We start from the raw sequence: 54,663 nt of genomic DNA on the forward strand, positions 1-54,663 counted from the left end.
GGCGTATTCGGCGGGTGCCACCGCTGTCATCCTCGGACTGCTGGGCTGGGTGGCCAACAGCCGATTCGACCAGTTGGTGACATTGATCAGCAACTGACCGAATCATTCGTTGCACGCGCCGTGCGTATCAGCCGACGCGTGCATGGGCGAGATGCTCTACCCCAGAAGGTCACTGAGGGGAATGAAGCTCACTGCATCACCCTCGCTCAGCGTGCGGCCTTCTCGGACTTCCACCAATCCGTCGGCCCACGCCGCGCTACGCAGCACACCCGAACTCTGGTTGCGGTAAATGATCGCCCGCCCCTGCTCCAAGCGCCCGCGCAGATATTCACGACGGTTGCCGGCCACCGGCCAGACAAAGCCTGCTGGCACTGCAAACTTGAGCGGCTCGACATCTTGCACACCCAGGCGTCGCAACAGATAAGGCCGCGTCAGCAAGGCGAACGTCACCAGCGTAGAGGCGGGATTGCCGGGCAGGCCAATCACCGGCACGTTGCGGAAATGGCCGAACGTCAACGGTTTTCCAGGCTTGATGGCCAGCTTCCACAAGGCCAGTTCGCCTTCCTCTCGCAAGGCAATGCCGAGAAAATCCGCTTCACCGACCGAGACACCGCCAGTAGACAGAATCAGATCGACATTTTGCAGTTCGCCCAGCCGCGCCCGCGTCGCGGGTAGATCGTCCGGAAGAATTCCGCCATCGATCACTTCGCAGCCCAGACGCTGCAACCAGCTGCACAGAAGTACGCGATTGCTGTTGTAGATCTGGCCCGGACCCAATGCCTGACCGGGTTCAACCAGCTCGTCCCCAGTGGACAGAACCGCCACCCGCGGCTTGCGCACGACGTTAACCCCGGCACAGCCAAGCGAAGCAGCCAGGCCCTGCTCAATCGGTCCGAGCCGGGTGCCAGCTTGCAGCACCAATTCACCGACCGTGGTTTCCTGGCCCTGCGGACGAATGTTCTGCCCGGCCTTCAAAGGCTCAAGAAAGCGCACTCGGCCGTCGGCCTGAACTTCGGCGTTTTCCTGCATCTCGACACAGTCAGCGCCCGCCGGTAACGGCGCCCCGGTAAAGATGCGTGCGCAGGTACCTGGTTCCAACGACTGCGGAGATTGCCCGGCAAACACCTTTTGACTGACCGGCAGCGGCTCGCCCTGCCAATCAGCCAGGTTCAAGGCGTAGCCGTCCATGGCGCTGTTCGGCCACGGCGGCAGATCCAGCGTCGAGATCAGATCTTCAGCCAGCACCCGCCCTTCGACTTGAGACAGCGGCAAGTATTCGCGCTCGACAATGCGCGACGCATCGGCCATGGCCAGCAAACGCTCGAGCGCCGTTTCGACAGGCAGCAGACTGCCGGTCTTGCCCGGCTTACCCACGGGATTCACACGGCGCCGCCTGCTTCAGGTGGGTGACAAAGTTGCACGGACGATGACGGGCGTCCAGTTGCTCAGCGAGAATGCCGTCCCAGCCGGTGCGCACTGCATTGGTCGAACCCGGCAGGCAGCACACCAGCGTGCCGTTGGCCAGACCAGCCAAGGCCCGGGACTGCACGGTCGAAGTGCCGATATCGGCCACGGAGATCTGGCGGAACAGTTCGCCGAATCCGTCGACCTGTTTGTCGAGCAGGCATGCCACCGCTTCCGGTGTGCTGTCACGCCCGGTAAAGCCAGTGCCGCCGGTGATCAGCACAACCTGGACCACATCGTCGGCAATCCAATTGGCGACTTGCGCGCGAATTTTGTAGAGATCATCTTTAAGCAAAACACGCTCGGCCAGCGCGTGACCGGCCGCGATCAAGCGATCGACGAAGACCTGGCCGGAGGTATCGGTTTCCAGGGTTCGGGTGTCGCTGACAGTCAGCACCGCAATATTGAGCGGCACGAAAGGTACATCAGCCTTGGCTTTCATAGGCTCTTCCAGTTGTAGGGGAAACAGCCCGGTGTTATATCACAGCGGCTCATTTTTCCGCCGCCCCTCTGGAGAGTCGTCATGCCCTCGAACAAGCCGTTGCCACCCTGCTCCGTCCTGCTTCTGGCCGGTGGACGCGGTCAACGCATGGGCGGTCAGGACAAGGGCCTCATCGAGTGGCTGGGCGAGCCGTTGATCGCGCATCTCCAGCGCAAGGTACGGCCGCTGACCGACGATCTGATCATCTCGTGCAACCGCAATCGCGAGCGTTATGCCGGGTTTGCCGATCAGTTGGTAATGGATGATGAAGGCGATTTCCCCGGGCCGCTGGCCGGTATTCGTGCTGGACTGAAAGCGGCGCGCCATGCGCATTTGCTGGTGTTGCCATGCGATGTGCCGCGAATCGACACGGCGTTGCTGGAAGCCATGCTGACCACTGCCGATCTGCAACGTGAAAAACCTTTAATGCTGCGCCACGGCGAGCACTGGGAACCGCTGTTGTGCGTGATTCCGGTGGCGCTGTTGCCAGCGTTCGAAGCAGCCTGGAATGCAGGCGAGCGCAGCCCGGGCAGGGTGATGCGCAGTCTCGGCGCCGTCGCATTGCAATGCCCTGACAACGACCCGCGACTGGCCAACCTCAACACCCCCGAATTGTTACATCTGCACAACACTGTGTCAGACTGACACTATCCAAGGAACTCTCACGCCTTGTTTACGTCTCAAGCTCAGTAACCAGAAGATTTCCCATTCGGAGACACACTCATGACTCAACGGACCCTCGCCACTTTCATGCTCGCACTGGGCCTGGCAACCCTCGCCGGTTGCTCCTCGCCGACAGTGATCACCTTGAATGACGGTCGCGAAATCCAGGCCGTCGACACCCCGAAATACGATGATGATTCGGGCTTCTACGAGTTCCAGCAGCTGGACGGCAAAGAGACCCGCATCAACAAGGATCAGGTTCGTACCGTTAAAGAGCTGTAAGGCTCCGCGTCGTTACCGGATACAGAAAAGCCCGCATTGTCATGCGGGCTTTTTCATGGGCGCTCGGAAAGCAGTTTCAGCATTACCACTGCAAGGTGATTCGACTCTCGAACTCCCGCAATTCCCCGGTCACCGGGTCAATGAAGCGCAGGCCCTGCGCAAGCAGCTTCAACGGGTTGGCGTAGTCGTCCTCGACATCTTTCAACACCGTCGGATAAAACGGGTCGTTGCAAATACTCGCTCCCAGCGCCGTCATGTGCACCCGCAACTGATGCTTCTTGCCCGTCACGGGATACAGGCCATAGCGCCACAGATCACCATTTTTCTCACGCACCTCCACCGCCGTTTCGGTGTTGCTGGCGCCAGGCCCTTCTTGCATGCGGAAGAACGGCTCGCCATCGACCAGGCGGCTCTTGTGCACCAAGGGGAAATTCAACTCGGGCAGCGCCGGGGCGATCGCTTCATAGCGCTTGTCGATCTGCCGCGTCGGGAACAACGACTGATAGGCCGAGCGGGTTTGCGGGTTGGCCGAGAAGATCACCAGACCTGCCGTGTGCCGGTCGATGCGGTGCAGCGGCACCAGATGCGGATTGTCCAGCCGACGGATCAGCCGGCGCAGCAGGGTTTGTTCGACATATTCTCCGGCCGGGGTGACTGGCAGAAAGTGAGGTTTGTCGGCCACCACCAAGTGTTCATCGGCGTACAGAATAGACTCGAGCACCGGTATCGGCTTCTCGTCCGGCACTTCGCGAAAGTAGTGAATGCGCAAACCTTCCTTGTACGGCAAGTCCAGCGCAATCGGCTGGCCCTGCGCATCCAGCACCCGCCCGCGAGCAATCCGGTCGAGCCATTGTTCGCGGCCGATGGCGCTGAAGTGCTCGCACAGGCAATCGACTACCGTCAGCCAGGAACCGGGCGGCAAATACAAGGTGCTGGCCTGATTGTGCGCAGCGGAAAATACGGGGCTGGTCATACGAAACAGAAATCCTCAATGCAGGCCGGCATTATCCAACAGTGAGGCAAAGCCACCTAGCGCAGTTTCATCAGGCCGGAATCGACTTGAGTGCCGCCGCTTCGGTGAACTCCTTCAGCCAGCGCAAGACATCGACCGCCTCCCAGCGACCCGGATCGTACAAGGCATACAGCAGGCCCTGATAACCGACCACATCCAGCTGCTTGTGATAACCGGCGCGCTGAAACAGGGCTTCGATCTCGGCAAAGCAGGTGTTGAAATGCAGCTTGTTGAACGGCGTCTTGCCTTCCGTGACCAGCCCGTCCAGGCGCAATTCGAGGACGGCCTCGCGCACCACGTCGACCGACATCCGGTTAACGCTGCTCTTCAACTGTTCGACATTGACCACGATTCATCCCTCTGACTCGATTGCTGTATGGACATACAGTAACCGAAGAAGTCAGCGAGCGCCAACGCAAGGATGTATCGCTGCGACCAGCGGAAGAACGGTAGTAAACCCCATCATCGTAAAAACGCCGCGATTTCATCGCCACTGAACGGCCAATCCAGCTCCGCGCCAGTGTCAACGCGCCGCAGTACCGGGATGCGCAAGCTGTATTTTTCGAACCACGATTCGTCTTCGGCAATGTCCACCAGTTCAACCAGCAGACCATGCTCGACGAAGGGCATCAGCTCGGCTTCGGCGACTTCACACAGATGACACCCGAGGGTGCCGAACAGCTGACATTCAGGAGGCATGACGGCATTACCGGAAAACAAGTGAGCCCATTCTAGGACGCCACTAAACCGTCGTCGACCCGGCGCCGCCCAAAGGACCCAACGCTCCCGGCGCAAAATCCTGACGCAAATCATTCAGCGCAAATTGCAAATGCGTCATCCTCGCGGACTTTTTGCCTCTACGCTTCAGAGGCCAACGCCCTGACAGCGGAGTGTCCCGTGTTTGCAAATCTGTTGATCATCCTCGCCTCATCCCTGGTGGTGATTGCCCTGTTCCGACGCCTGCGACTGCCGCCGGTACTGGGTTACCTGTGCGTGGGATTACTGGTCGGGCCGAACGCATTCGACTGGGTCAACGAGAGCGAACATCTGCCGGATGTCGCCGAGCTGGGCGTGGTGTTTCTGCTGTTCTCCCTGGGCCTGGAGTTCTCCCTGTCGAAGATGATTGCGCTGCGTCAGGTGGTGTTTCGCCTCGGCAGTCAGCAAGTGCTGATCAGCGCAGCGCTGCTCGGCACCCTGTTGATGGGCCTGGGCATGCCGCTGATGCCGGCGCTGTTGCTCGGTGCCGGTTTATCGCTGTCATCCACGGCGATCGTGACCAAGGAGCTGGGCAGCCTTGGTGAAGTGTTCAGCAGTCACGGCCAGAACGCGGTCGGCGTGCTGCTGTTTCAGGACGTTGTCGCGGTATTGCTGCTGACACTGGTTCCGGTGTTCGCTGGCACCAGCGAGCAGGCCTGGTATTGGGCCCTGCCGCTGACCCTGGGCAAAACCGTAGTGCTGTTCTTCGGCCTGCTGCTCGCCAGTCGCTGGTTATTGCCACGGCTGTTTCATGAGGTGGCGGCCTCGCGTTCGGCGGAGCTGTTCGTTCTTCTGGCGCTGGTGATCGTGCTGCTGACCGCCTGGCTCACGCACTTGCTGGGGCTGTCGCCTGCACTCGGCGCTTTCCTTGCCGGCATGTTGCTAGGGGAAAGCCATTACCGGCACCAGATCGAAGCTGACATCCGGCCCTTTCGCGACATCCTGCTCGGCGTGTTCTTCGTCAGCATCGGCATGCTGATCGACCTGCAATTGTTCGTCAGTCACAGCCTGTTGATCATCGGCCTGACGCTCGGCCTGATGCTGATCAAGGGCATCGTGGTCGCGCTGCTGGTGAAGTGGCGCGGCAGCGACAGCGAAACCGCATGGCGCAGCGGCCTGGCCCTGGCCCAGGGTGGCGAATTCTGTTTTGCCTTGATGGCGCAGATGCAGCAGAACAGCCTGTTGCCGGCCGAGCCGGGTGCACTGCTGCTCGCGGCGACGTTCTGTTCGATGCTGCTCACGCCACTGCTGTTGCGTGCGGCGCCGCGCATTGCGGCCGTGCTGCACCGCAAGCCCAATCAGGAAGCGCAGATCGAACAGATCAGCGCGCTCAACGCCGACCTCGACCAGCACGTGGTGATCTGCGGCTACGGTCGCGTCGGCCAGTCCATCGGCCGCTTCATGGGCAATGCGGGGCAAGCCTATGTTGCGCTGGACAACGATCCGGTGCGGGTGCAGGAAGCCGCATCCGCGGAAAGCGACGTGCATTACGGCGACTCGTCGCGTGGCGATCTGCTTACTGCGGTTGGCCTGTTGCGCGCCAGGCTGCTGGTGATTGCCGTGGATCAAAGTGACGTGGCGTTGCGCATTCTGCGCGAAGCCCGGCGACTCAACCGACAGGTGCCGATTCTGGTACGCACCCGTGACGACAGCCAATCGGCGGAGCTCAGAGCCGCCGGCGCCACCGAGGTGGTGCCGGAGCTTCTGGAGTCGAGCCTGATGCTCGCTTCACACGCGCTGATCATGCTTGGCCTGCCCGCGCACAAAGTGCAGGAGAAGGTCGATCAAGTGCGTATCGATCGCTATCGCCTGCTCCACGGTTTCTATCCCGGAGCCAATGATGAGGAAATCTAGTCCTGACTCACCGCGCCGATCTTGTGCAGCGACAGGTCGGCGCCGTAATACTCTTGTTCCTGACTCAGGCGCAGCCCATGCAATGCCTTGATCGCGCCGTAGACGACGAAGCCGCCGACCAGCGCCACCGCGACGCCAAGCGCAGTGCCGATCAACTGGCTGATCAGGCTGACGCCGCCCAGGCCACCCAGCGCAGACTGACCGAAGATGCCGCAGGCAATCCCGCCCCACACGCCACACAAACCATGCAACGGCCAGACACCCAAGACATCATCGATGCGCCATTTGACTTGCGCAGCGGTAAAGCACCAGACAAACAAGGCTCCGGCGATCGCGCCGGTCACCAGCGCTCCGACCGGATGCATCAGGTCGGAGCCGGCGCAAATCGCCACCAGCCCGGCCAGCGGGCCGTTGTGCAGAAAGCCCGGGTCATTGCGCCCAACGATCAACGCCGCGACGGTACCGCCGACCATGGCCATCAGCGAGTTGACCGCGACCAGGCCACTGACGCCTTGCAGCGTCTGCGCGCTCATCACGTTGAAGCCGAACCAGCCGACAATCAGGATCCACGAGCCCAGTGCGAGAAACGGAATGCTCGACGGCGCGAACGCGACCAGGCGTCCATCGCGATAGCGACCATTGCGCGGGCCGAGCAGCAGAACAGCGGCCAACGCCAGCCAACCGCCCACGGCATGCACCACCACCGAGCCGGCGAAATCATGGAATGCCGCGCCAAACTGCGCCGCCAGCCAGCCTTGCAAACCGAAGTTACCGTTCCAGATCAGCCCTTCGAAGAACGGATAGATAAACGCCACGATCAGCGCCGTCGCGCACAACTGCGGGACAAACCGCGCGCGTTCGGCAATGCCGCCGGAAATGATCGCCGGGATCGCGGCAGCGAAGGTCAGCAGAAAGAAAAACTTCACCAGTCCATAGCCATGGTCAGCCGTGAGCACCGCCGCCGGTTGCATGAAGGTGACGCCATAGGAGATCCAATAGCCTATAAAGAAATAGGCCAGGGTCGAGACGGCGAAATCGCTGAGGATTTTCGCCAGCGCGTTGACCTGGTTCTTCTGCCGGACCGTGCCGACCTCCAGAAAGGCGAAACCGGCGTGCATCGCCAGTACCATCACCGCACCGATCAGAATGAACAACGTGTTGGAGCTGTGAACCAGCGTGTCCACAGCGCTTTGCAGATTTTCCATGAGGAGGCAGACCCAAGGCTAAAAGGCACCAAAGCGGTTCATGTGTGCATTTCATGCACCAAATTACGACTCATCAAATATCCAACGGCAGGGTTGATGAACTGATTTGGCGCATATATCGATGTCTGATCACGAACCGCGAGCAAATGAATTAGAGTTTTCTGCTCGGACGCCCGGCAACAGCGCACATACGCCGAGCGACGCACCACGACACAGCAAAAGTTGTACCAGGCATTTGCACTGAACCTTCGCGCAAGGCTCATACTCGAACGCTTCAAAGCCACCTACGGAGATCCACCCATGGCCAGCATCAAGGCAAAGACTGCTCAAGAAATCCTGATGAACGACTTCCAGACTCTGGTCGCCGACACCGAACGCTTGCTCGAACACACCAAGACCCTCGCTGGTGATCAGGCCGATGAGCTGCGTGCCCAGATTCATGACAGCCTGCTGCGTGCCCGGGAAACCCTGAAGGTGACCGAAGACACGCTGCGTGAGCGCGGTCAGGCGGCCGTAACCGCTACTGAAGACTATGTGTCGGCCAACCCATGGCAGTCGGTGGGCATCGCTGCCGGCGTCGGCTTTCTGATCGGCCTGCTGGCAACTCGGCGCTGATCATGTCGATCGGTGAATCCGGCCCGACTGCGGGCACCGCCTCCTCCACGCGTCGCCTCGGCGCTGCCGTTCTGGGCCTGCTGCACAGTCATGTCGAACTGTTCGGCATCGAACTGCAGGAGCAGAAATCACGCACTGTCAGCCTGCTGCTGTTCGCCGGCCTGGCGCTGGTTTTTGCCCTGCTGTTGCTGGTAGGTCTGTCGACGCTGGTGATGATCATCTTCTGGGACACCTACCGCCTGGCGGCGATCATCGGCCTGTGCGTGTTTTACACGCTGGCGTCGATCTTCTGCGGTCTGCGCCTCAAAGCGGCGATTTTCGATGAGTCCTCGCCTTTCCACGGCACGCTCGAAGAGCTGGCCAACGACCGGGAGCGCCTGCTGCCATGAGCCTGCCTGAACTTCCGCACAACAGCTCGCGCCGGGAAATGCGCAAGGCGCTGATCCGCCTGCGCATGGAAATGCACCGTCAGGAAATCCGCCACGAAACCGCGCAAGTGCTGCAACCGTTGCAGCGCATGCGTGGCATGAAGCAGAACGTGCAGGATGGTTTCGGCATCAAGCATGCGCCGTTGTGGGGCGTGGCGGCGGTGACGCTGCTGGGTTTCCTCACCGGCAAAGGCTCGAAACGCAGCAGTGGTGGCGGCTTGACGCGACTGCTGCGTCTGGGCACGACGCTTGGGCCGCTGATCAGACTGGTCATGCACAGCTCAGGCAAACGCTGAATCGCCCTTTTGGCTACATTCTTGCAGTAGCGCCGGGATGAATCTCCTTATCGGGAGATTCCATCCCGCGTGCCTATCCGGCAAGCGCGGCCAAACCAAAAACAAGATTAAGGACTTGCCGTGATCGACGGGCAACCGCTCGCCTGTTTTCAGCCTTTCATCGATACCGCCACCGGCCGCATTGCAGGCGTCGAAGCATTGGGTCGCCTGCGTCAGAGCGATGGTCAACTGACCTCGGTAGGACCGTTGTTCGCCGATCCGCGCACGCCGGCCACTGCCTTGCGCCGTCTCGACCGGCAAATCCGTGATCACGCCCTCAGCCGCCTGCATGAAGCGCCGGCCGAGTGGTTTCTCAGTCTGAACATGTCGCCACGCTGGATCAGCCGCCTGCGCGCCGATCAAGCGCTGCCAAGTCTCAAACAACTGGCGCGACACGAGGTTGATCCGCAGCGCATCGTTTTCGAGATCACCGAACTGGGTGGTAACAGCGAACGCCTGGCCCACGTGGTCGGGCGCTACCGTGACGCAGGGGCGAGAATCGCCATTGATGATTTCGGCGCAGGCTATTCGCAGCTGGATCGGGTGCTGGCCCTGCAACCGGACATTCTCAAGCTCGATATGCGCCTGTTTCAGGCTGCAGCCCTCGGCGGACCGAGCAGCGATGTGGTAAAGGCTCTCGCCCAGATGGCCGAGAAAACCGGCTGCTGGATCATCGCCGAAGGCGTCGAAACCGAAGCGCAGCTGAATTTCGCGCTGGAGTGCGGCTCGCGCTATGTGCAGGGATTTCTCTTCGCCCGGGCACAAGAAGAATTCTTCGCTACCGATGCCTTCGTCGCGCATTTCGCGCAATTGCGGCAACGCTACGTGAAGCAGAAACTCAGCGAGCGCGGGCGGCTGATGCAAATGCGTCAGCAGCTCAGCGAACTGATGGCGATTCTGCAGCAATGGGCGCAGGCCCGCGCCCCGCTCAGTGCGTTGCCGCAATTGCAGGCGTTTCCCTGGCTGCTGCGCTTTTATCAGTGCGACCGCCACGGCACGCAGCTGACCCCCAACCTGGAATGGCGCCATAACGGCTGGTTCGCCGATGATCGCTATCTGGGGCACAACTGGTCGTGGCGACCGTACTTCTATCATCTGCTGGCCGAAGGCTGGGAAGAACGCCGCCTGACCCTGTCCAACACCTATCGCGACGCCACCAGCAACCAGTATTGCCTGACTGCCGGACAGTTTTTCGATAACGGTGAACGCTTGCTGTTGATCGATATCGACGCAGCAGGCCTGTAGTTCCGCTTGCAGGCGCGCAGCCGAACCGGGAAGCTAGGGCGATCAGTCACCAGACGGAGAGATTCAGCCTTGGATTGGCCAACCCTGCTCAACCGCGAACGCCTCGGCAAGCCGCTGCACAGCCCCCAAGAACTCGGCCGCAGCCCTTTTCACAAAGACCATGACCGCATCATTTTCTCCGGGGCCTTCCGCCGCCTCGGGCGCAAGACCCAAGTGCATCCGGTCACCAGCAACGATCACATTCACACGCGCCTGACCCATTCGCTGGAAGTCAGTTGTGTCGGCCGTTCGCTGGGCATGCGTGTCGGTGAAACCTTGCGCAGCGCGCTGCCAGACTGGTGCGACCCGGCCGACCTCGGCATGGTCGTGCAGTCGGCCTGCCTGGCCCATGACATCGGCAATCCGCCATTCGGCCATTCCGGCGAAGACGCGATTCGCCACTGGTTTCAACAAGCCGCCGGACGTGGCTGGCTGGACGGCATGAGCGAGGCCGAGCGTGGTGATTTCCTCAATTTCGAAGGCAATGCTCAAGGCTTTCGCGTGCTGACGCAGCTGGAATATCACCAGTTCGATGGCGGCACGCGCCTGACTTACGCGACGCTGGGCACCTATCTGAAGTACCCGTGGACCGCGCGCCACGCCGACTCCCTCGGCTACAAGAAACACAAATTCGGCTGCTACCAAAGCGAACTGCCGCTGCTCGAACAGATCGCGCACAAACTCGGTCTCCCGCAAATCGAAGACCAGCGCTGGGCACGCCATCCATTGGTGTACTTGATGGAGGCTGCCGATGACATCTGCTATGCGCTGATCGATCTCGAAGACGGTCTGGAAATGGAGCTGCTCGAATACGCCGAAGTCGAGTCACTGCTGCTCGGTCTGGTCGGCGACGATTTGCCGGAAACCTATCGCCAGCTCGGCCCGCAGGATTCCCGGCGGCGCAAACTGGCGATCCTGCGCGGCAAGGCCATCGAGCACCTGACCAACGCGGCAGCGCGGGCATTTGTCGAACAGCAGGATGCTCTGCTCGCCGGCACACTGCACGGCGATCTGGTCGAACACATGCACGGGCCGGCAAAGCGCTGCGTGTTGAACGCCAAGGACATCGCGCGCAAGAAGATCTTCCAGGACAAGCGCAAGACGCTGCATGAGATCGGCGCGTATACCACGCTGGAGATTCTGCTCAATTCGTTCTGCGGTGCCGCGCTGGAGCAGCACAACGGCCGCACGCCGTCGTTCAAGAGCCGGCGTATTCTCGATTTGCTCGGCAACAATGCGCCGGACCCTCAAGGTTCGCTGCACAGTTCGTTTCTGCGCATGATCGATTTCATCGCCGGCATGACCGACAGTTACGCCAGTGACATGGCACTGGAAATGACCGGCCGCTCAAGTCATTGATCGTCCCCCATCAGCCGGCCATTGGTCTGGCCGGCTGATGCCCGGTGAGTTATCGCCACGAACGTTATACGCGTTCTTTAAACTGGTAAGACTGGATCGCGCTGACCCAGGCAACCAAACAAAACGAACCGCACTTGTTAAACACAACTTTAAACACCAGTAAATAATTGGAGATCAATATTGGCTCTCGGATAATTTCCATCTTCGGCGAATTGAACGCTCGTGCTTCCTTACGCCAATCCTAATTTCAACGTAGTCCATTTCTTCATTACGCGTAGGATTAATCCGATAACGTAGTCGCGACACTACCAGTCCATGCGAGTGCTCATGCATCTGAGCTAAGGTGCGCGCTTTATTCATGCTTGCATGGGACTCTATTTATGAACTCCGTTTTTATTGTGGACGATCATCCGGTCATCCGCCTCGCCGTGCGAATGCTCCTGGAACATGAAGGCTACAAGGTCGTCGGTGAGACCGATAACGGTGTCGATGCCATGCAGATGGTCCGTGAATGCATGCCCGACCTGGTCATTCTCGATATCAGCATTCCCAAGCTGGACGGCCTCGAAGTACTGGCCCGCTTCAACACCATGGGTTCCAATTTCAAGATTCTGATTCTGACGGCGCAGTGTCCTACGCTGTTCGGTATCCGCTGCATGCAATCCGGTGCATCGGGATATGTCTGCAAGCAGGAAGACTTGAGCGAATTGGTCAGCGCAATCAAAGCGGTACTTTCCGGTTACAACTACTTCCCCAGTCAGGCACTTAATCCGGTGCGCAGCGATGACACTCGATATGCAGAACTTGAACTATTCAAATCCGTTAATGATCGCGAGCTGATGGTATTGCAGTTATTTGCACAAGGACGCACCAACAAGGAAATTGCCAAGGGCATGTTTCTGAGCAACAAGACCGTCAGCACTTATAAAAAGCGTCTGATGCAAAAACTCAAAGCCAGATCCCTTGTAGAACTTATCGAGATGGCCAAACGCAACGCACTCGTGTGAGACCCCACATGCCCAGCCGTCTGAAGGACTACCTGATCACCTTGAGCGCCGTTCTGTATCTGAGCGCCAATGCCTTCGCCTCGCCAAGCCCCTCACCCGACTATGCGTTGCTCAGCCGCTCGGCAACCGAGGCTGTCGGGATTGTCCTGCAATCGTCACAACGGCAATGGCTACAGACTCGCAGCGAACTGAAACTGGGTACCTCCGCACCTGATTACCCGCCATTCGACATGACCGTCAGTGGCCAGGACTACGAGGGACTGACCGCCGATTACGCAGGGATTCTCGGTCAAGCCACCGGTTTGCCGATTCGCGTGCAACGCTTTCCCTCGCGCGAGGCTGCCATTCGCGCCTTGATCGATGGCCAGATCGACCTGCTTGGCACAGCCAACGGCTACGAAGCAGGCAATGCCAACCTCGCGTTCTCCACACCTTACGCGGTCGATCAGCCGGTACTGGTGACCCGCGAAGATGAAACCCGCTCGCTAACCGAAGGCCTCGCCGGCCTGCGCCTGAGCATGGTGTATCACTATTTGCCGCTGCCGGAGATCAAGGCGCTGTATCCCAAAGCGCTGATCACCTGCTATCCGTCCTATCAGAACGCAATCAACGCGGTGGCCTTCGACCAGGCCGATGTGTTTCTCGGCGACACCCTCTCCACCCATTACATGATCAACAAGGGCTATCTCAATAACGTCCGCATGGCCAACTTCGGCAAGCAGGAAGCCCATGGCTTCAGCTTCGCCGTGCGGCGCAGCAATCCGCAGTTGCTGGGCATCATCGACACCGTGCTAGCAGCGATCCCGCGCAGCCAGCGCGATGACATCGCCAAACGCTGGAGCGCCGGCAGCGACCTGCTGCTCACCGACAGTAAACTCCAGCTGACGGATCGTGAGGAGAACTGGCTCAAGCAGCATCCCGTCGTCAGCGTAGTGGTCAATGAGGCGTACGCACCGTTGACCTTCTTCGACAGCGCCGGCAATTTCCGCGGCATCAGTGCCGACCTGCTCGAGCTGATCCGCTTGCGTACCGGCCTGCGTTTCGAAATCCAGCGCAGCCGTAACGATGCGGAAATGATCAGGCAGATCGACAATCACAAAGCCGATCTGATTGCCGCCCTGCTGCCCAGCGCCGAACGTGAAAAAAACCTGAGTTTCAGTCGTCCCTATCTGGAAAATTCCTACGTGCTGCTGACCCGCAAAAGCGCCGACAGCCCGACCAACCTGGCCCAACTCAAAGGCAAGCGTCTGGCGATCGCCCAAGGCAATCCGCTGGTCGCCTACTTGCATGAGAATTTTCCGGGCATCGAACTGATCGAAACCCCCGACACCTTCAGCGCCGTGTCGATGCTGGCCGACAATCACGTCGACGGCGCGGTGAACTCGCTGGTAATCGCCAACTATTTCATCTCATCGCGCATATTCGATCGGCCATTGCAAATCACCACCACGATCGGCACCAGTCAGGCAGCCTTCTCGTTGGCGACCGCCCGTGACAACACCGAACTGGCCTCGATCATCAACAAGGCGCTGCTGAGCATCGCTCCCGAGGAGCTCGGCGTGATCAACGGCCGCTGGCGCGGTTACTCCACGGCATCACAGAACATCTGGCAAAACTACCAGCGCCTGTTCTACCAAGTAGTCGCAGCCGCCGGCCTGATCCTGCTGCTGTTGTTGACCTGGAACGCCTACATGCGCCACCAGATCAAGCAACGTCAGGCCGCCGAACGCGCGCTGAACGATCAACTGGAGTTCATGCGCTCGCTGGTCAACGGCACGCCGCACCCGATCTACGTGCGAGATCGCCAGGGTCTGCTGCAAAGTTGCAACGACAGTTATCTCGAAGCGTTCAACGCCAGACGCGAGGACATCATCGGCAAAGGCGTCGTGCAAGGCACCCTGAGCAACGCATGCGAGGCCGAGGCGTTCCAGGCCGATTACCAGAGAGTCATTGCCGAAGGCATTCCCTTGATACTCGACCGGCCTCTGCACATCGGCAGCCGCCGCCTGACGATTTACCACTGGATACTTCCCTACCGCGACTCCAGCGGTGCCGTCCAGGGCATCATTGGCGGCTGGATCGATATCAGTGAACGCCGCCAATTGTTTGAAAAACTGCGTGCGGCCAAAGAACAGGCAGACGAGGCGAACCGGGCCAAAAGTACCTTCCTGGCAACCATGAGCCACGAGATCCGTACACCGATGAACGCCGTGATCGGCATGCTCGAACTGACCCTGCGACGCATCGATCCGCAGCACCCCGATCGCGCTTCGATCGACACGGCCTACCATTCGGCCAAGGATCTGCTCGGGCTGATCGGCGATATCCTCGACATCGCCCGCATTGAGTCCGGCCGTCTGAGCCTGTCTCCGGAGTGGATCAATCTGGTCGACACGGTGACCTCCGTTGCGCGCATCTTCGACGGCCTAGCGCGGCAGAAAAACCTTGCCTTGCAAGTCGTCTTCAACCCGCCGAACCCGGCTGTGGATGTGCACCTGGATCCGCTGCGCTTCAAGCAAGTGCTGTCCAACCTGGTCAGCAATGCCATCAAGTTCACCGAAAGCGGCCACGTGCGGATCACCCTCGACCTGATCCCGGCAGACGCTGCTGGGCGAACATTGATGCAGCTGACCGTGCAGGACAGCGGCTCAGGCATCAGCGCCGAAGATCAACAGCGCTTGTTCGAACCTTTCTCGCAGGCGGATAACGGCAGTAGGCAGGCAAAAAACGGCGCCGGACTCGGGCTGGTCATCAGTCGCAACCTGTGCGAAATGATGGGCGGACAACTGCAGTTGAGCAGCCAGCCCGGCATCGGCACTCAGGTTTGCATATCGCTGCCGCTGGACAGCCTGCCGGCAAAGGCGAATCCGCCGAAAAGCGAACCGTTGATCAAGCCTGCGACAACGCCGTTACATGTCCTGGTTGTCGACGACCATCCGGCCAACCGTTTGCTCATGTGTCAGCAACTGGAGTTTCTCGGTCATCGCTTCAGCATTGCCGAAGATGGCTGCAGCGGCCTCGAGCGGTGGAAGGCCGATCATTTCGATCTGGTGATCGTCGACTGCAACATGCCCTTGATGAACGGCTATGACATGACCCGTGGGATTCGCCAGCTTGAACTGCAAAACCACCGCCCGCCTTGCACCGTGCTGGGTTTCACCGCCAATGCCCAGCCCGAAGAAGTCCAGCGCTGCAAGCTCGCCGGCATGGACGACTGCCTGTTCAAACCGTTGAGTCTGACCTTGCTCGGACAATGGATCGACGGCATCACGCCGGCATCACCGGCCTCGGTCTTCGACCTGCAAAGTCTGAGCCTGCTGACCGGCAACAACCCCGGGCAAACCCGGCGCATGCTGGTGGAACTGCTCAAGAGCAGCCGTCTCGACCGCGAAGAACTGCTGAGGCTGTCGCCCGAGGATGATCGCGAAGCGCTGGCAGTGGTTGCGCACAAGATCAAGGGCGCAGCACGCATCGCGCAGGCCTCGCGGTTGATCGAATGTTGCGATGAGCTCGAGGACGCCTGCCAGCAAGCGCTCGCGTCACAGGAGATTGCCCGTCGCTGGGCGGCAACCAGCCAAGCGATGCTCGAACTGGCGCAGGCCCTGCAACAGCAATTGACCCTGGCCGATCAAGGCACAGTGAGCGAGTCTTAACTATGCTTGGACGCTGAGCAGTGAGTTAAACATTCATGGAGAGCCTGCAATGCACAGCCCACTGCGCCCCGAGCAACGCCGGTTGCCGCTGCACGTGCACATCAGCGTCATGTTCACCTTTCTTTTATTGCTCACCGGCGTGGTGCTGGGCCTGTTCAATTACCACCAGACCACGCAGATCATCCTGTCGAGCAGCGAAAAGCTGTTTGACCGCATCGAGCAGGATGTACGCCTCGATCTGCAGGCAACCTATCAGCCGATCCGCAACCTGTTGAGCCTGCTGGCGGATACCCCGGCAGCCCAGGCTAGTGATCTGGAACAACGCCTGCCCTTGCTCAAACCCTTCAGCCAGTCGCTCACCGACAACCCGGCGCTGGCGTCGCTGTATCTGGGTTACGCCAATGGCGATTTCTTCATGGTGCGCGCGCTGCGTACTCCGGCTCTGAAGGCGCAGCTTCAGGCGCCGGAAGCGGCGGCCTATCAAGTCTGGAGCATCGAGCATGCTCCACAAGGCGCCGTACGCTCGCAATCATTGTTCTTTGATCAGGCCCTGACACCGATCAACCGCCGCGAGCATCCCCAAGAGCCGTACGATCCGCGCAGCCGGACCTGGTTCAGCGACGCCCTGCAACAGGCCGGGCAAATCACCACCGAGCCCTATGTATTTTTCTCGACCCACAATGTCGGCACCACGCTGGCCCGGCGCAGCGGCGAGAACGCGGTGATCGGCGCCGACCTGACCCTCGCTTCGCTGTCGACCGCCCTGGGCAAGCACCGGGTCACGCCCTCGACAGAGATCGCGCTGTACGACACCGACGGCAACGCCGTGGCTTACCCCGACAGCCATCGCCTGATCGTCGATGACCGCACTGCGCGTCTGGCCAGAGCGGCCGATCTCAGCCCTGAGCTGAACGCGCTGCTCAGCTCCGACACTATCGGCAAGCGTCTGCAAGTAAACGACCGGCAATGGATCGTCGCACGCACCGGCATCGAGGAAGGCGGGCCGAAAGGCCTGCAACTGGCGCTGCTGGTGCCGGAAGACGAATTACTGGTGGATGCGTTCCGCATGCGCTGGCAAGGCGCGCTGATCACCCTGGCCATCCTGTTGCTGTGCCTGCCATTGGGCTGGGTGATTTCGCGGATTCTGGTCAAGCCGCTGCATGCCCTGGTCAAGGAAGCCGACGCGATCCGCAGCTTCGACTTCAGCTCTCCGCTGGCGCGCCGCTCGCCCGTACTGGAAGTCGATCAATTAAGCCTGTCGATGGCGCGGATGAAAGAAACCCTGGGCAGTTTCTTCCGCATCACCGACAGCCTGTGCGCCGAAACCCGGTTTGCCCCGCTGCTCGAACGCGTGCTGTTCGAAACCGTGCAGATCGCTCAGGCACAGGCCGGTCTGATCTACCTGCGCGAAGCTGACGGCGCGCGCATGGAGCCTTATGGATTGGTCATCGATGGCGTGCCGCAGAAGCTGGAGGCGTTCGACATTCAAGGACGTGAGTTGCATAAAAACACCGGCCCGGCGTGGTTCGAGCAACTGGCCAGCGCCAACAATACCGTCAGCCATCTGGGCTTCGATCAGGCCGGCGACTTGCAGAAAATCCTCCTGGCCATGGAATCACCGCGCATTCACCTGATCGGCATCCGCTTGCACAACCAGCACGATGAAACCATCGGCCTGCTGATTCTGCTGGTCAATGACAGTGGTGAGCCGAGTGATCTGGAAAAGCTGCGGCCTGACCGAATTGCCTTCTTGCAGGCGGTGTCCGGCGCGGCGGCGGTGAGCATCGAAAGTCAGCGTCTGCAAGCGCGGCAGAAACAACTGCTCGACGCCTTCATCCAACTGCTGGCCAGCGCGATCGACGCCAAGAGCCCCTACACCGGCGGCCATTGCCAGCGGGTGCCGGAACTGACGTTGATGCTCGCCCAGGCTGCTGCGGCAAGCCAGGACCCGGCGTTCAGCGCTTACCAACCGAGCGAGGATGAATGGGAGGCGTTGCACATCGCAGCGTGGTTGCACGATTGCGGCAAGGTCACGACGCCGGAATACGTGGTCGACAAAGCCACCAAGCTCGAGACCATCAACGACCGCATCCACGAAATCCGCACCCGCTTCGAGGTGCTCAAGCGTGACGTGTGGATCAACTACTGGCAGACGCTGGCGAACGGTGCAGACGAAGCGGCGCTGGCCCGCGCCCGTGATAGTGAGTTGCTGACGCTCGATGACGACTTCGCCTTTGTCGCCCGCTGCAATCTCGGTGGCGAGGCCATGGCCGAGGCCGACCTGCAACGCCTCGAGCGAGTGGCGCAACGCAGATGGCTGCGCACCCTCGATGATCGCCTCGGTGTGTCATGGGAAGAAAACCGCCGCCAGGCGAAAACCCCTGCGCAGCTGCTGCCCGTCAGTGAAAGTCTGCTGGCCGACAAACCCGAGCACCTGATCGAACGTGACAAGAACGAGCTGATCCCCGAGGACAACCCCTGGGGCTTCAAACTCGATGTGCCCGCGTACAAGTACAACCGCGGCGAGTTGTACAACCTGAAGATCGCCCGCGGCACGCTGACCCGCGAAGAGCGCTACATCATCAACCATCACATGGTGCAGACGATCATGATGCTCAGCCACCTGCCCTTCCCCGGTCACCTGGACAGCATTGCCGAGATCGCCGGCGGCCATCATGAAAAAATGGACGGCACCGGGTATCCGAAACGGCTGAAGCGCGAGGAAATGAGCCTGCCGGCGAGGATGATGGCGATTGCCGATATTTTCGAAGCGCTGACCGCCGCCGATCGCCCTTACAAGAAAGCCAAGTCGCTGAGCGAAGCGCTGGGGATCATGGCGACCATGTGCCGTGAAGCGCACATCGATGCGCCGCTGTTCGGCCTGTTCATCAACGAAGGGGTGTACATGCAGTACGCAACGCGGTTTCTCGATCCCGCGCAAATCGACAGCGTGGATACGGCCAGCCTGTTGCACAAGGCTGGCCTCGGCGGTTGATCAGCAGTCGGTCAGGCGCAGGAAAATCGCCGCCAGTTGCTCGATGCCGGCCTGATCTTCGGCGCCGAAACGCGCCAGCTTCGGGCTGTCGAGGTCGAGCACGCCGATCAGGCGTCCGTCCTTGACCAACGGCACAACCAGTTCGCTGTTGGACGCGCTGTCGCAGGCGATGTGACCGGGGAAAGCATGCACATCCTCGACGCGCTGGGTTTGCAGGCTGGCAGCCGCCGCGCCGCAAACACCGCGCCCGAACGGGATGCGCACGCAAGCGATCTGGCCCTGAAACGGCCCGAGCACCAGCTCTTCGTTACGATTGAGGTAGAAACCGGCCCAGTTCAGATCATCGAGCTGGTTGAACAGGAATGCAGAAAACTGCGCGGCATTGGCGATGAAATCGCGCTCGTCCGCCAGTAGCGATTCCAGTTGCGCGGCCAACATACCGTAGCCTTCGAGGCCCTGGCCGCTTTGTTGCAAATCAATCATGCCTTGTGCTCCAGCAATTTCAGTCCCACCCAGTAACGGGCGAATTGATACGCGCAACGTCCGTTGCGATTACCGCGGCCGGTGGCCCAGCGCACGGCGAGGATGTCGAGTGCTTCGTCGCGCTGCCAGCTCAGGCCGGCCTTGGCGGCCAACTGGCCGATCCAGTGCTCGACGACGTCGAGAAAATGTTCCTGGGTAAACGGGTAGAACGACAGCCACAGACCGAAACGGTCGGACAGGGCGATCTTGTCTTCCACCGCTTCGCTCGGGTGCAGTTCGCCGTCGACGCGCTTCCAGTTTTCGTTGTCGCTTTCCTTTTCCGGCACCAGGTGGCGGCGGTTGGAAGTGGCGTACAACAAGACATTGTCGGGGGCCTGCTCGAGCGAACCGTCGAGCACGCTTTTCAGCACGCGGTAGTCGCCTTCGCCGGATTCGAACGACAGGTCATCGCAGAACAGCACGAATCGTTGCGGCAATTTGGCGACTTGCTCGACCACGCGTGGCAGGTCAGCCAAGTGATCGCGTTCGATCTCGATCAGACGCAGGCCGGCACCGGCGTGCTCGGCCAGCAACGCACGCACCAGCGAAGACTTGCCGGTACCGCGTGAACCCCAGAGCAAGGCGTGGTTGGCCGGCATGCCATCAAGAAATTGTTGTGTGTTGCGCCCCAACTGCTCCAACTGCCGGTCGACGCCGATCAGGTCGGACAGACGCATGTCGAGGCTGACTTCCAGCGGCAACAGGTAGCCGCTGCGACCGTCACGCTGCCAGCGCGCTGCCAGGCATGTGTTCCAGTCAATGACGGGGCGCGGTGCCGGCAACAGTGGTTCGATTCGCGCCAGAACCGACTCGGCGCGTTCAAGAAAAGCATTCAATCGGGAATCCACGTCTTCTCCTCGGGCACTTTCACAGTGATGATGACGATCCAGCGACGACACACAGATAAAATCGCCTCAGCAAGCCTTGTTACAAGGCGATTCGGGAACCTCGGTATCCCTGCATGATCGACTATGCTTGAGCAGCGAAGGGAAACGGAAGTGGTTCAACAACCCATGGATATCAAATTCACCCGCCGGCTGTCTTACAAGCAAGCCAGGCTTACCGTGCTGGTCGGGTTCATTCTGGGCACCCTGCTCAGTCTGCTGCAGATCGGCATCGATTATGCCAGCGAAGACGCTTCCATCAACCGTGAAATCCTCGCGCTGCTGGAAATCAGCCACAATCCGGCCTCGCGCATCGCCTATAACATCGACGCCGAGCTCGCGCAGGAGCTCACCCTCGGCCTGCTGCGCTCGCCGGCGATCATCGCCGCGCAACTGATCGACAACAACGAGACCGTGCTGGCCAGCGTCAAACGCCCGGAACTGCAGAGCAGCTATCGGCTGATCAGCGACTTCCTGTTCGGCGCCAAGCGTCATTTCGAAGATCGTCTGTACCTCGACCACTTGCCCAACGAATCCCTCGGCGTCCTCAAGCTTGAAGTCGACACTTATGCCTTCGGCAGCCGCTTCCTGCGCCGCGCGGAAGTCACCCTGCTCAACGGTTTTGCCCGCAGCCTGCTGCTGACCGGGATCCTCCTGGCGCTGTTCTACGTGATGCTGACCAAGCCGTTGGTGCGGGTCATCCGTGAGCTCAGCGGTCGCGACCCGCGCAGCGCCGAGCCGACCACGCTCGAGTGCCCGGCCGGCCACGGCAACGATGAAATCGGCGTGCTGGTCAAGGTCGCCAATCAGCAGTTCGAGAACATCGCCACCGAAATCCAGCAACGGCGCACCGCGGAAAACCGCCTGACCGAATACCTCGCGCAACTGGAAGACATCGTCTCTGCGCGCACCGCCGAACTCAAGGCAATCAACGCCCGCCTCAGTCAATCCAACGAAGAGCTGGAAGTGGCCCGCCGCACTGCGCTGGACATGGCCGAAGCGCGTTCGGCGTTTCTGGCCAATATGAGCCATGAGATCCGCACGCCACTCAACGGTTTGCTGGGGATGATCGCGCTGTCGCTGGATGGCCCGCTCAACGCCGAGCAGCAGCAACAACTGTCAATCGCCCACGACTCGGGCAAGGTGCTGGTGGAACTGCTCAACGATATTCTCGACCTGTCGAAATTCGACGCCGGGCAACTGGAGCTGGAAAACATCCCCTTCGACCTCGGTTCGCTGATCGAAGACACCGCCAACCTGCTCTCGCAGAACGCCGCGCCAAGCGTCGAGCTGACCTGTCTGATCGAGCCGCACTTCCCGGCGCTGGTGCTGGGCGACCCGACCCGGGTGCGGCAGATCGTCAGCAACCTGCTGTCCAACGCGCTGAAATTCACCCGCTTCGGTCGGGTCGATGTGCGTCTGTCGGCGTACAAGGGTGGCGTGCGCATCGAAGTCTGCGACACCGGCATAGGCATCGCCCAGGAAGCGCAGGTGAAAATCTTCCAGCCGTTCACCCAGGCCGGCGCCGGTATCACCCGTCAGTACGGCGGCACCGGGCTGGGGCTCGCGCTGACGTACAACCTGTGCGAGGCGATGCAGGGTCGGCTGACCATCAGCTCCGAAAGCGGCTTCGGCAGCCAGTTCTGCGCCGAACTGCCACTGCCCTCTCACACCCGCGCGCTGCCGCCGATACCGTTACGCGGCAAGGTTCTCGCCATCACCGCTGCCAGCAGTGGCCTGGCGGAATTGCTGAAAAGCCTGTTGCCGGTGTGGGGCCTGGAATACACGCAGCGCACTATTGATGATTCGCTGCTGGGCCTGAGTCCGGATGTGCTGATCACCGATTGCCCGGAATGCCTGTTCGGTCTGCGCCCTAGCATCACCGCGCCGATCCTGCTGGTGACTGCTTACGGCAGTTTTCTGCCCAGCGAAGAAGCCGCCGCCCTCGCCCCCTTGCAGCAGCAAGCCCGGCCGCTGGCGCGCAACGCGCTGTACCAGCATCTGCGACGGATTCTGCAACCGGACGCCGCCACCCTCAGCGAAGCACAAGCGGATGCCTTGCCGTCCGCGCGCCGGGGCAAGGTGCTGCTGGTCGAGGACAACCCGGTCAATCAACTGGTCGCCAAAGGCATGCTCGGCAAGCTTGGCTGCGATGTAGTGGTGGCGGGGCATGGTGCCGAGGCGCTTGATCAACTGGAGTTTGCCGATTTCGATCTGGTGCTGATGGACTGCAACATGCCGGTGATGGATGGCTATGAAGCCAGTCGGCAGATTCGCCAGAGCGGGCGCTGGCCGAGTCTGCCGATTGTCGCGCTGACCGCCAATGCCATGTCCGAGGAACGCGAACGCTGCCGCGCGGCGGGCATGAGCGACTATCTGGCCAAACCGTTTCGCCGCGAAGAACTCGCCGCGTTGCTTGATCAGTGGATGCCGACTACTAAAGCCCTTTGATCTGCCCGAGCAAATGATCGAGGCCGGCGCGCAAATCATTGAGCCGGTCGAGATCTACGCCACTGTCGCAGAGCAGGCGCGCCTTGAGTGGCCCGACCTGCTCGCGCAGTGCTGTTCCGGCAGGCGTCAGGCTCAGGTGCATCTCGCGTTCATCCCGCGCCGAGCGCCGACGCTGGACCAGATCGCTCTGCTCCAGACGCTTGAGCAGAGGAGTCAACGTCCCCGAGTCCAGCGCCAGACGTTCGCCCAAGGCCTTGACCGTCGGTTGCTCCGGCGCAGCATCCTGCCATTCCCACAGCACCAGCATCGCCAGGTACTGCGGGTAGGTCAGGCCCAACTGATCGAGCATCGGCTTGTAGGCGCGAATCACCGCCCGCGAGGCCGCGTACAGCTTGAAGCACAACTGGCTGTCGAGCTTCAGCGAATCAACCGCCAGGCTCATTTCAGTAGAGCTTCGATCTCGCCGCTCAGGTCCTGCGGCTTGGTCGTCGGGGCGAAACGCTTGACCAACTGGCCATCCTTGCCGATCAGGAACTTGGTGAAATTCCACTTGATGCCCTGCGAGCCGAGCAGGCCCGGGGCGCGCTTCTTCAACTGCACGAACAGCGGATGAGCATCGGCGCCGTTGACGTCGATCTTCTTGAACAGCGGGAAGCTGACGCCGAAATTCAGTTCGCAGAACTCGCTGATGGCGCCCTCATTGCCCGGCTCCTGTTTGCCGAACTGGTTGCACGGGAAACCCAGTACCACCAGCCCTTGATCCTTGTAGGTTTGCCAGAGTTCTTCGAGGCCCTTGTATTGCGGAGTGAAGCCACACTTGCTCGCGGTATTGACCACCAGCACGGCTTTGCCGGCGAAATCGGCCAAGGTCTTTTGCTCACCCTTGATGGTGGTGCACGGGATATTCAGCAGGTTGTCGCTCATGGGTCGGCTCCGCAATGGTCAGGAAGGCGCAAACATAACGAGCAATTGAATTGTGTGCAATCTAATTGACCGATAAAAAGGCGACGCGATGTCGCCTGTTTCGGTTATTCCCGGGGCTCGAGATTCAGGCACACCGAGTTGATGCAATAACGCAGGCCGGTCGGTGGTGGGCCATCCGGGAACACGTGGCCCAAGTGCGCATCACAGCGCGCGCATTTCACTTCGGTGCGGATCATGCCGTGGCTGGTGTCGCGGATCTCAGTCATCGCGCTATCGCCGATCGGCGCGTAAAAGCTCGGCCAGCCGCAGCCGGAGTCGAATTTGGTCTTGGAGTCGAACAGCGGCTCGTTGCAGCAGACACAGTGGTAGACACCGTCGGTTTTGGTGTTGTTGTATTTGCCCGAGAACGGGCGCTCGGTGGCACTCATACGGCAGACGTTGTACTGCTCGGGGTCGAGCATGGCACGCCATTCTTCCAGGGTTTTCTGCAACTTTTCCATCATCACACCTCAGCGGCTGAAAAAGCCCGATCTGTACCTTTTCCACGGATCGGGCGGCACGTATGATTGCGCCTCGTCACGCGCCAGTCTGGCAGCCAGACCGGGCGCATTCAAACGGATTCTGAGCGCTAAAGCGCCAGACCTCCGCCTGTGCGAAGACGCAGCAATCCCAGTACGGTTGTCCATTTGCCGCCTGGATCGTTCATTTTCGGGATCACATCGCCATGCAGTTCAGCAAATCGAACAAGCTCGCCAACGTCTGCTACGACATTCGCGGCCCGGTGCTCAAGCACGCCAAACGACTGGAAGAGGAAGGCCAGCGCATCCTCAAGCTGAACATCGGCAACCCGGCGCCGTTTGGTTTCGAAGCGCCGGACGAAATCCTCCAGGACGTGATCCGCAACCTGCCGACCGCGCAAGGTTACAGCGACTCCAAAGGCCTGTTCAGCGCGCGCAAGGCGGTGATGCAGTACTACCAGCAGAAGCAGGTTGAAGGTGTCGGCATCGAAGACATCTACTTGGGCAACGGCGTTTCCGAGCTGATCGTGATGTCGCTGCAGGCGCTGCTCAATAATGGCGACGAAGTGCTGGTGCCAGCCCCGGACTATCCGCTGTGGACCGCTGCCGTCAGCCTCGCTGGCGGTAACGCCGTGCATTATCTGTGCGACGAAGGCGCCGACTGGTTTCCGGATCTGGCCGACATCAAGGCCAAGATCACCCCGAACACCAAGGCCATGGTGATCATCAACCCGAACAACCCGACCGGTGCGGTGTATTCGAAGGAAGTGTTGCTGGGCATGCTGGAAATCGCCCGCGCGCACAACCTGGTGGTGTTCTCGGACGAGATCTACGACAAGATTCTTTATGACGACGCCGTGCACATCTGCACCGCTTCGCTGGCGCCGGATCTGCTCTGCCTGACGTTCAACGGCCTGTCGAAATCCTACCGCGTGGCCGGTTTCCGCTCCGGCTGGATCGCCATCTCCGGGCCGAAACACAACGCGCAGAGCTACATCGAAGGCATCGACATGCTGGCCAACATGCGCCTGTGCGCCAACGTGCCGAGCCAGCACGCAATCCAGACCGCGCTGGGCGGCTACCAGAGCATCAACGATCTGGTGCTGCCGCAGGGTCGCCTGCTGGAGCAGCGCAATCGCACTTGGGAGTTGCTCAACGATATTCCCGGCGTCAGCTGCGTGAAGCCGATGGGCGCGTTGTACGCGTTCCCGAAAATCGACCCGAAGGTCTGCCCGATCCACAACGACGAGAAGTTCGTGCTTGATCTGCTGCTTTCCGAGAAGCTGCTGGTGGTGCAGGGCACGGCATTCAACTGGCCGTGGCCAGATCACTTCCGCGTGGTCACCCTGCCCCGCGTCGATGATCTGGAAATGGCCATCGGCCGCATCGGCAACTTCCTCAAGTCCTACCGCCAGTAATGGCCAGCAGTGCGCAACGGATTGACTGTTGCGCACTGTCTGATTCAGCAACACATCTTTGTTCCGCGCCTTTGCAGCCCTTCTACACTTGCGATGCGAGCCGTACAGACGTGTCTGACCTAATGGCGGCGGGGCGAAAGGCTGTGTCATCCGTGTCGGAATCGAGGGTGGGAATTTTCTTTTTCCTCAAGAAACCGCTGTAGGACACAGTTTGAAATAGTCACTCGGTTGAATAGCCCGGTGCCGCACCTTATATACCCCGCAGTACGCTACATCTTTAGCTTGAGGAGAGTTCTACAACCATGATGCGCATCCTGCTGTTTTTGGCCACTAACCTGGCGGTCGTGCTGATAGCCAGCATCACCCTGAGCCTGTTCGGCTTCAACGGGTTCATGGCGGCCAACGGGGTCGACCTCGACCTCAGTCAGCTGCTGGTCTTCTGTGCGGTCTTTGGTTTCGCCGGCTCGCTGTTCTCGCTGTTCATCTCCAAGTGGATGGCGAAGATGAGCACCGGTACGCAAATCATCAGCCAGCCACGCACTCGTCATGAGCAATGGCTGCTGCAAACGGTCGAGCAATTGTCCCGCGAAGCCGGGATCAAGATGCCTGAAGTCGGGATTTTCCCGGCCTACGAAGCGAATGCTTTCGCTACCGGCTGGAACAAGAACGACGCGCTGGTCGCGGTCAGCCAGGGCCTGCTCGAGCGATTCTCGCCCGATGAAGTGAAAGCCGTACTGGCCCACGAAATCGGTCACGTCGCCAACGGCGACATGGTCACGCTGGCTCTGATCCAGGGCGTGGTGAACACCTTCGTGATGTTCTTCGCGCGGATCATCGGCAACTTCGTCGACAAGGTCATCTTCAAGAACGAAGAAGGCCAGGGCATCGCCTATTACGTGGCGACCATCTTCGCCGAACTGGTGCTGGGCATCCTCGCCAGCGCAATCGTCATGTGGTTCTCGCGCAAGCGCGAATTCCGTGCCGACGAAGCCGGCGCCCGCCTGGCCGGTACCAGCGCGATGATTGGTGCTCTGCAACGTCTGCGCGCCGAACAGGGCCTGCCGGTGCATATGCCCGACACCCTGAACGCCTTCGGCATCAACGGTGGCATCAAACAGGGCTTCGCCCGCATGTTCATGAGCCACCCGCCGCTGGAAGAGCGTATTGACGCACTGCGTCGTCGCGGTTGATTTGATCGCAATAAAAAAGAAGGCCCGCAGTGATGCGGGCCTTTTTTTGTATCTTCAGATCATGCGTTGTCAGCAAAGTCCCATTCGCGAGCAGGCTCGCTCCCACCTTTGAAACGCATTCCCCTGTGGGAGCGAGCCTGCTCGCGAAGACGCCGGAGCTGCTAATAAAAAACTATCTGGAAGAAACCCGATAAACCCGCTCCACCAACCACTCAACCCCGCCCTGTAGAAACTTGGGGCTCTCAGCCAGAATATCTCGCTCTTCCAGTTTCTCCAGCTGCCAACCCTGGCCCAGCAGCCGCTGCGCCTCATCATCATTCACCGCAAACGGCGGTCCCGGGATCTGCGTCTGATCGTAATCCAGGGTAATCACCAGCCCTTTCATCTCCGGCGCCAGCAAGTGCTGCAAATGCGCCGCGTAGCGCTGGCGCATTGCGTCCGGCAAGGCAATCAGCGCGGCGCGGTCATATAGCGCAGTACAATCTGCGACGTCCTCGGCCGTCAGCGCAAAAAAATCACCGCACCACAATTCGAACGCAACACTGCGATAAACCTTGAATGCGCCCTTCTCGCTGATCTGCGGCTGCAACTGATGTTCGCTGAAAAACTCCTCGACAGCCTTTTCCGCTAGCTCAACCCCAATCACCTGGTGTCCCTGCCCGGCAAGCCAGAGCAGGTCCAGACTCTTGCCGCACAGCGGCACCAGCACGCGTGCCGACGGTGCAATCGCCAGCTCCGGCCAATAGCGCTGCAAATACGGGTTGGCCTCGGCCTGATGAAAGCCGATCTGGTTCGAATCCCATTTCTTGTACCAAAACTCAGGCTGCATGGATCACTCCCGAAAAACCGATGAAAAACCGCAGAAACTTATATTGGATTCAGATCGATGATCTGACTGAAGATGGTTCATCTTAGCGCTCAGGAGCCCGTCTATGTTGCCCAGCCTGTTTATCTCCCACGGTTCACCGATGCTGGCGCTGGAGCCCGGTGCCAGCGGCCCGGCACTGGCGCGACTGGCCGCTGAACTGCCGCGCCCCAACGCCATTGTCATCGTCTCGGCGCACTGGGAAAGCCAGGAACTGCTGGTCAGCAGCCACTCGCACCCGGAAACCTGGCACGACTTCGGCGGTTTCCCCCGTGCGCTGTTTGAAGTGCAGTACCCGGCACCGGGCAATCCGCAGCTGGCCGCCGAGGTGGCTCAACTGCTGAACGCCAATGACCTGCCGGCGCGGCTCGATCCGCAACGACCGTTCGATCATGGTGTTTGGGTGCCACTGTCTTTGATGTATCCGCAGGCCGATATTCCGGTGGTGCAAGTCTCGTTGCCGAGTCGCGGCGGACCGGCATTGCAGACGCGAGTTGGCCGTGCACTGGCGAGCCTGCGCGAACACGGCATTCTGTTGATCGGCTCCGGCAGCATCACCCACAACCTCCGGGAGCTGGATTGGCATGCCGGCCCGGAAAGCGTTGAACCGTGGGCGCGGGATTTCCGTGACTGGATGATCGACAAGCTGGCGGCCGACGATGAAACGGCGCTGCATGATTATCGCCAGCAGGCGCCGAATGCCGTGCGCAGTCACCCGAGTGATGAGCATTTGTTGCCGCTGTACTTTGCTCGCGGTGCGGGCGGGATTTTCAGCGTGGCGCATCAGGGTTTCACGATGGGGGCGCTGGGTATGGATATTTATCGCTTCGGCTGACGTCATCGCTGGCAAGCCAGCTCCCACAAGGTGTTGTGTCGCCCGATGAGCAGGCAAAAAAAATCCCCGAACCAGTCGGGGATTTTTTATGTGCGATCAATCAGCCCGAGGGCGGATCAATCTTCGCGGTAGCGACGCAGCTTGAGCTGCTTACCGGCCACCCGAGTGTCCTTCAGTTTGGTCAGGAGTTTTTCCAGACCTTCTTCCGGCAGCTCGACGAGGCTGAAGCTGTCACGCACCTGGATGCGACCGATCGCTTCACGGGCCAGACCGCCTTCGTTGAGGATGGCGCCCAGCAGGTTTTTCGCAGCGATACCGTCACGCGCACCCAGCGCGGTACGGCAACGAGCACGGCCTTCGCCCAAAGGCATTGGCGCGCGACGCTCGCGGTCACCACGATCAGGACGATCACCGGAACGCTCAGGACGGTCGCCACGCGGTGCGTTGTTCGGCACCAGTGGACGTTCCTTCTCGATTGCGGCCAGGTTCAGCGCTTGACCATTGGTGGCTTTGCGCAGCAGCGCAGCAGCCAGAGCACGCGGGGTGCAACCGATGTCGGCGGTCAGGCGGTCGAGCAGCTCACCGTGAGTCGATTCGGCATCAGCGACCAGCGGCGACAGGCTGTTGGTCAGTTTCTTGATGCGTGCATCTAGAACGGCTTGGGCGTCTGGCAGGCGTACTTCGGCAACTTTCTGACCGGTTACGCGCTCGATCACTTGCAGCATGCGGCGCTCACGTGGAGTCACCAGCAGCAGGGCGCGACCTTCGCGACCGGCACGGCCGGTACGGCCGATACGGTGCACGTAGGATTCCGGGTCGTACGGCATGTCGACGTTGAACACGTGAGTAATGCGCGGAACGTCCAGACCACGGGCAGCAACGTCGGTGGCGACAACGATGTCCAGACGGCCATCTTTCAGCGAGTCGATGACGCGCTCACGCTGGTTCTGGGCGATGTCACCGTTCAACGCGGCGGCTTTGTAGCCTTTGGCGTCGAGGGCGCTGGCCAGGTCCAGAGTGGCTTGCTTGGTGCGCACGAACATGATCAGGGCGTCGAAGTCTTCGACTTCCAGCAGGCTGAGCACGGCCGAGGTTTTCTGGTCAGCGTGAACCAACAGGTGAGCCTGTTCGATCGCGGTAACGGTCTGGGTCTTGGTCTGGATCTTGACGTGTTGCGGATCGCGCAGGTGGCGTTCAGCAATGGCGCGGATCGACTGCGGCAGGGTCGCCGAGAACAGCACGGTCTGGCGGGTCGATGGCAGAGCCTTGAAGATGACTTCCAGGTCATCCATGAAGCCCAGCTTCAACATTTCGTCAGCTTCGTCGAGAACCAGATGGTTCACAGTCGACAGGACTTTTTCGTCGCGACGCAAGTGATCGCACAGACGACCCGGAGTAGCGACAACAATCTGTGCGCCATTACGGATTGCCTTGAGTTGCGGGCCCATCGGCGCGCCGCCGTAGACAGCCACGACGGTGACGCCTGGCATTTGCTTGGCGTAGGTTTCAAAAGCGGTTGCTACTTGCAGCGCCAACTCTCGGGTTGGCGCCAGGATCAGGGCTTGCGGTTCGCGCTTGGCAGGATCGATGCGGTGCAGAATAGGCAGTGCGAACGCGGCGGTTTTACCGGTACCGGTTTGCGCCTGGCCAATCATGTCCTGGCCGGCCATGATGATCGGGATCGATTGCTGCTGAATCGCCGAAGGCTCTTCGTAGCCAGTCGCTGCGACGGCTGCAAGAATATTCGGGTTGAGATTAAAAGCGGCGAATCCGCCGGTTTCCTGGGTCATGGGTCTGCCTCTAAGTGCATCCGCAAAGACCCATGCTCCAAAGCTGCGCATGCCGTGTTGAGACTCAAGAGTCGCCCTGGCAGCTTTGTCGGCGGGGATTTGCGAAAACGAATGAATGAAGATGAATCGTCAAGGAAGAGCCCGCAATGCGGACGTGCAGCCGAAGCTGACTTCGGGAAATGCGCTACCTAAACGCGGCCCGGTTAAAGGCCGGCGCGCACTATACCGGATTTCGCCCGAAAAGGGAGCTTTTTTTGTGGCCCCTATCCGTGTGTCACCGCCGTGTAACGGGGTTTTGCGGATAATCGCGCAACGGTCTATTTTGCAAAGGCCCGGCCCTGCGGGCGATGACGCTTAAACGGTTCACCGACCTGCGGCAAAGCGCCGCGCATCCGCCCTTCCCGCTTGAGGATTTAGCCATGAATCAGCCCTGCGCCGGCCGCGTCAGCCGAGAACGTCGTGGTCATGTGCACTTGATCGGCCTCGATCGGGCGGCCAAGCGCAACGCTTTCGATATCGACCTGCTCAACGACCTGAGCCTGGCCTACGGCGAGTTCGAAGCCGACCGCGAAGCGCGGGTCGCCGTGGTGTTCGGCCACGGCGAGCACTTCACCGCCGGGCTTGATCTGGTCAATGCCAGCGCGGCTCTGGCCGAAGGCTGGCAGGTTCCGACAGGCGGGTGCGATCCCTGGGGCGTTTTCGTCGGGCCACGGGTGAGCAAGCCGGTAATCGTCGCCGCGCAGGGTTACTGCCTGACTATCGGCATCGAGCTGATGCTGGCGGCGGACATCAATCTGTGCGCGAGCAATACCCGCTTCGCGCAGATGGAAGTGCAACGTGGGATTTTTCCGTTTGGCGGGGCGACTTTGCGTTTCCAGCAGATCGCCGGCTGGGGCAATGCGATGCGCTGGTTGCTCACCGGCGACGAGTTTGATGCACACGATGCGTTGCATCTGGGCTTGGTCCAGGAAGTGATGGCCAGTGAAGACTTGCTGCCCCGCGCGATCGAGCTGGCCGAACGGATTGCCCGGCAAGCACCGCTGGGCGTGCAGGCGACCTTGATGTCAGCGCGGCAGGCGCGCTATGAGGGTGAGACAGCGGCGGCGCAAGCGTTACCGGCGCTGGTGAAGAAGTTGCTCGCCACTGAAGATGCCCGGGAGGGGGTGAGATCGCTGGTGGAGCGGCGGCCAGGGATTTTCAAAGGGGTGTGAAGAATCTGCTGCCTGTCAGGGCCTTTTCGCGAGCAGGCTCGCTCCCACAGGTCGAACGCATTTCAAATGTGGGAGCGAGCCTGCTCGCGAAGGGGGCGGTACTGCCGGCTCAGGTCGCCGGGCGAATCGCGTTGATCAACGACTGCAACGAGTACCCCAACTGCGGCGCCAGCGCTTCGGCCCGCTGGGTCAGCGCCTGCATGTCCAGCGCCTGATCGAGATCCGCCGGAACGATCAGAATCACGTTGCCCTCCTTCACCGGCAACTCCCAGTAATGCCGGTGATAGAGGCCGCGCAACAATGCCGCGCCCAGTGGTTTGCCATCGTCGGTGGCCCACTGGTTGATCACCAGCCAGCCGCCCGGATTCAGGCGCTTCTGACAATCGCCGAGAAAACTCCAGGCCAGATGCCCGACACCGGGACCGACATCGGTATAGAGGTCGACGAAAATCAGATCCGCCGGCTCGGCAGTCGGCAGCAATTCCAGCGCATCGCCGACGCGGATGTACAAACGCGGATCATCATCCAGGCCAAGATATTCGATGGCCAGGCGCGGCACGTCCGGGCGCAGTTCGATGGCCTCGACGTCTTCGAGCGGCAGAAACTTCAGGCAAGCCTGGGTCAGTGTGCCCGCACCCAAACCGAGAAACAGCGCGCTCTCCGGCTGCTCGTGGCACAGCGCACCGATCAGCATCGCGCGGGTGTAGTCGTACTCCAGCCAGCTCGGGTCGGCAGTGAACACGCAGCTCTGCTCGATCGCATCGCCAAACTCGAGAAAGCGGTAATCGGCCACTTCCAGCACGCGAATCACGCCGAACTCATCCTGTACTTCGGCGAGCAGATGCTCGACGCGCTCCTCAGTCATTTCGTCTCCTGATGGTCACCGGGCGCGGTGACGCGATGGCACCGCTGTGGCGCCGTGGCAAAGCGGCGATTGTCGGCGATGGGGCGGGAGCAGGTCACGCACTAATTGCTGCTAACATGGCGCTTCCCTGCGTACGAACTTCGAGACCGTGATGAGCCAACCGTGGAGCCCTGACAGCTGGCGCGCCCTGCCGATCCAGCAACAACCGCAATACCCCGACGCCGCGCACCTGCGCCAGGTCGAGCAAACCCTGGCCAGCTATCCGCCGCTGGTGTTCGCCGGCGAAGCGCGCGAGCTGCGCCGCCAGTTCGCCGAAGTCACTCAGGGCCGCGCGTTCCTGTTGCAGGGCGGCGATTGCGCGGAAAGCTTCGCCGAATTCTCCGCCGCGAAGATTCGCGACACCTTCAAAGTGTTGCTGCAAATGGCAATCGTCATGACCTTCGCCGCTGGCTGCCCGGTGGTCAAGGTCGGGCGCATGGCCGGTCAGTTCGCCAAGCCGCGTTCAGCCAACGACGAAACCATCGGCGGCGTGACCCTGCCGGCCTATCGTGGCGACATCGTCAACGGCATCGGCTTCGACGAAAAGAGCCGCGTGCCGGATCCAGAGCGTTTGCTGCAGTCCTATCATCAGTCCACAGCGACCCTGAACCTGTTGCGCGCTTTCGCCCAGGGCGGTTTCGCCGACCTGCACCAAGTGCACAAGTGGAACCTGGATTTCATCGCCAACTCGGCGCTGGCCGAGAAGTACAGCCACCTCGCCGACCGCATCGATGAAACCCTCGCGTTCATGCGCGCTTGCGGCATGGACAGCTCGCCGCAACTGCGCGAAACCAGTTTCTTCACTGCCCACGAAGCGTTGCTGCTGAACTACGAAGAGGCCTTCGTGCGCCGCGACAGCCTGACCAACGATTACTACGATTGCTCGGCGCACATGCTGTGGATCGGCGACCGCACCCGCCAGCTCGACGGCGCGCACGTTGAATTCCTGCGCGGGGTGAACAACCCGATCGGCGTCAAGGTCGGCCCGAGCATGAACCCCGACGACCTGATCCGCCTGATCGACGTGCTCAACCCGGACAACGATCCGGGCCGTTTGAACCTGATCGCGCGGATGGGTGCGAACAAGGTCGGCGATCATCTGCCGGCACTGATCCGCGCGGTCCAGCGCGAAGGCAAGCAAGTGCTGTGGAGCTCCGACCCGATGCACGGCAACACCATCAAGGCCAGCAGCGGCTACAAGACCCGTGACTTCGCGCAGATCCTGGGCGAAGTGAAGCAGTTCTTCCAGGTGCACGAAGCGGAAGGCAGCTATGCCGGCGGCATTCATATCGAGATGACCGGACAGAACGTCACCGAGTGCATCGGCGGCGCGCGGCCGATTACCGAGGATGGCTTGTCCGACCGTTATCACACCCACTGCGATCCACGGATGAATGCTGACCAGTCGCTGGAATTGGCGTTTTTGATTGCCGAGACCCTGAAGCAAGTCCGCCGCTAGACCGAGTAGCCCCAATTCGCGAGCAGGCTCGCTCCCACATTTGCAATGCGTTTCCCTGTGGGAGCGAGCCTGCTCGCGAAAGGGCCGGCTCAGGCAACCTCAATCCGCGCCAATGCCACCCGCAACCGCCCCGCACTTTCGCGCTGACAATTCAACTGCACCCGCTCAAGCCCCAACCAACCCGCCATCCGCCGCAAATTCAGCGCCAGCGCCAGCATCCCCTCCTCGTCCAGTCCCGATTCTTCCTCATGCACCGCATGCACCGCCAACTGCCCCGCTGCCCGTTCGGCACGCAGATCAACCCGCGCGGCGATCCGCTCGTTGTGCAAAAACGGCAGCACGTAATAGCCGTAAACCCGCTTGGGCTGCGGTGTGTAAATCTCCAGGCGATAGCGAAAATCGAACAAACGCTCGGTGCGGCTGCGCTCCCAGATCAGCGAGTCGAACGGCGACAGCAGCGCACTGGCGATAACCTTGCGCGGCACTTTGGGCTCCGGCAGGCAATAGGCAATCTGCCGCCAATCGGCGACTTCGCACATCTGCAATTGCCCCGCCTCAACCAGTTCAGCCAGACGCGGCCGCGCATCCGCAGGGCTCAGGCGAAAGTAATCACGCAGGTCTTTTTCCGTACCAACGCCCAACGCTTGCGCCGCATGCAACAGCAAACCGCGTTGCGCCTCGGCCTCATCCGGCGTGGGCTGCTGCAGGATCGCAGCAGGAATCACCCGCTCGGGCAAATCGTACAAGCGCTCGAAACCGCGTCGCCCCGCCACTGTGACTTCACCGGCGGCGAATAACCATTCCAGCGCATGTTTCTCGGCACTCCAGTCCCACCATGGCCCGGCCTTGTCTTCGCGGGTCGACAGACTGCCGGCGCCAAGCGCGCCCCGCTCCTCAACCGCAGTCAGCACGCGGCGGATGGTTTCCTGTTGTTCGCGACCAAACCTCGCCAATTGCTGATAGATGTCTTCGCCACGCTTGGCCCGCTGCATGCGCCAGCGCAGCAACGGAAACATCGACAGCGGCAGCAACGACGCTTCATGGCCCCAGTATTCGAACAGCGTGCGCCGACGGCCCGAACTCCAGGCAGCCTGGTCGAGCAAGTCAGATGGATAGCAACCGAGACGGGAAAACAGCGGCAGGTAGTGCGAGCGCACCACGGCATTGACGGAATCGATTTGCAGCAGGCCCAGCCGTTCGATCAGCCGGTTCAGATGACTGGCATTGACGTTCGGCGGCTGGCGCCCGTTGAACTCTTGGGCAGCCAGCGCCAGACGTCGCGCCTGTTTGAGGGAAAAGGACACTGTCGCGGGCATTTATTCCTCCATGTCTGCTCGCAACCTACCTCACCTGAAAGGGGTTTGTGTAGCGATAGCCTCATCATTTATGCATCGGGTCGTCCCAGAACGGCCGCACGGTTTCATGCTCCACATCGGCGCGGCTGATGCCGATGTCCTTCAGCGCTTCGTCGCTGAGCCCGGCGAGCATTTCCCGTTCACGATGCAGCTCATACCAGCGGCTGAATTTGTGCAGCAGATCGGACACGATATGGCCGTGGCCGGACAGCTGTTCTTGGCTTGCATACTCTCTTTGACCTTTCATCGTCTTGCCTCCTTTTGTGGATGGCTCAAGTCTCGCGCCGGCGCTAAGATCAATCCAACGAATGTTTCTGATGGCATGCATCACGGAGATTCATCAATTGTCCGCCTACCCCAGTATCGATACCGATGTCCTGCGCACCTTTGTCGCGATTGCCGATCAGGGCGGTTTCACCCGTGCTGGCGAGATGGTCAACCGCACCCAGTCGGCGGTGAGCATGCAGATGAAACGCTTGGAAGAAGACGTGTTGCAGCGCCAGCTGTTCGAGCGTGATGGGCGCCAGGTGCGCTTGACGGCCGAAGGCCAGGTGCTGCTCGGTTATGCACGGCGCATCCTCAAACTGCACAGTGAGGTGTTCAACACCCTGCGCGAGCCGCACATGGTCGGCACCGTGCGCATCGGTACGCCGGATGATTATGTGATGCGTTTTCTGCCGGGAATCCTCTCGCGGTTTGCGCAGTTCTATCCGCTGATCCAGATCGAAGTGCATTGCGAATCGACCAAACAACTGTTGCAGCGCACTGATCTGGACTTGTCGATCGTCACCCGTGAGCCGGGCAACGAGATCGGCCAGTTGCTGCGCAAGGAGCGCTTTGTCTGGGCCGAGGCGCAGAACTTCAGCGCCCACGAACAGACGCCGCTGCCCCTGGCGATGTTCAACAGTGATTGTTTCTGCCGCTTGTGGGCGTGCAATGCGCTGGACGCGATGGGCCGCGATTACCGCATCGCCTACAACAGCAGCAGCCTGTCGGCGCTGATGGCTGTGGTCAGCGCAGGGCTGGCGATCACCGCGCAACTGGAGAGTCTGATCACCCCGGACATGCGCATCCTTGGCGCCGCCGAAGACCTGCCGCTGCTGCCCGAGGCAAGCATCATGCTGATCCGCAATCTGAATAACCCGTCGCCGATCACCGAGTGCCTGGCCGAACACATTGTCGAGGGCTTCAAACTTTAAACGCGAGCATCACCGCACACAGCACCAGAAAGCCGCAGAACAGCCCACGCAGGAGTTTTTCCGGCATGGCGTGGGCAACTTTCACGCCCCAACTGATGCTGAGCAGACCACCGACCGCCAGCGGCAGACCGATCATCCAGTCGACTTCATGGTGCACGGCGTAGGTCACCAGGGTTACACCAGTGCTCGGCAGGGCCAGCGCCAGCGACAAGCCCTGAGCAACCACTTGGCTGGTGCCGAACAGGCTGGTCAACACTGGTGTGGCCACCACCGCGCCGCCGACGCCGAACAAGCCGCCCATGGTCCCCGAGGCGGCGCCGAGCACGCCCAGCCACGGCCACGAATAGCGCATCTCGGCAGTCGGCGCTGGTCGTGGGCCGAACATTTTCAATAGATTGTAGGCCGACAGCGCCACCAGAAAGGCAACAAAGCCGATGCGCATGGTCTGCGCGTCGATGCCCACCGCCCAGATCGAGCCGAGCCAGGCAAAGCAGAAACCCATCACCGCCAGCGGCAGCGCATGGCGCAATTCGATGCGATTGCGCTGGTGATAACGCCACAGCGCCAGCATCACGTTCGGTACCACCATCACCAGCGCCGTGCCTTGGGCGATCTGCTGATCAAGCCCAAACCACACGCCAAGCAACGGGATCGCAATCAAGCCACCGCCAATGCCAAAGATCCCGCCCAATGTGCCAAGGGCGGCGCCGAACAGCAGGTACAACAGAAAATCCATCACAACGGTAATCCTCTAACGACAGGCGGCCAATGCTACGCACTCGCGCCTAGCGGGGAAACGCATAGCAACGCACAATGGCTATGCCGATTTTGCACAAGCGTGGTTTCCATGAATCCCAACCAATTGACCGATCAACTCGGCCTGTTTCTCGATGTGCTGGAGAGTGGCAGCTTTTCTGCCGCTTCGCGCCGCCATCCGCTGACACCTTCCGCCGTGGCGCGGCGCATCGACAGCCTGGAAAGTGCCGTCGGCAGTCAGCTGTTCGTGCGCAGCACCCATGCCGTGCTGCCGACTTCGGCCGGCCTGGCCTTTGCCGAGCGGGCGCGCCGGATCATCGCCGAGTTGCAACTGGCGCGTGCCGAAGCGGTGTCGTTGAGCAGTGCACCGGAAGGTCTGATCCGCATCGATGCGCCAGCAGCTTTCGGGCGGCGACATCTGGCGCCGGTAATTGCCGATTTTCTCCTGCTGTACCCTGGACTGGACGTGCAGATGCACCTGATCGACAGCTTCAGCGACATGGCCGGCAGCAGCCTGGGCAAGGTCGATCTGGTGCTGCGTACCGGCCAGTTGGCTGACTCGCGCCTGGTCGCCACGCCATTGGCGAGCATGGTCCGCGTCGCCTGTGCCAGCCCTAACTATCTCAAGCAGCGTGGTGTGCCCGAGCATCCGGCGCAGTTGAGTGAACACGACGGGCTCGACTGGGAAGGCCTTGCGCCGCCGTTTGCCTGGAAATTCGAAGTGGACGGGCAAATGCAATTGCACCGGCCATCGCGCGTACGTCTGAGCGCCAACAATGCCGAAGCTCTGGCGTGTGGCGCGGCGGCGGGTCTGGGCGTCGCACACTTGCCGACCTGGCTAGCCAGCGAATACCTGCTGCGTGGCGAACTGGTGCCACTGTTCTGCGAAAATGGCCTGCCGCCGCCGGAGTCCACCGGCATTTACGCGCTGCGCATGGAACAGCAGGTCCATTCGCGCAGTCGGTTATTGCTGGAATATCTGAAAACCCGCTTCAGTCCGGTGCCACCGTGGGATCTGGCGTTGCAACGGCAATTCGCCCGGCACTGAGGCCGGACATATTTATCTGGCGCCTTAAAGATTCGAGCGCTAGATTAAAAAACGATCAACGATCAAGGCTTTGACATGACTTCCGAACGCGACAACTGCGACGACCTGCTGCTCGACAATCAGGCGTGCTTCGCCCTGCACTCGACCTCGCTGATGATGACCAAGGTCTACAAGCCGCTGTTGCAGGCGCTCGGCCTGACCTATCCGCAATATCTGGCGATGATGGTGCTGTGGGAGAAGGACGGTCTGACTGTCGGAGAAATCAGCGCACGCCTGCTGACCGATCCGGGATCGCTGACGCCATTGCTCAAACGCCTGGAAGCCGAAGGCCTGCTCAGCCGCACCCGCAGTCGCGAAGATGAGCGGGTGGTGATTGTCGAACTGACTGCAGCGGGCCGAGCCTTGCGCGACAAGGCGCAGACCGTGCCACAGTGCATTCTCGGCGCCAGTGGCTTCACCCTTGAACGTCTGCAGAAATTGCAGGCCGAGCTGCAAGCGCTGCGCGGACATCTGCAAGACAGCCTGAATTAAGCCCCGCTACATCCCCCTGTGGGAGCGAGCCTGCTCGCGAAAGCGTCCGATCAGACAGCGAGTCGTTGAATGTTCCACCGCCTTCGCGAGCAGGCTCGCTCCCACAGTGATTTCAGCGCCAACAAAAATATTTGTCCCGCCTGAATTCCCTCGTCAAGCGCTCTAAATCAGGCCTTACCCGCCCCTTCCACGCTATGCCCTTGAGCAAAACGCGATTTTTATTAAAAATTTATCTTGCGCGCTAAACATTAGCGCTATACATTCTCTTCACACCTACTTAGCGCGCAAACAATTAGCGCACAAAACCACAACCCATGAGGCTCACACCATGCAAACTCTCTACACCGCAATCGCAACTTCCACTGGCGGCCGTGACGGTCGTGCGATCTCCAGCGACAACGTACTGGACGTCAAACTGGCCACCCCGAAAGAACTCGGCGGTGCTGGCGGTGCGGCGACCAACCCTGAGCAACTGTTCGCTGCCGGTTACTCGGCCTGCTTCATCGGCGCGCTGAAATTCGTCGCCAGCCAGACCAAGCGCAAGATTCCTGACGACGCGTCGATCACCGCCCATGTCGGCATCGGCCAGATCCCTGGCGGTTTCGGTCTGGACATCGATTTGCACATCAGCCTGCCAGGCCTGGAACAAGCCGATGCGCAGTCGCTGGTCGACGCCGCTCACCAGGTCTGCCCGTACTCCAACGCCACCCGTGGCAACGTCGATGTGCGTCTGCACGTAACCGTGTAATCACTCAAGTCTCCGGCCCGAACAAGGAAATTGAACATGAACACTTTCAGCAAAGTCTTGACCGGTACCCTTCTCGCCCTGTCGGTACACAGCGCTTTCGCCGGTGATGTCGAACACAACACCCAGGCATTTCTCGATGCGCTGAACTCAGGCAGCGGCAAGCCGATCGAGCAGCTGTCGCCCAAGGATGCCCGCGCCGTGCTGGTCGGCGCGCAGTCCGGGGTCAAGTTGACGTTGCCCAAAGCCGATGTCAGCGAGAAGACCATCCAGGTCGATGGTCAACCGCTGAGCCTGACCATCGTCCGGCCGGCCGGGGTCAAGGGTGAGCTGCCGGTGTTCATGTTCTTCCACGGCGGCGGCTGGGTGCTGGGGGACTTCCCGACTCACGAACGTCTGGTGCGCGATCTGGTGGTCGGTTCGGGGGCGGCGGCGGTGTTCGTCAATTACACCCCTTCGCCGGAAGCGCATTACCCGGTGGCGATCAACCAGGCCTACGCTGCGACCAAATGGGTGGCGGAACACGGTAAAGAGATCAATGTCGACGGCAAGCGCCTGGCCGTGGCCGGCAACAGCGTCGGCGGCAACATGGCCGCTGTGGTTGCGCTGATGGCCAAGGACAAGGGCACCCCGGCGATCAAATTCCAGGTACTGCTGTGGCCGGTGACCGATGCCAACTTCGACACCGGTTCGTACAACCAGTACGCCGAAGGGCACTTCCTCACCCGCAACATGATGAAGTGGTTCTGGGACAACTACACCACCGACGCCAAACAGCGTAACGAGATCTACGCTTCACCGCTGCGCGCCACCACCGCGCAACTCAAAGGTCTGCCACCTGCACTGGTGCAGACTGCCAGCGCCGACGTGCTGCGTGATGAAGGTGAAGCTTACGCACGCAAACTCGATGAAGCCGGAGTACCGGTTACGTCGGTGCGCTACAACGGCATGATTCACGATTACGGTTTGCTCAACGTGGTCAGCCAGGTACCGGCGGTGCGGTCGGCGATGTTGCAGGCGTCTGAAGAACTGAAGCAACACTTGAAATAACCACAGTCCCATTGTGGGAGCGAGCCTGCTCGCGAAAGCGTCCCGTCAGACAGCGCTTCATTGAATGACACACCGCATTCGCGAGCAGGCTCGCTCCCACATGGGACAGGTGTGAAACTCAAAGCGCAGGCACAAAAAAACCCGACTCAATGGTCGGGTTTTTTCTTTCCGCAAAAAGCAGTGCTTATTTCGCACGGCCTTTGTAGGAACCGCCTTCGCGGGTATCGATCTCGATCATGTCGCCGATTTCGATGAAGTCGGCAACCGACAGCTCGGTACCGTTCTTCAGTTTGGCAGGCTTCATCACCTTGCCGGAAGTGTCACCGCGAGCGGAGCCTTCGGTGTAGTCAACCTGACGCACGATGGTGGTCGGCAGTTCTACGGAAACCAGACGCTCTTCGAAGAACACGGCTTCGCATACGTCGGTCATGCCTTCTTCAACGAAAGGCAGAACGCTTTCGATGTCTTCGGCGTTCAGCTCGTACATGGTGTAGTCAGTGGTGTCCATGAACGTGTAAGTGTCACCGCTGATGAACGACAGGGTGGCTTCTTTACGATCCAGGATCACGTCGTCCAGTTTGTCGTCCGCACCGTAAACGGTTTCGGTCTTGTAACCGGTCAGCAGGTTCTTCAGCTTGGTCTTCATGATCGCGCTGTTACGGCCCGACTTGGTGAATTCAGCTTTCTGAACCAGCCAAGGATCGTTGTCGATACGGATCACGGTACCGGGTTTGAGTTCTTTACCAGTTTTCATTGCGAATATCCGAATTTGGATGGGATTTACAAAAATCTAGGCCGCGTATCATATCCAATTTACATAAAACTGTACCAGCGCCGTGGCAAGATCCGCCTGCAAGGCCTGTTCCAGACACCATGCCTCGGCATTTTCCTCGAGTTCCGGCCAATGATTTCGCACCGCCAGCCAGTGCTCGCCGATCGGTTGCCCGGCGCTCCACGCTCGCCACAGACCGTTCATCGCCTGCGCCGCAGCGGGGGAAAGGCCGTGAGTGTAGAGCGCGAGGAAAGCGTCGAGCTTGTCCAGATGGATGTCATCGTCCTGCTGATAGATGTGCCAGAGCATCGGCCGCCCCGCCCATTGCGCGCGCACGAATGAGTCTTCACCGCGCACCGCGTTGAAATCGCAACACCAGAGCAGGTGGTCGTATTGATCCTGACGGACGAACGGCAGCACTTGCACGGTCAGGGACTCGCGCACATGAATCGCACCGACCATCAAGGTTTCCACGCCCAGCCAGCGCGCCACATCGCCGAGAATCCGCCCTTCCGGCACCAGCAGGTGAGTCGGCCGCGCATCGGCCGCCAGCACGTCCAGCCAACTGGCCAGCCCGGCATTTTCATAAGCAAACAGCGAGATCAATTGCGCATCGGGCGCGGGATCAATACCCAGACCTTGCAGGAAATGTCGCTGAGCCGGTCGATCCTGCTGAAACTGCCGACGCTGTTCGAGCAGTCCGCATTCGCGCAGCAGGCCACCGGTGCCCGGCTTGAAGCCCGGAAAGAAGAAGAACTTCTGCACCGATTTGTATTTCACCGACGGCAAGCCATGGCAGCCGGTGACCCAGTCTTCGGCGCTGAGATAATCGAGGTTGAGCCACAGCGGCCGCGTTTCCCGCGCAGCCATGCTGTCCATGTAATCAGTGGGCAACTGACAGGCGAAGGCGGCGATGACTACGTCGGCCGCCTCGGCGTGCGGCCATTCGCTCGGCCACTGACGCACCTCGACGCCCTGCTGCCATTGCTGCACAACATCGACATCGATCTCAGGACAGAGGCGCTCGAACGCGCGTAGATCATCCACCCACAGGCGCACCGGCAAGGCATGTTCGGCCACCAGTTGCCGGGCCAGGCGCCAGGTCACGCCGATGTCACCGAAGTTATCGACCACGGTGCAGAAAATGTCCCAGCGGGGTTTCGCTTCAGGCATGCCGTTCTCCCGTTGGCAAAAGACCTCGATTGTCCGCATAAATGCGCTCGCGCAGAAGAGCCGACGGCGATTAATCTTCGTGCGACAATCGCCACTTGCCCGCAACCATCCGCCAGGAGGCCGCCATGCCCTACCGTCCGAATCCGCGTCGTCCCTTGCCTGTTCAGCTTAGCGCGCTGCATCTGACCGGCAGCATCGCGCTGGGCCTGTGGCTGGGGTTCCTGGCGATTGCGCTGACCTGCTGGCTGCTTTCGCGCTTTATCTTTCCCGAGCAGATGGCCCCTGTCGCGCAAGCGGTGCAGCAGCGCGTCAATCCCCCGGCTGTGGCGCCCGTGCAGGTTCAGCCGGACATTCCGCCGCAAAGTCCGCTGTTCCAACGGTACGAAGAAAACCTGCGCAAGAATGAACAGCAGGCCCGACTGGATCAGGCGCGCGCCAATTCGCGCAATGCGTCGAACCCGAAATGCCAGTTCTGGCTGCAGCAGGACCAGACCGCGCCGACGGAAAAGAGCCGCGCCAACGTTTTGCAATTCTGCGATTGATCATGAACAAACACAGCGTCCACCAGTTGATTCTCGACAAGCTGCGCATCGACCTCGACATCGCCGAACGCGCTGCGCAAACCGCTTACGAAACCGCGACCCACGAAGAAAACATCGCCGAAAACAAGTACGACACGCTGGGGCTGGAAGCGTCATATCTGGCGGCGGGTCAGGCGAAACGGGTTGAGGAGATTCGTCAGTCATTAGCGCTGTGCCAGAACCTGACGTTGCGTGCCTACGACGAAAACCGCGGCATCGAAGTCGGCGCCCTGCTCGGCCTGGAGGACGAAAAGGGTCGCGAGCAATGGCTGTTTCTAGCGCCCGATGCGGCGGGGTTGAAAGTCGACGTGGTGGGTCAGCCGATCACCGTCATCACCCCACGCTCGCCGCTGGGCAAAAGTCTGCTGGGCAAGTTCGCGGGCGATGAGGTGGAGATTCTGGTGGCGGGCACCCGGCAACAATTTGCTGTCACCGAGGTGCTCTGAAGCGGGTGCTTAGTGAACGGGCAGTTCGACGCCGTCGAACAGCTCTTCGAGCTCTTGCTTGTTGTGGCACTGAATGGCCTTGGCCATGACTTCGCGGGTCAGGTGCGGGGCGAATTTCTCGATGAAATCGCACATGAAGCCACGCAGGAAAGTGCCACGACGGAAACCGATCTTGGTGATGCTCGACTCGAACAGCTCGCTGGCATCCAGCACCACCAGGTCGTTATCGAGTTTGGTATCGACGGCCATTTTAGCCACGATGCCCACGCCCAGCCCCAGACGCACGTAGGTTTTGATCACGTCGGCGTCAGCAGCGGTGAACACCACTTTCGGCGTCAGGCCACGATGGCTGAAGGCTTCATCGAGCTTGGAACGGCCGGTGAAACCGAACACGTAAGTAACAATCGGATATTCGGCCAGCGCTTCGAGGGTCAGCTTCGGCAGCTTGGTCAGCGGGTGGCCGTGGGGTACGACCACGCAGCGGTTCCAGCGATAGCACGGCATCATCACCAGATCACCGAATAGCTCCAGCGCTTCAGTGGCAATAGCGAAATCGACGGTGCCGTCAGCGGCCATTTCGGCGATCTGCATCGGCGAGCCCTGATGCATGTGCAGGGCCACGTCCGGGTATTGCTTGATGAAATTGCTGATCACCGGCGGCAGCGCATAACGCGCCTGGGTGTGGGTGGTGGCGATCGACAGGGTGCCCTTTTTCTCGTTGGAGAATTCCTGGGCAATCTGCTTGATGCTTTCGACTTTGCGCAGAATCTCGCCGGCGGTGGTGATGATGCGCTCGCCGGCCGGGGTGACGCGGGTCAGGTGCTTGCCGCTGCGGGCGAAGACTTCGACGCCCAGCTCGTCTTCCAGCAGGCGGATCTGCTTACTGATGCCCGGTTGCGAGGTGTACAGGCTTTGAGCGGTAGCGGAAACGTTGAGGTCGTGGTGCGCCACTTCCCAGATGTAGCGCAGTTGTTGAAGCTTCATATCAATCCCTCAAAGCAGGTAGACGCCACGGGCATCAGCGACGGTATATAACTATATTAATGGTTCGAAGAATAAATCTAGAACTTTTTTATCAAAACGCCATTATTCCTGCTTCAACGATCCTCCCGCCGCCGGCGCTCCATCAGCGGCACCAGATAGACCGGCACCTTGGCCAACTGCAGGACCCGCGCCGCCGTGCGCCCCAACGGCGTTTCCGCGCCGACGCCATGGCTGTGACTGCCAACGATCAGCAGATCGACCGAGAGCTTGTGCACCTGGTCGAGAATCACCTGCGACGGATCACCCTGCAGCACGCGCACCGCGCGAATGCGCTGCAGATCCTGTTCGCCGTCGTCCCCCAGTTCTTCACGAAAGCTGTCGAGCACCCGTTGTTCGATATTGGCAATGACTGTTTTCAGACCCTGACTATGGAATTCGTTCAATGCCTGTTCGTCGAGATAGCTTTGCAGCACTGACTCGGCAAACAGGCCCATGGGTTCCACCGCGTGTACTACATACAGATCGGCATTGAAGGTGCGCGCCAAGGCCAGGGCATGCTGCATCACGAACGGTGCGTACAGACCGAGGTCGGTGGCATACAGCATTGAGCGAATCATGGGACCTCCTCGCGAGCCAACGATGGCGGAGATTGATTCAGCTTAGCAGTGCCTTGGCGAGTACGACGTGCGACGCAACGTCCTGAATGAAAAGGCTCTAGATCGGCGGTTCGTTGCTGATGCCATGGGGCACGTGGCCGGTGGCGACCACTTCGCGAGCCAGCTCGCAATGACCGGTCTGGTCATCGAAGAACACGTCAGCGGCGAAGGCTTCGAGGAACGCCGATTTGGTCAGGCCACCGAGAAACAGCGATTCATCGAGGCGGATATCCCATTCCCGCAGTGTGCGAATCACTCGCTCATGGGCCGGCGCCGAACGCGCAGTCACCAGCGCCGTGCGGATCGGGCAATCGTCATCGGGAAACTCGCGCTGCAACAGATTGAGCGCTGCCAGGAAGCCCTTGAACGGCCCACCACGCAATGGCTCGCGTGCCGATTCGCGTTCCTTGGCCTGAAACGCTTCCAGGCCGCCGGACTGATAGACGCGCTCGGACTCGTCGGAAAAGATCACCGCGTCACCGTCGAAGGCAATACGTAATTCATCACTGGCCGCACGGCTCGCGCCACCGGACAGAATCGTGGCGGCGGCGAACCCGGCGTCCAGCGCCGCACGCACGTCTTCGGCGTGGGTCGAGAGAAACAGGTCGCAGCCAAACGCTTTCAGATAAGGGTACGGACTGCGCCCACCGACGAACGCCGCACGAGAAATCGCCAGGCCGTAATGATGAATCGAATTGAACACGCGCAGCCCGGTGTCGGCGCTGTTACGGGAAACCAGAATCACCTCGACCCGCGCGCGACCGAGGCGGCTGTTCAGGCTCAGGAGTTTTTCCACCAGCGGGAACGCATCGCCCGGCGCGAGGATTTCGTCCTCGTGCTCGATCTGATATTGCCGATAGGCTTCGACGCCGCTCGACAGGTAGACCTTGTGGCTTTCGCTCAGGTCGAACAAGGCGCGCGAGGAAATCGCCAGCACCAGTTTGTCATCGATGTTATTGGCCATGCCTTCCCCCAGAACAACCGACTCAGGTATTGCGTCGGTCGATAAAACCCAAATGGCGATACAGCGCCTCGATGCGCGGCAACTCGCAGCCCGCCGCTTTCGCCGCCGCCAGTGGCCGAGCGTAAATCGCCTCCAGCTCCAGCGGGCGTTTGTGTGCAAAGTCGTGGTACATGCTCGGCCAGTAATCGGGCATTTTCTCGGTCATGGTGAACAGGTACTCGGCATAGCCGGGCGGGATCTCGTATCCACAGGCCTTGGCGCCCAGCACCACTTCCGCCATCAGTGCCTGAATCGACACGCGGCTGTCAGCATCAGCCATCAGCGCTTCGGTTCCCGCGCCGAGCAATACCGAAAGGCCGTTATAGGGAATATTCCACACCAGTTTCTGCCAGCGCGCCTGATGCAGGTTGGCCATCGCCTGCGAGTCGATGCCGGCGGCACGGAACAGTCCGGCTCCCTCCTCCACGATCGCCATGCGCGCTACTTCATCAATGGCCGAGCCGCTGTGATAACCGACATTCACCGCGCCAAGGGCCTGATGGGTAATCTGCCCCGGCCCCTCGCGGTGCACGCAGATCAGGCACAGACCACCGAGCAGATGCAGCGAATCCGGCAACAGCGGCCGCAGGCTGTCTTCGACATCCAGACCGTTCTGCAGCAACAGCACCTTGGCGTCAGGCTTGGCGGCCTGAATGATCGCCGGGGCCAGACCGGCGTTGCTGGTCGTCTTGGTGCCGACCAGCAGCCAGTCACAGGGCGGCATGTCTTCGGCAGCGGAATAGGCATTGGCCGGATGCAGCGTCAACGGCCCGTGCACCGCACTGTTGATCTGCAAACCGCGCTCAGCCACCGCCGAGAATTCGCTGCGCAACAAAAAGTGCACGTCGAAACCGGCACGCGCCAGCATCACCCCGTAAAACCCACCGATTGCACCGGTACCGATAATCCCCACCACCGGTTTGCTGACTGTCTCGCTCATGGCAACTCCTCTGCAATTCGACTCAGCGATTGCGCCACCGCCTGGTTGAGTTGATCAACCGTCAGGCGAGTGTGCACTGCGCCAAAGAACTCGCCGTCGCGCACCACAAACAGCGCCGGCAAATGAAACACCTGATAACGCTCGACCAGCCCGCCATTGTCGCCGGCGTCAATCCAGCACAGCCGATCGATAGCCAGCGGCAATCCCGGCAACACCTCGCGGGCATAACGACAACTGGCGCAGCCGACGCTGGTGAAGATCACCAGAGAAACCCCGCGCATCGCCAGCAGCCGCTGGTCGGCGTCGAAGTCGGTCAGCTCGGATTCGACCACTATACTGGGGGAAACAATGTCAGATGGCCGACACAGGGAGTCTGTGCTCATGGGACGTTTCATTCCTCATCCGGACGAAGTGCCGGTTGAATTGACGTTACTCAAGCCTGAATGCATTTCCAGACAACAGCTGCACACTATCAGCCTCGGCGGCATTGCTTGCAATTACCACCGCGCCTGGCGCCACGGCACTGCACTGCAAGTACGCATGCCGACGCTGAATGCCGACTTCTGTTGCCCGGGCTACGTGGCCTGGTGTCTGCGCCGTAAAAAAGGCTATCTGGTGGGCATCGCCTTCACTGACGAACAGACCCTGTTCAGCGCGCGAATGGGTGAGCAGGTGTGTCAGATCGAACGCTATTCGCGCATGCAGGACAGCCACGACGACCTGCAGGAAAGTCAGGCGCTGGCCCTGCAATGGGTCGAGGAGCACGCCGAAGAGTTCTCCCACGACAACTTGCGCAAGGCTTTCGCGCAGCCAGCGCTGGACTAAAGCACAGTTTGCCCATTGTCGAGCCGCCTCTGACGCGCTAAGGTTCGGCTCCCCCGACGCGCTAAATCTGCTGTGCTCCGCCGCGCGGGGATCGCTGGCGGCCGGCACCCGTGACCTGACGAGTAAACGATGGCTGATTTACCGATCAACGACCTAAACGTCGCCTCTAACGAGACCCTGATCACTCCCGATCAGCTCAAGCGTGATATCCCCCTGAGCGACGCCGCCCTGCGCACCGTCACCAAGGGCCGCGAAGTCATTCGCAACATTCTCGATGGCACCGACCACCGTCTGTTCGTCGTGATCGGCCCGTGCTCGATTCACGACATCAAGGCTGCCCACGAATACGCCGATCGCCTCAAGGTGCTGGCCGAGGAAGTCTCCGACACGCTGTATCTGGTCATGCGTGTGTATTTCGAGAAGCCGCGCACCACCGTCGGCTGGAAAGGTCTGATCAACGATCCGTATCTGGACGACTCGTTCAAGATTCAGGACGGTCTGCACATCGGTCGTCAGTTGCTGCTCGACCTGGCCGATAAAGGCCTGCCGACCGCGACCGAAGCCCTCGACCCGATCTCCCCGCAGTATCTGCAGGATCTGATCAGCTGGTCGGCCATCGGCGCGCGTACCACCGAATCGCAGACTCACCGCGAAATGGCTTCCGGCCTGTCTTCGGCCGTCGGCTTCAAGAACGGCACCGACGGCGGCCTGACCGTGGCGATCAACGCCTTGCAGTCGGTGTCCAGCCCGCACCGTTTCCTCGGCATCAACCAGGAAGGTGGCGTGTCGATCGTCACCACCAAGGGCAACGCCTATGGTCACGTGGTGCTGCGCGGCGGTAATGGCAAGCCGAACTATGATTCGGTCAGCGTTGCGCTCTGCGAGCAGGCGCTGAACAAGGCGAAGATCAAGCCGAACATCATGGTCGACTGCAGCCACGCCAACTCCAACAAGGACCCGGCCCTGCAACCGCTGGTGATGGAGAACGTCGCCAACCAGATCCTCGAAGGCAACCAGTCGATCATCGGCCTGATGGTTGAAAGCCACCTGAACTGGGGCTGCCAGGCGATTCCAAAGGATCTCGCCGACCTGCAATACGGCGTGTCGATCACCGATGCCTGCATCGATTGGTCCGCCACCGAAAACACCTTGCGCAGCATGCACGCCAAGCTCAAGGACGTATTGCCGAAGCGTCAGCGCACGTAAGCTGCGTTTTACGCGCATAAAAAAACGCCGGACATTGTCCGGCGTTTTTGTGTGTGCGGTTCAGATCTTCGCAGCGCGGCGCTGATGACGTTCCATATAGCGCTCGACGTAGGAGCATGACGGGATCACCGTGTAGCCCATTTCTTCGGCGTATTGCAGCGCGCGTTCGGTCAGCGCTGCGGCAATGCCACGGCCGCGCAGGGCATTGGGCACGAAGGTGCGGTAGATATCCAGGGTCTGCTTGCCCAGATCCATGTAGGTCAGGTAAGCACGATGACCGTCCACAGTGGTCTCGAATTGATGACCAGCCTGGTCATGGTGGATGGACAACGCCTCGCTCATCACTACTCCTCGCGGGTCTTGAATTGTGACCCCTACCTTACCGATGTTTTTCCGGCGAAGGAACATCTACGCCACCCCGTGCCTGATGGACACTGAGAAGAGCCACACCGATCTCGCGCAATCTGACACCTGCTGAATAGTAGGCACCATTGGCGAAAATGCTCAAGGTACGCTCGTCATCGGATGGTTTGCGTGCATTGGCATCGATGGTCGCAGGTTCGGCCGCAAGACAATCTTTGCGTGCCGTTTGCCTGAACATTGCCGGAATGTTGAGACTTAAGACGTGCGACCTTTTTTAAAGTCACCTGTACATCAACAAAGATACGCGAAGCGCTTCGCAGAACCTGAACAAAAGTGTGGACGAATTCATTTAGAAAGACTTTAGCCGAAGTCGCAAAAACAGCGCGCGAGCGCGGGAACTTTTCCCGTTTGAGTCGCTCACGCCGGGGCTTGCAGCTGGATATTTTTTATACAGCGCAGTTAAAAGTTGCTCGAAAAAGAATCAACGCCTACAATTTTTTTTGCTTCTTGCGCTACGTCAGTTTACTTACTACAAGTAATGGGTAGTATGTACGCCGGCTATTTCCTCAATCGTGAGGAGACAGCCACTTAATTTGAAAGTCCTTGAAGGGGAACACGATGAACAACGTTCTGAAATTCTCTGCTCTGGCTCTGGCCGCAGTTCTGGCTACCGGTTGCAGCAGCGCATCGAAAGAAACCGAAGCACGTCTGACCGCTACTGAAGACGCAGCTGCTCGCTCCCAGGCTCGTGCAGACGAAGCTTACCGTAAAGCTGATGAAGCTCTGGCTGCTGCTCAAAAAGCACAACAGACTGCTGACGAAGCTAACGAGCGTGCTCTGCGCATGCTGGAAAAAGCTAGCCGCAAGTAATAATCCCTCGGGATTGTTATCGAGCCGATCCGGTTTTCCGGGTCGGCTTTTTTGTGCCCGGTGCTTTTCTCCGGGCAATAAAAAACCCGCCGACGCTGCTCGCATCGGCGGGTTTTCAATCAGCGCTTATTGCTGCAGGTCGATCGGTGCACTGCTCACCATTGGCGCCGAGGTATTCGGCACGGCGATCTCTACCGGCAGGCCATCTTCGGCCGCAACCACATCACGCACCACATCCCAGTTCATGCGCAGGTTGCTGGTGATGTCTTCACGCTTGAGCATCGCGTTGATTACCGCCGTGTGCTTGTCGACCACCGACGGGTTGCCCTTGTCGTCGAGCGGCGTGTGCGCTTCCAGATAGACCTTGCCGCCACTGCGACCGAACTTGTACGGGTCGTTGATGATGCGCACCGAGGTGCCGACCGGGACCATGCCGGCCATTTCCAGCACGTTGTTGTTGAACATGCGGAAGCAGCCGTGGCTGGTGCGCATGCCGATACCGAACTTCTTGTTCGAACCGTGGATCAGGTAGCCCGGCGTGCCGAGGGTGAACTTGAACGGGCCTAGCGGGTTATCAGGACCGGCCGGCACCACATTGGGCAGCGGATCACCGTCAGCGGCGTGTTCGGCCTTGATCGAAGCCGGAGGCGTCCACGTCGGGTTCGGTGTCTTGGCGATGATCGAGGTGTGCGCGATCGGCGAGCCCCAGCCTTCACGGCCGATACCCAGCGGGAAGGTGTACACCACGTCACGGCCTTTCGGATAGTAATAGAGGCGGTATTCGGCGAGGTTGATGACGATGCCTTCCCGCGGGCCCGGTGGCAGGATGAAGCGCGTCGGCAGGACGATCTCGGTACCGGCGCCCGGCAGCCAGGCATCGATGCCCGGGTTGGCCGCAACCATTTCCGAATAACCCAGATCGTAGGTGGTACCCAGATCGGCGAAGGTGTCTTCGTACTTGGCTTTGATCACCTGCACCTGGCCGACGATGTCTTCGCCGGGTGGTGGCAGGGGAAGCTCCAATGCAGCAACGGGGCCGGCCACACACAGGGCGGCAAGTGACAGGCAGCGGGTGACGGCAGGAAAGCGCGGCAACATCCGGAAAATCCTTCGCATGATCATCAAGGGTATAAGGACGCGATTGTACACCGCGGCTTGGGGATTCGGGAGACACGCCGATAGACCGTGTCGCGCCCTGAAAGATCGCAGCCTCGTTGCACTCGTCAGCTCCTACATTTGCAACGCATCCCTGTAGGAGCTGACGAGTGCAACGAGGCTGCGATCTTTTGATCTTAAAGTTCGAATCGAAGCTCGGGCCAGATCGGCGACGTACCGCGCTTCTGCGATTCAAGAATCGCCCGGCACAGCGAGCACAGACGCTGATCCTGGAACACCCGCCGATCAACATTCGACCAGCGCGGTTGCGCCGGCAGCAGCGTGCCGCACAGCGTGCGATCGGCCGAGCCACCGAGTTCCAGCTGACGCGTCACCAGATGCACCCGCACTTCCTGGCAGGCGAACAGATCCAGCTGCTCGTCAGGCTCGATCAGTTGGTAGGCAAACAGGGACCAGGCAGGACGCGGCATCGGGGGCTCCAAATTAGGGGGCGCCACATTAGCCGAAAGCCTGCCTCTAGAAAAGCCTCATAACAGCGGTTTTAGCGTCGGCCAGACATTTTCCAGCAACTTGCCCTGAGCCCCCGCCGCCGGGTGCAGACCGTCGGCCTGCATCAGGTCCGGATGACCACCGACACCTTCGAGAAAAAACGGCACCAACGGGATGTTTTTCTCTACGGCGAGCTTGCCGTAAACCTCAGCGAACGAATCGGTGTAGCGCTTGCCATAATTGGGTGGCAACTGCATGCCGAGCAGCAGCACTTTCGCGCCGCTCTGCCGCGAGCTGTCGATCATCGAAGCAAGATTTTGTTGCAATTGCGTTGGCGGCATCCCGCGCAGGCCGTCATTGCCACCCAGCTCGAGGATCACCAACTCCGGCTTATGCTCTGCAAGCAGCGCCGGCAGCCGCGCCTGGCCTCCGGCACTGGTGTCGCCACTGATCGAGGCGTTGACCACTTTATCGTCGAAACCCTCTTGTTTGAGGCGCTGCTCGAGCAGCGAGACCCACCCCAGACGGGTATCCAGGCCGAAACCGGCGCTGATACTATCGCCAACGATCAGGACAGTACCCGCCGCTGCGTTCTGGGCCATGCACATCAAGGCCAGGCCAGCACTCAAAAACCATACACGCATCGGATTCTCCATGGGCGCAAGCATTCTCACCGCGAAGAACCTCAGCAAAGTGGTCCCTAGCGCGGAAGGTGAACTGACTATCCTGCACGAACTCAGCCTGGAACTGAACAAGGGCGACAGCCTGGCCATCGTCGGCGCGTCCGGTTCCGGCAAATCCACCCTCCTCGGCCTGCTCGCCGGCCTCGACCTGCCGAGCAGCGGCGAAGTCACCCTCGCCGGCCAGGGCCTGAGCAATCTCGACGAAGACCAGCGCGCGCGAATCCGCGCCGAGCACGTCGGGTTTGTCTTCCAGTCGTTCCAGTTGCTCGACAGCCTCAATGCGCTGGAGAACGTCATGTTGCCGCTTGAACTCGATGGCCGCAAAGATGCCCGCGAGCGCGCCACGCAATTGCTTCAGCGCGTCGGCCTCGGCCAGCGCCTGACCCACTCGCCGCGCCAGCTCTCCGGTGGTGAACAGCAACGCGTGGCCATCGCCCGCGCCTTCGCTGCCGAACCGGACGTGCTGTTCGCTGACGAGCCGACCGGCAACCTCGACAGCCACACCGGCGAGCGCATCAGCGACTTGCTGTTCGAATTGAACAAGGAACGCGGCACCACCCTGGTGCTGGTGACTCACGACGAACGCCTGGCCCATCGCTGCCGGCGCCTGATCCGTCTTGAAGCCGGGCTGCTGGTCGCCCCTCTGGAGCCTTGATGGCACGTCTGCCGCTGTTGCGTCTGTTCAGCCTTGCCCTGCGCCAGCTCATGCGCGATGCCCGCGCCGGAGAATTGCGCGTGTTGTTCTTCGCGCTGGTGGTGGCCGTCGCGGCGAGCACCGCGATCGGCTACTTCGGCGCCCGCCTCAATGGCGCAATGATGCTGCGCGCTACCGAGTTTCTCGGTGCCGATCTGGTCCTTGAAGGCAGCTCGCCGGCCCGCGAGGAGCAAATCCGCAGCGGCACCGAACTGCGCCTGAATCATGCGCAAGTGGTGGAGTTCTCCAGCGTCATCGCCACCGACAATGGCATTCAGTTATCCAGCATCAAAGCCGTCGACCGCGCGTATCCTCTGCGCGGCGAGCTGAAAAGCGCGCCCGCACCATTCGCCCAGGAAGAAGTCGGCGGCGAACCGCAACCCGGTGAAGCCTGGGTCGAGGCACGTCTGTTGACCGCGCTGGATCTGAAGATCGGCGACAGCATCGACGTCGGCATGAAGACGCTCAAGCTGACCCGCGTGCTGACCTACGAGCCGGATCGCGCCGGCAACTTCTACAGCCTGACGCCACGGGTGTTGATCAATCTTGAGGACCTCGCCGCCACCGGCGTGGTGCAACCGGGCAGCCGGGTGAGTTATCGCGAACTGTGGCGCGGCGAACCGCAGGCGCTGGAAACTTATCGCGAGCTGATCAAACCGGGCCTCGCTGCAAACCAGCGAATCCAGGATGCCCGTGACGGTAACCGGCAGATTGGCGGTGCGCTGGGCAAGGCCGAGCGCTATCTGAACATGGCCAGTCTGGTCGCGGTGTTGTTGGCTGGCGTGGCCGTGGCGCTGTCGGCCAATCGTTTCGC

58 protein-coding genes (2 of these 58 only partly in view) are annotated in these 54,663 nt (G+C 60.5%); 30 read left to right on the top strand and 28 right to left on the bottom strand.

What is annotated here, in order from left to right; genetic code table 11:
* Positions 1-97: the 3' end of a hypothetical protein gene (locus tag ACZ9BE_RS15895; RefSeq protein ID WP_172834003.1), read on the top strand. 212 nt of this gene lie to the left of the window's left edge; only the last 97 of its 309 coding nucleotides appear in the window; the start codon falls outside the window, past its left edge; its stop codon occupies positions 95-97.
* A 59-nt stretch (positions 98-156) separates the two neighbouring features.
* Here ACZ9BE_RS15895 and ACZ9BE_RS15900 read toward each other — a convergent pair whose 3' ends face one another.
* Together ACZ9BE_RS15900 and moaB are read right to left on the bottom strand one after the other, a co-directional pair.
* Entirely contained in the window at positions 157-1,383 is a 1,227-nt protein-coding gene (locus tag ACZ9BE_RS15900) for a molybdopterin molybdotransferase MoeA (RefSeq protein WP_095182187.1), read from the bottom strand.
* On the bottom strand, positions 1,367-1,906 hold the full coding sequence (gene moaB, locus ACZ9BE_RS15905) for a molybdenum cofactor biosynthesis protein B (protein ID WP_016770598.1): 540 nt from the start codon (positions 1,904-1,906) through the stop codon (positions 1,367-1,369). The genes ACZ9BE_RS15900 and moaB overlap by 17 nt, the downstream gene beginning before the upstream one ends.
* An 81-nt stretch (positions 1,907-1,987) precedes the next feature.
* Here moaB and mobA point away from each other — a divergent pair, with 81 nt between their 5' ends.
* Positions 1,988-2,590, top strand: a complete 603-nt coding sequence (gene mobA, locus ACZ9BE_RS15910) for a molybdenum cofactor guanylyltransferase MobA (RefSeq protein ID WP_056788518.1) — start codon at positions 1,988-1,990, stop codon at positions 2,588-2,590.
* Between the two features lie 78 nt (positions 2,591-2,668).
* The gene (locus tag ACZ9BE_RS15915; protein WP_016770600.1) at positions 2,669-2,890 is read left to right on the top strand and encodes a YgdI/YgdR family lipoprotein; all 222 of its coding nucleotides are present in this window, start codon (positions 2,669-2,671) and stop codon (positions 2,888-2,890) included.
* 82 nt (positions 2,891-2,972) lie between these two features.
* Here ACZ9BE_RS15915 and ACZ9BE_RS15920 read toward each other — a convergent pair whose 3' ends face one another.
* The 3 genes from ACZ9BE_RS15920 to ACZ9BE_RS15930 form a co-directional block, all read right to left on the bottom strand.
* Complete coding sequence (locus ACZ9BE_RS15920) at positions 2,973-3,863, bottom strand: pseudouridine synthase (RefSeq protein ID WP_476249682.1); 891 nt, start codon at positions 3,861-3,863, stop codon at positions 2,973-2,975.
* Between the two features lie 70 nt (positions 3,864-3,933).
* The gene (locus ACZ9BE_RS15925; RefSeq protein WP_016770837.1) at positions 3,934-4,251 is read right to left on the bottom strand and encodes a hypothetical protein; all 318 of its coding nucleotides are present in this window, start codon (positions 4,249-4,251) and stop codon (positions 3,934-3,936) included.
* Positions 4,252-4,364: 113 nt separating this feature from the next.
* Positions 4,365-4,601, bottom strand: a complete 237-nt coding sequence (locus ACZ9BE_RS15930; RefSeq protein WP_016770838.1) for a glutaredoxin family protein — start codon at positions 4,599-4,601, stop codon at positions 4,365-4,367.
* Between the two features lie 198 nt (positions 4,602-4,799).
* Here ACZ9BE_RS15930 and ACZ9BE_RS15935 point away from each other — a divergent pair, with 198 nt between their 5' ends.
* Positions 4,800-6,512: a cation:proton antiporter gene (locus ACZ9BE_RS15935; RefSeq protein ID WP_476249683.1), complete on the top strand. Its 1,713-nt coding sequence runs from the start codon at positions 4,800-4,802 to the stop codon at positions 6,510-6,512.
* On the opposite strand, the gene ACZ9BE_RS15940 is transcribed toward ACZ9BE_RS15935, so the two are convergent.
* Positions 6,509-7,717 carry an ammonium transporter gene (locus tag ACZ9BE_RS15940; RefSeq protein WP_041478438.1) on the bottom strand — a complete coding sequence of 403 codons (1,209 nt, stop codon included), beginning with the start codon at positions 7,715-7,717 and terminating at the stop codon, positions 6,509-6,511. The two genes, ACZ9BE_RS15935 and ACZ9BE_RS15940, sit on opposite strands and share 4 nt — an antisense overlap.
* 300 nt (positions 7,718-8,017) lie before the next feature.
* Here ACZ9BE_RS15940 and ACZ9BE_RS15945 point away from each other — a divergent pair, with 300 nt between their 5' ends.
* The 8 genes from ACZ9BE_RS15945 to ACZ9BE_RS15980 all read left to right on the top strand — a co-directional run bounded on the left by ACZ9BE_RS15945 (position 8,018) and on the right by ACZ9BE_RS15980 (position 19,393).
* Complete coding sequence (locus ACZ9BE_RS15945; protein ID WP_016770842.1) at positions 8,018-8,332, top strand: ElaB/YgaM/YqjD family protein; 315 nt, start codon at positions 8,018-8,020, stop codon at positions 8,330-8,332.
* Between the two features lie 2 nt (positions 8,333-8,334).
* A complete protein-coding gene (locus tag ACZ9BE_RS15950; RefSeq protein WP_008079909.1) occupies positions 8,335-8,721 on the top strand; it encodes a phage holin family protein in 387 nt (128 codons plus the stop codon).
* A complete protein-coding gene (locus tag ACZ9BE_RS15955) occupies positions 8,718-9,056 on the top strand; it encodes a hypothetical protein (protein ID WP_016770844.1) in 339 nt (112 codons plus the stop codon). The genes ACZ9BE_RS15950 and ACZ9BE_RS15955 overlap by 4 nt, the downstream gene beginning before the upstream one ends.
* A 120-nt stretch (positions 9,057-9,176) precedes the next feature.
* Entirely contained in the window at positions 9,177-10,340 is a 1,164-nt protein-coding gene (locus tag ACZ9BE_RS15960; protein WP_252882442.1) for an EAL domain-containing protein, read from the top strand.
* 69 nt (positions 10,341-10,409) lie between these two features.
* A complete protein-coding gene (locus ACZ9BE_RS15965) occupies positions 10,410-11,738 on the top strand; it encodes a deoxyguanosinetriphosphate triphosphohydrolase (protein WP_016770846.1) in 1,329 nt (442 codons plus the stop codon).
* A 380-nt stretch (positions 11,739-12,118) separates the two neighbouring features.
* Positions 12,119-12,745 carry a response regulator transcription factor gene (locus ACZ9BE_RS15970; RefSeq protein ID WP_041478434.1) on the top strand — a complete coding sequence of 209 codons (627 nt, stop codon included), beginning with the start codon at positions 12,119-12,121 and terminating at the stop codon, positions 12,743-12,745.
* A gap of 8 nt (positions 12,746-12,753) precedes the next feature.
* Positions 12,754-16,398 carry a transporter substrate-binding domain-containing protein gene (locus ACZ9BE_RS15975; RefSeq protein ID WP_476249684.1) on the top strand — a complete coding sequence of 1,215 codons (3,645 nt, stop codon included), beginning with the start codon at positions 12,754-12,756 and terminating at the stop codon, positions 16,396-16,398.
* Between the two features lie 49 nt (positions 16,399-16,447).
* A complete protein-coding gene (locus ACZ9BE_RS15980; protein ID WP_476249685.1) occupies positions 16,448-19,393 on the top strand; it encodes an HD domain-containing phosphohydrolase in 2,946 nt (981 codons plus the stop codon).
* Here ACZ9BE_RS15980 and ACZ9BE_RS15985 read toward each other — a convergent pair whose 3' ends face one another.
* A complete protein-coding gene (locus ACZ9BE_RS15985; protein ID WP_016770850.1) occupies positions 19,394-19,876 on the bottom strand; it encodes a GAF domain-containing protein in 483 nt (160 codons plus the stop codon).
* Entirely contained in the window at positions 19,873-20,763 is an 891-nt protein-coding gene (locus tag ACZ9BE_RS15990) for an ATP-binding protein (protein ID WP_095182195.1), read from the bottom strand. Before ACZ9BE_RS15990 ends, ACZ9BE_RS15985 begins: the two co-directional genes overlap by 4 nt.
* Before the next feature lie 165 nt (positions 20,764-20,928).
* On the opposite strand from ACZ9BE_RS15990, the gene ACZ9BE_RS15995 reads away from it, so the two are divergent.
* The gene (locus tag ACZ9BE_RS15995) at positions 20,929-23,250 is read left to right on the top strand and encodes a hybrid sensor histidine kinase/response regulator (protein WP_256809699.1); all 2,322 of its coding nucleotides are present in this window, start codon (positions 20,929-20,931) and stop codon (positions 23,248-23,250) included.
* On the opposite strand, the gene ACZ9BE_RS16000 is transcribed toward ACZ9BE_RS15995, so the two are convergent.
* The 3 genes from ACZ9BE_RS16000 to msrB all read right to left on the bottom strand — a co-directional run bounded on the left by ACZ9BE_RS16000 (position 23,237) and on the right by msrB (position 24,674).
* Entirely contained in the window at positions 23,237-23,692 is a 456-nt protein-coding gene (locus ACZ9BE_RS16000; RefSeq protein ID WP_056788501.1) for a MarR family winged helix-turn-helix transcriptional regulator, read from the bottom strand. The two genes, ACZ9BE_RS15995 and ACZ9BE_RS16000, sit on opposite strands and share 14 nt — an antisense overlap.
* Positions 23,689-24,174 carry a glutathione peroxidase gene (locus ACZ9BE_RS16005; RefSeq protein WP_016770854.1) on the bottom strand — a complete coding sequence of 162 codons (486 nt, stop codon included), beginning with the start codon at positions 24,172-24,174 and terminating at the stop codon, positions 23,689-23,691. The genes ACZ9BE_RS16000 and ACZ9BE_RS16005 overlap by 4 nt, the downstream gene beginning before the upstream one ends.
* A 104-nt stretch (positions 24,175-24,278) precedes the next feature.
* Positions 24,279-24,674 carry a peptide-methionine (R)-S-oxide reductase MsrB gene (gene msrB / locus ACZ9BE_RS16010; protein WP_252868038.1) on the bottom strand — a complete coding sequence of 132 codons (396 nt, stop codon included), beginning with the start codon at positions 24,672-24,674 and terminating at the stop codon, positions 24,279-24,281.
* Between the two features lie 224 nt (positions 24,675-24,898).
* Between msrB and ACZ9BE_RS16015 the strand changes: the two genes are divergently transcribed.
* Together ACZ9BE_RS16015 and htpX are read left to right on the top strand one after the other, a co-directional pair.
* Entirely contained in the window at positions 24,899-26,110 is a 1,212-nt protein-coding gene (locus ACZ9BE_RS16015; RefSeq protein ID WP_016770856.1) for a pyridoxal phosphate-dependent aminotransferase, read from the top strand.
* 302 nt (positions 26,111-26,412) lie between these two features.
* Positions 26,413-27,300: a protease HtpX gene (htpX, locus tag ACZ9BE_RS16020; protein WP_007908619.1), complete on the top strand. Its 888-nt coding sequence runs from the start codon at positions 26,413-26,415 to the stop codon at positions 27,298-27,300.
* A gap of 172 nt (positions 27,301-27,472) precedes the next feature.
* On the opposite strand, the gene ACZ9BE_RS16025 is transcribed toward htpX, so the two are convergent.
* Positions 27,473-28,129 (bottom strand): thiopurine S-methyltransferase, encoded by a 657-nt coding sequence (locus ACZ9BE_RS16025; protein ID WP_256809700.1) that lies wholly within the window; start codon positions 28,127-28,129, stop codon positions 27,473-27,475.
* Between the two features lie 103 nt (positions 28,130-28,232).
* Between ACZ9BE_RS16025 and ACZ9BE_RS16030 the strand changes: the two genes are divergently transcribed.
* Positions 28,233-29,000 (top strand): DODA-type extradiol aromatic ring-opening family dioxygenase, encoded by a 768-nt coding sequence (locus tag ACZ9BE_RS16030; protein WP_256809701.1) that lies wholly within the window; start codon positions 28,233-28,235, stop codon positions 28,998-29,000.
* 116 nt (positions 29,001-29,116) lie between these two features.
* Here ACZ9BE_RS16030 and ACZ9BE_RS16035 read toward each other — a convergent pair whose 3' ends face one another.
* The gene (locus ACZ9BE_RS16035) at positions 29,117-30,790 is read right to left on the bottom strand and encodes a DEAD/DEAH box helicase (protein WP_016770859.1); all 1,674 of its coding nucleotides are present in this window, start codon (positions 30,788-30,790) and stop codon (positions 29,117-29,119) included.
* A gap of 419 nt (positions 30,791-31,209) precedes the next feature.
* Between ACZ9BE_RS16035 and ACZ9BE_RS16040 the strand changes: the two genes are divergently transcribed.
* Positions 31,210-32,001 (top strand): crotonase/enoyl-CoA hydratase family protein, encoded by a 792-nt coding sequence (locus ACZ9BE_RS16040; protein ID WP_056788494.1) that lies wholly within the window; start codon positions 31,210-31,212, stop codon positions 31,999-32,001.
* A 109-nt stretch (positions 32,002-32,110) separates the two neighbouring features.
* On the opposite strand, the gene ACZ9BE_RS16045 is transcribed toward ACZ9BE_RS16040, so the two are convergent.
* A complete protein-coding gene (locus ACZ9BE_RS16045; protein WP_024013768.1) occupies positions 32,111-32,866 on the bottom strand; it encodes a spermidine synthase in 756 nt (251 codons plus the stop codon).
* Positions 32,867-33,017: 151 nt separating this feature from the next.
* Here ACZ9BE_RS16045 and ACZ9BE_RS16050 point away from each other — a divergent pair, with 151 nt between their 5' ends.
* Positions 33,018-34,364: a class II 3-deoxy-7-phosphoheptulonate synthase gene (locus ACZ9BE_RS16050; protein ID WP_038861070.1), complete on the top strand. Its 1,347-nt coding sequence runs from the start codon at positions 33,018-33,020 to the stop codon at positions 34,362-34,364.
* Between the two features lie 89 nt (positions 34,365-34,453).
* Here the strand turns inward: ACZ9BE_RS16050 and ACZ9BE_RS16055 are convergent, their stop codons facing one another.
* On the bottom strand, positions 34,454-35,680 hold the full coding sequence (locus ACZ9BE_RS16055) for a winged helix-turn-helix domain-containing protein (RefSeq protein ID WP_476249686.1): 1,227 nt from the start codon (positions 35,678-35,680) through the stop codon (positions 34,454-34,456).
* A gap of 64 nt (positions 35,681-35,744) precedes the next feature.
* Complete coding sequence (locus tag ACZ9BE_RS16060) at positions 35,745-35,966, bottom strand: DUF1127 domain-containing protein (protein WP_016770864.1); 222 nt, start codon at positions 35,964-35,966, stop codon at positions 35,745-35,747.
* 97 nt (positions 35,967-36,063) lie between these two features.
* Here ACZ9BE_RS16060 and ACZ9BE_RS16065 point away from each other — a divergent pair, with 97 nt between their 5' ends.
* Positions 36,064-36,918, top strand: a complete 855-nt coding sequence (locus tag ACZ9BE_RS16065; protein WP_174823892.1) for a LysR substrate-binding domain-containing protein — start codon at positions 36,064-36,066, stop codon at positions 36,916-36,918.
* Here ACZ9BE_RS16065 and ACZ9BE_RS16070 read toward each other — a convergent pair.
* The gene (locus ACZ9BE_RS16070) at positions 36,908-37,654 is read right to left on the bottom strand and encodes a sulfite exporter TauE/SafE family protein (RefSeq protein WP_166554492.1); all 747 of its coding nucleotides are present in this window, start codon (positions 37,652-37,654) and stop codon (positions 36,908-36,910) included. The genes ACZ9BE_RS16065 and ACZ9BE_RS16070 overlap by 11 nt on opposite strands.
* 111 nt (positions 37,655-37,765) lie before the next feature.
* Here ACZ9BE_RS16070 and ACZ9BE_RS16075 point away from each other — a divergent pair, with 111 nt between their 5' ends.
* The 4 genes from ACZ9BE_RS16075 (at position 37,766) to ACZ9BE_RS16090 (ending at position 41,048) form a co-directional block, all read left to right on the top strand.
* The gene (locus ACZ9BE_RS16075) at positions 37,766-38,722 is read left to right on the top strand and encodes a LysR family transcriptional regulator (protein WP_476249687.1); all 957 of its coding nucleotides are present in this window, start codon (positions 37,766-37,768) and stop codon (positions 38,720-38,722) included.
* Between the two features lie 75 nt (positions 38,723-38,797).
* Complete coding sequence (locus ACZ9BE_RS16080) at positions 38,798-39,253, top strand: MarR family winged helix-turn-helix transcriptional regulator (protein ID WP_042607887.1); 456 nt, start codon at positions 38,798-38,800, stop codon at positions 39,251-39,253.
* Between the two features lie 328 nt (positions 39,254-39,581).
* Positions 39,582-40,001, top strand: coding sequence for an organic hydroperoxide resistance protein (locus ACZ9BE_RS16085; protein ID WP_007940002.1), 420 nt, complete (start codon positions 39,582-39,584; stop codon positions 39,999-40,001).
* Positions 40,002-40,037: 36 nt separating this feature from the next.
* Entirely contained in the window at positions 40,038-41,048 is a 1,011-nt protein-coding gene (locus tag ACZ9BE_RS16090) for an alpha/beta hydrolase (protein ID WP_024013773.1), read from the top strand.
* Between the two features lie 184 nt (positions 41,049-41,232).
* Here the strand turns inward: ACZ9BE_RS16090 and ACZ9BE_RS16095 are convergent, their stop codons facing one another.
* Positions 41,233-41,802, bottom strand: coding sequence for an elongation factor P (locus tag ACZ9BE_RS16095; RefSeq protein WP_003226785.1), 570 nt, complete (start codon positions 41,800-41,802; stop codon positions 41,233-41,235).
* 48 nt (positions 41,803-41,850) lie between these two features.
* Positions 41,851-42,993 carry an elongation factor P maturation arginine rhamnosyltransferase EarP gene (earP, locus tag ACZ9BE_RS16100; protein WP_353187512.1) on the bottom strand — a complete coding sequence of 381 codons (1,143 nt, stop codon included), beginning with the start codon at positions 42,991-42,993 and terminating at the stop codon, positions 41,851-41,853.
* A 125-nt stretch (positions 42,994-43,118) separates the two neighbouring features.
* Here earP and ACZ9BE_RS16105 point away from each other — a divergent pair, with 125 nt between their 5' ends.
* Together ACZ9BE_RS16105 and ACZ9BE_RS16110 are read left to right on the top strand one after the other, a co-directional pair.
* Positions 43,119-43,535, top strand: a complete 417-nt coding sequence (locus ACZ9BE_RS16105; RefSeq protein ID WP_353187513.1) for a hypothetical protein — start codon at positions 43,119-43,121, stop codon at positions 43,533-43,535.
* A 2-nt stretch (positions 43,536-43,537) separates the two neighbouring features.
* Positions 43,538-44,020: a GreA/GreB family elongation factor gene (locus ACZ9BE_RS16110; RefSeq protein ID WP_024013776.1), complete on the top strand. Its 483-nt coding sequence runs from the start codon at positions 43,538-43,540 to the stop codon at positions 44,018-44,020.
* 9 nt (positions 44,021-44,029) lie between these two features.
* On the opposite strand, the gene cysB is transcribed toward ACZ9BE_RS16110, so the two are convergent.
* From cysB to ACZ9BE_RS16135, 5 genes are all read right to left on the bottom strand, one after another.
* Positions 44,030-45,004: an HTH-type transcriptional regulator CysB gene (gene cysB / locus ACZ9BE_RS16115; RefSeq protein ID WP_016770873.1), complete on the bottom strand. Its 975-nt coding sequence runs from the start codon at positions 45,002-45,004 to the stop codon at positions 44,030-44,032.
* Between the two features lie 113 nt (positions 45,005-45,117).
* A complete protein-coding gene (locus ACZ9BE_RS16120) occupies positions 45,118-45,621 on the bottom strand; it encodes a universal stress protein (protein ID WP_016770874.1) in 504 nt (167 codons plus the stop codon).
* A 97-nt stretch (positions 45,622-45,718) separates the two neighbouring features.
* Positions 45,719-46,624: a 5'-nucleotidase gene (locus tag ACZ9BE_RS16125; protein ID WP_024013777.1), complete on the bottom strand. Its 906-nt coding sequence runs from the start codon at positions 46,622-46,624 to the stop codon at positions 45,719-45,721.
* 22 nt (positions 46,625-46,646) lie between these two features.
* Positions 46,647-47,603 carry a putative 2-dehydropantoate 2-reductase gene (locus ACZ9BE_RS16130; RefSeq protein ID WP_150742517.1) on the bottom strand — a complete coding sequence of 319 codons (957 nt, stop codon included), beginning with the start codon at positions 47,601-47,603 and terminating at the stop codon, positions 46,647-46,649.
* Positions 47,600-47,986: a thioredoxin family protein gene (locus ACZ9BE_RS16135; RefSeq protein ID WP_041478405.1), complete on the bottom strand. Its 387-nt coding sequence runs from the start codon at positions 47,984-47,986 to the stop codon at positions 47,600-47,602. Before ACZ9BE_RS16135 ends, ACZ9BE_RS16130 begins: the two co-directional genes overlap by 4 nt.
* Between ACZ9BE_RS16135 and ACZ9BE_RS16140 the strand changes: the two genes are divergently transcribed.
* A complete protein-coding gene (locus ACZ9BE_RS16140) occupies positions 47,985-48,428 on the top strand; it encodes a PilZ domain-containing protein (RefSeq protein WP_476249688.1) in 444 nt (147 codons plus the stop codon). The two genes, ACZ9BE_RS16135 and ACZ9BE_RS16140, sit on opposite strands and share 2 nt — an antisense overlap.
* 129 nt (positions 48,429-48,557) lie before the next feature.
* On the top strand, positions 48,558-49,634 hold the full coding sequence (locus ACZ9BE_RS16145; RefSeq protein ID WP_476249689.1) for a 3-deoxy-7-phosphoheptulonate synthase: 1,077 nt from the start codon (positions 48,558-48,560) through the stop codon (positions 49,632-49,634).
* A gap of 60 nt (positions 49,635-49,694) precedes the next feature.
* On the opposite strand, the gene ACZ9BE_RS16150 is transcribed toward ACZ9BE_RS16145, so the two are convergent.
* Entirely contained in the window at positions 49,695-49,976 is a 282-nt protein-coding gene (locus ACZ9BE_RS16150; protein ID WP_016770879.1) for a GNAT family N-acetyltransferase, read from the bottom strand.
* A 639-nt stretch (positions 49,977-50,615) separates the two neighbouring features.
* Here ACZ9BE_RS16150 and oprI point away from each other — a divergent pair.
* Positions 50,616-50,867, top strand: a complete 252-nt coding sequence (gene oprI / locus ACZ9BE_RS16155; protein ID WP_003183784.1) for an outer membrane lipoprotei OprI — start codon at positions 50,616-50,618, stop codon at positions 50,865-50,867.
* Between the two features lie 126 nt (positions 50,868-50,993).
* On the opposite strand, the gene ACZ9BE_RS16160 is transcribed toward oprI, so the two are convergent.
* The 3 genes from ACZ9BE_RS16160 to ACZ9BE_RS16170 form a co-directional block, all read right to left on the bottom strand.
* A complete protein-coding gene (locus ACZ9BE_RS16160; protein WP_024013783.1) occupies positions 50,994-51,965 on the bottom strand; it encodes a L,D-transpeptidase family protein in 972 nt (323 codons plus the stop codon).
* A 194-nt stretch (positions 51,966-52,159) separates the two neighbouring features.
* On the bottom strand, positions 52,160-52,453 hold the full coding sequence (locus ACZ9BE_RS16165) for a hypothetical protein (protein WP_016770881.1): 294 nt from the start codon (positions 52,451-52,453) through the stop codon (positions 52,160-52,162).
* A 57-nt stretch (positions 52,454-52,510) separates the two neighbouring features.
* Entirely contained in the window at positions 52,511-53,116 is a 606-nt protein-coding gene (locus ACZ9BE_RS16170; protein WP_056788467.1) for an arylesterase, read from the bottom strand.
* A gap of 10 nt (positions 53,117-53,126) precedes the next feature.
* Between ACZ9BE_RS16170 and ACZ9BE_RS16175 the strand changes: the two genes are divergently transcribed.
* Together ACZ9BE_RS16175 and ACZ9BE_RS16180 are read left to right on the top strand one after the other, a co-directional pair.
* Entirely contained in the window at positions 53,127-53,810 is a 684-nt protein-coding gene (locus ACZ9BE_RS16175) for an ABC transporter ATP-binding protein (RefSeq protein WP_016770883.1), read from the top strand.
* Positions 53,810-54,663, top strand: partial view of an ABC transporter permease gene (locus ACZ9BE_RS16180; protein WP_476249690.1) — the 5' portion only. Its footprint extends 1,651 nt past the window's final position; only the first 854 of its 2,505 coding nucleotides appear in the window; its start codon is at positions 53,810-53,812; the stop codon falls past the right edge of the window. The genes ACZ9BE_RS16175 and ACZ9BE_RS16180 overlap by 1 nt, the downstream gene beginning before the upstream one ends.

Source organism: Pseudomonas sp. TE9122 (genome assembly GCF_056278925.1).

What these genes read in the sequence shown, in the direction of transcription:
- ACZ9BE_RS16005 (WP_016770854.1), bottom strand. Translation starts at nt 24,174, where the DNA reads ATGAGCGACAACCTGCTGAATATCCCGTGCACCACCATCAAGGGTGAG.
- ACZ9BE_RS16120 (WP_016770874.1), bottom strand. Translation starts at nt 45,621, where the DNA reads ATGATTCGCTCAATGCTGTATGCCACCGACCTCGGTCTGTACGCACCG.
- earP (WP_353187512.1), bottom strand. Translation starts at nt 42,993, where the DNA reads ATGCCTGAAGCGAAACCCCGCTGGGACATTTTCTGCACCGTGGTCGAT.
- oprI (WP_003183784.1), top strand. Translation starts at nt 50,616, where the DNA reads ATGAACAACGTTCTGAAATTCTCTGCTCTGGCTCTGGCCGCAGTTCTG.
- ACZ9BE_RS16050 (WP_038861070.1), top strand. Translation starts at nt 33,018, where the DNA reads ATGAGCCAACCGTGGAGCCCTGACAGCTGGCGCGCCCTGCCGATCCAG.
- ACZ9BE_RS16165 (WP_016770881.1), bottom strand. Translation starts at nt 52,453, where the DNA reads ATGCCGCGTCCTGCCTGGTCCCTGTTTGCCTACCAACTGATCGAGCCT.
- ACZ9BE_RS16140 (WP_476249688.1), top strand. Translation starts at nt 47,985, where the DNA reads ATGGGACGTTTCATTCCTCATCCGGACGAAGTGCCGGTTGAATTGACG.
- ACZ9BE_RS15915 (WP_016770600.1), top strand. Translation starts at nt 2,669, where the DNA reads ATGACTCAACGGACCCTCGCCACTTTCATGCTCGCACTGGGCCTGGCA.
- ACZ9BE_RS16040 (WP_056788494.1), top strand. Translation starts at nt 31,210, where the DNA reads ATGAATCAGCCCTGCGCCGGCCGCGTCAGCCGAGAACGTCGTGGTCAT.
- ACZ9BE_RS16045 (WP_024013768.1), bottom strand. Translation starts at nt 32,866, where the DNA reads ATGACTGAGGAGCGCGTCGAGCATCTGCTCGCCGAAGTACAGGATGAG.
- ACZ9BE_RS15950 (WP_008079909.1), top strand. Translation starts at nt 8,335, where the DNA reads ATGTCGATCGGTGAATCCGGCCCGACTGCGGGCACCGCCTCCTCCACG.
- ACZ9BE_RS15920 (WP_476249682.1), bottom strand. Translation starts at nt 3,863, where the DNA reads ATGACCAGCCCCGTATTTTCCGCTGCGCACAATCAGGCCAGCACCTTG.
- moaB (WP_016770598.1), bottom strand. Translation starts at nt 1,906, where the DNA reads ATGAAAGCCAAGGCTGATGTACCTTTCGTGCCGCTCAATATTGCGGTG.
- msrB (WP_252868038.1), bottom strand. Translation starts at nt 24,674, where the DNA reads ATGGAAAAGTTGCAGAAAACCCTGGAAGAATGGCGTGCCATGCTCGAC.
- ACZ9BE_RS15980 (WP_476249685.1), top strand. Translation starts at nt 16,448, where the DNA reads ATGCACAGCCCACTGCGCCCCGAGCAACGCCGGTTGCCGCTGCACGTG.
- ACZ9BE_RS16095 (WP_003226785.1), bottom strand. Translation starts at nt 41,802, where the DNA reads ATGAAAACTGGTAAAGAACTCAAACCCGGTACCGTGATCCGTATCGAC.
- cysB (WP_016770873.1), bottom strand. Translation starts at nt 45,004, where the DNA reads ATGAAGCTTCAACAACTGCGCTACATCTGGGAAGTGGCGCACCACGAC.
- ACZ9BE_RS16160 (WP_024013783.1), bottom strand. Translation starts at nt 51,965, where the DNA reads ATGTTGCCGCGCTTTCCTGCCGTCACCCGCTGCCTGTCACTTGCCGCC.
- ACZ9BE_RS15985 (WP_016770850.1), bottom strand. Translation starts at nt 19,876, where the DNA reads ATGATTGATTTGCAACAAAGCGGCCAGGGCCTCGAAGGCTACGGTATG.
- ACZ9BE_RS16035 (WP_016770859.1), bottom strand. Translation starts at nt 30,790, where the DNA reads ATGACCCAGGAAACCGGCGGATTCGCCGCTTTTAATCTCAACCCGAAT.
- ACZ9BE_RS16150 (WP_016770879.1), bottom strand. Translation starts at nt 49,976, where the DNA reads ATGAGCGAGGCGTTGTCCATCCACCATGACCAGGCTGGTCATCAATTC.
- ACZ9BE_RS16025 (WP_256809700.1), bottom strand. Translation starts at nt 28,129, where the DNA reads ATGCAGCCTGAGTTTTGGTACAAGAAATGGGATTCGAACCAGATCGGC.
- ACZ9BE_RS15930 (WP_016770838.1), bottom strand. Translation starts at nt 4,601, where the DNA reads ATGCCTCCTGAATGTCAGCTGTTCGGCACCCTCGGGTGTCATCTGTGT.
- htpX (WP_007908619.1), top strand. Translation starts at nt 26,413, where the DNA reads ATGATGCGCATCCTGCTGTTTTTGGCCACTAACCTGGCGGTCGTGCTG.
- ACZ9BE_RS15975 (WP_476249684.1), top strand. Translation starts at nt 12,754, where the DNA reads ATGCCCAGCCGTCTGAAGGACTACCTGATCACCTTGAGCGCCGTTCTG.
- ACZ9BE_RS15995 (WP_256809699.1), top strand. Translation starts at nt 20,929, where the DNA reads ATGGATATCAAATTCACCCGCCGGCTGTCTTACAAGCAAGCCAGGCTT.
- ACZ9BE_RS16015 (WP_016770856.1), top strand. Translation starts at nt 24,899, where the DNA reads ATGCAGTTCAGCAAATCGAACAAGCTCGCCAACGTCTGCTACGACATT.
- mobA (WP_056788518.1), top strand. Translation starts at nt 1,988, where the DNA reads ATGCCCTCGAACAAGCCGTTGCCACCCTGCTCCGTCCTGCTTCTGGCC.
- ACZ9BE_RS15955 (WP_016770844.1), top strand. Translation starts at nt 8,718, where the DNA reads ATGAGCCTGCCTGAACTTCCGCACAACAGCTCGCGCCGGGAAATGCGC.
- ACZ9BE_RS15970 (WP_041478434.1), top strand. Translation starts at nt 12,119, where the DNA reads ATGAACTCCGTTTTTATTGTGGACGATCATCCGGTCATCCGCCTCGCC.
- ACZ9BE_RS16125 (WP_024013777.1), bottom strand. Translation starts at nt 46,624, where the DNA reads ATGGCCAATAACATCGATGACAAACTGGTGCTGGCGATTTCCTCGCGC.
- ACZ9BE_RS16105 (WP_353187513.1), top strand. Translation starts at nt 43,119, where the DNA reads ATGCCCTACCGTCCGAATCCGCGTCGTCCCTTGCCTGTTCAGCTTAGC.
- ACZ9BE_RS16170 (WP_056788467.1), bottom strand. Translation starts at nt 53,116, where the DNA reads ATGCGTGTATGGTTTTTGAGTGCTGGCCTGGCCTTGATGTGCATGGCC.
- ACZ9BE_RS16070 (WP_166554492.1), bottom strand. Translation starts at nt 37,654, where the DNA reads ATGGATTTTCTGTTGTACCTGCTGTTCGGCGCCGCCCTTGGCACATTG.
- ACZ9BE_RS16085 (WP_007940002.1), top strand. Translation starts at nt 39,582, where the DNA reads ATGCAAACTCTCTACACCGCAATCGCAACTTCCACTGGCGGCCGTGAC.
- ACZ9BE_RS16055 (WP_476249686.1), bottom strand. Translation starts at nt 35,680, where the DNA reads ATGCCCGCGACAGTGTCCTTTTCCCTCAAACAGGCGCGACGTCTGGCG.
- ACZ9BE_RS16075 (WP_476249687.1), top strand. Translation starts at nt 37,766, where the DNA reads ATGAATCCCAACCAATTGACCGATCAACTCGGCCTGTTTCTCGATGTG.
- ACZ9BE_RS16145 (WP_476249689.1), top strand. Translation starts at nt 48,558, where the DNA reads ATGGCTGATTTACCGATCAACGACCTAAACGTCGCCTCTAACGAGACC.
- ACZ9BE_RS16130 (WP_150742517.1), bottom strand. Translation starts at nt 47,603, where the DNA reads ATGAGCGAGACAGTCAGCAAACCGGTGGTGGGGATTATCGGTACCGGT.
- ACZ9BE_RS16090 (WP_024013773.1), top strand. Translation starts at nt 40,038, where the DNA reads ATGAACACTTTCAGCAAAGTCTTGACCGGTACCCTTCTCGCCCTGTCG.
- ACZ9BE_RS16110 (WP_024013776.1), top strand. Translation starts at nt 43,538, where the DNA reads ATGAACAAACACAGCGTCCACCAGTTGATTCTCGACAAGCTGCGCATC.
- ACZ9BE_RS16175 (WP_016770883.1), top strand. Translation starts at nt 53,127, where the DNA reads ATGGGCGCAAGCATTCTCACCGCGAAGAACCTCAGCAAAGTGGTCCCT.
- ACZ9BE_RS16060 (WP_016770864.1), bottom strand. Translation starts at nt 35,966, where the DNA reads ATGAAAGGTCAAAGAGAGTATGCAAGCCAAGAACAGCTGTCCGGCCAC.
- ACZ9BE_RS15940 (WP_041478438.1), bottom strand. Translation starts at nt 7,717, where the DNA reads ATGGAAAATCTGCAAAGCGCTGTGGACACGCTGGTTCACAGCTCCAAC.
- ACZ9BE_RS16135 (WP_041478405.1), bottom strand. Translation starts at nt 47,986, where the DNA reads ATGAGCACAGACTCCCTGTGTCGGCCATCTGACATTGTTTCCCCCAGT.
- ACZ9BE_RS15945 (WP_016770842.1), top strand. Translation starts at nt 8,018, where the DNA reads ATGGCCAGCATCAAGGCAAAGACTGCTCAAGAAATCCTGATGAACGAC.
- ACZ9BE_RS16030 (WP_256809701.1), top strand. Translation starts at nt 28,233, where the DNA reads ATGTTGCCCAGCCTGTTTATCTCCCACGGTTCACCGATGCTGGCGCTG.
- ACZ9BE_RS16000 (WP_056788501.1), bottom strand. Translation starts at nt 23,692, where the DNA reads ATGAGCCTGGCGGTTGATTCGCTGAAGCTCGACAGCCAGTTGTGCTTC.
- ACZ9BE_RS16080 (WP_042607887.1), top strand. Translation starts at nt 38,798, where the DNA reads ATGACTTCCGAACGCGACAACTGCGACGACCTGCTGCTCGACAATCAG.